Origin of the sequence: Mycoplana sp. BE70 (assembly GCF_031455855.1) — a bacterium.
GTDB lineage: Bacteria > Pseudomonadota > Alphaproteobacteria > Rhizobiales > Rhizobiaceae > Mycoplana.
In genome coordinates this window covers 508,146-565,816 of sequence record NZ_JAVDTM010000001.1, presented here as the reverse complement: position 1 = coordinate 565,816, position 57,671 = coordinate 508,146, and the positions used below count along the sequence as shown (strand labels likewise).

The following is a 57,671-nucleotide window of genomic DNA, read 5'->3' as shown; positions in this document are numbered from 1 at the left end:
ACCGCCATCAGGATGGAGAACCGGCCGCCCTTGACGGGATCGGTATGCACCTTCGGCACCTCCATTCCCTCACAGGCGCGCATGAACTTCGCCAGCATTTGCGGCGAGAGCCACGCATTGAACACCTTCTCACGCGGAGCGGCGATCGTGTGGTTCACGGTCAGTTCGAGGTCCCTGGTCAGTTCGAGGTCCCTGGTCAGTTCGAGTTGGCTCATGGTCCTTCTCCTCGGAAGCGAGCAGTTGATCGAGCGCCGACAGGCGCAGTTCCCATATCGACTTCAGTTGCCCGAACCATCGTTCCGTATGTTTCAGTGGGTCGAGCTCCGCTGCAATGAAATGCTCGCGGCCCAAAGTCCGGCGAGTGACAAGTCCCGCCTCCTCGAGCACCTTGATGTGCTTCGACACCGAGTTCAGGGACATGTCGAAATGGGCAGCAAGTCCCGTCACTCTCAGAGGCCCCTCCTGGACGAGAAGCGTGAGAATCTGCCGCCGGGTCGTGTCGCCGGCGGCCTTCAGAATGCGTGACAGGATCTCGTCTTCCATTTGTTCACCCATGGGGTTGAATATTCCTTTTTGCTTCATTAGTCAACCATATGGGTGAATAAATTGCCAGAGATGCGCTTTGCTCCGCGCCGGCTTTCCACCAGCAATCCGACGAAAGCTTGCAATTCCCCGTCGGGCAGCGTATATAGCCGTCAAATTCTTGATCGGTTTGATGAGGAGTGGGCCCGCGAGGACCCGCTCTTTTTTATTGGCCCGGCCGAGCGCATGATGAACGATGCTCCGGAGCGTTGCTCACCCGTCGAACGGTGAAGTCGCGGCCCGAAGCCTCAGAGCCGGGTCGTAGCCTTCGATGGAGGGATGCGGGCGGCAAGGGACGCGACAATGACGGAACAACAGAACGAACCGCGGCTGATCGTCGAGACAGGCCTCGACCGGCGCGTGGCCGATATCATCGAGCCGACGATCGAGCAGATCGGCTACCGGCTGGTGCGGGTTCGCCTGTCGGCGCAGCACGGCATGACCTTGCAGATCATGTGCGAGCGCAGCGATGGGACCATGACAGTGGAAGATTGCGAAGCGGTCTCCATGGCCGTCTCGCCGGTGCTCGACGTTGAGGATCCGATCGACAAGGCGTATCATCTCGAAGTGTCGTCGCCGGGTATCGATCGCCCGATGGTCCGGAAATCGGACTTCTCCCGTTGGCTTGGGCATCTCGTCAAATGCGAGACGTCGATCCTGATCGACAGCCGCAAGCGCTTCCGTGGCAAGATCGTCGCCGCCGACGCGGAGGGATTCACGATCGAGCGCGATCAGCCCGCCTATGGCGAGGAGCCGAGCGTCACGATCCCGTTTTCGGCGCTCGCGGAGGCGAAGCTGATCCTGACCGATGATCTGATCCGCGACGCATTGCGCGCCGACAAGCTGGCGAAGGCGGAAGCTGCGAACCAGAACGACGCGGACGAATAGTTTTTGAGTGCGTTGCGTCTGCCGGGCGTCGCCCCGGGCGGGGCGCGATGGAGAAGACGGAACCCGGGGGCGGCAGGCCGCTCCCCACCGCCGGAGGCAGGGCCCCGGCATCAAACGGAGACTTGAGACAATGGCAGTCAGTGCTAACCGGCTCGAACTTCTGCAGATCGCGGATGCCGTGGCCCGCGAAAAGGTCATCGATCGCGAAATCGTTCTGGCGGCGATGGCCGACGCCATCCAGAAGGCGGCACGCTCGCGCTACGGCTCGGAATCCAATATCCGTGCCGACATCAACTCCAAGACCGGCGAAATCCGCCTCCAGCGACTGCTGGAAGTCGTCGAGCACGCCGAGGACTACTCCACGCAGATCCCGCTGGAACTGGCCCGCGATCGCAACCCGGACGCCAAGATCGGCGACTTCATCGCCGATCCGCTGCCGCCGATGGATTTCGGCCGCATCGCCGCCCAGTCGGCCAAGCAGGTGATCGTGCAGAAGGTACGAGAAGCCGAGCGCGACCGCCAGTTTGACGAGTACAAGGACCGCGTCGGCGAGATCGTCAACGGCACGGTCAAGCGCGTCGAATACGGCAACGTCATCGTCGACCTCGGCCGCGGTGAAGGCATCATCCGCCGCGACGAGATGATCCCGCGCGAGAACATGCGCTACGGCGACCGCGTCCGCGCCTTCGTCTACGACGTGCGCCGTGAGCAGCGCGGCCCGCAGATCTTCCTGTCGCGCACCCATCCGCAGTTCATGGTGAAGCTGTTCACGATGGAAGTGCCGGAAATCTATGACGGCATCATCCAGATCAAGTCGGTCGCCCGCGATCCGGGCTCGCGCGCCAAGATCGCCGTGATCTCCAACGACAGCTCGATCGATCCGGTCGGCGCCTGCGTCGGTATGCGCGGTTCGCGCGTCCAGGCCGTCGTCGGCGAGCTCCAGGGCGAAAAGATCGACATCATCCCGTGGTCGCAGGATCCGGCGTCCTTCATTGTCAACGCCCTGCAGCCGGCGGAAGTCGCCAAGGTCGTTCTCGACGAGGATGCGGAACGCATTGAAGTGGTCGTTCCCGACGAGCAGCTTTCCCTCGCGATCGGCCGCCGCGGCCAGAACGTCCGCCTCGCCTCGCAGCTCACGGGTTGGGACATCGACATCCTGACGGAGGCCGAGGAGTCCGAGCGCCGCCAGAAGGAATTCAACGAGCGCACCAACCTGTTCATGGATGCCCTCGATGTCGACGAGATGGTCGGTCAGGTCCTGGCCTCCGAAGGCTTCGCTGCCGTCGACGAGCTTGCCTATGTCGACCTCGACGAGATCGCCTCCATCGACGGCTTCGACGAGGACACGGCTACGGAAATCCAGACGCGCGCCCGCGAATATCTCGACCGCATCGAGGCCGAGGCCGACGCCAAGCGTACGGAACTCGGCGTTTCCGACGAGTTGCGTCAGATCGACGGCATCACCTCGCAGATGATGGTCGCGCTGGGCGAGGACGGCATCAAGACCATCGAGGACTTTGCCGGCTGCGCTGCCGACGATCTCGTCGGCTGGACGGAGCGCAAGGACGGGGAGACCAAGAAATACGAGGGCCTGTTCTCGAAGTTCGAGATTTCGCGTGCCGAGGCGGAAGCGATGGTCGTGCAGGCGCGCCTTGCGGCCGGTTGGATCACCGAGGACGACCTTGCCAGCGAGGATGCCCCCGTTGAGGTCGTGGAAGGTGCGGAGCAGGACGCCTGACCGGCGTCCGCTCCTGAGGTGAGCAGCAGCTGGAGATGCCGTTGCCCGAGAAAAGAACGAAGGACGACGGCGAACTCGGCCGGATGTGCATCGTGACCCGCGAAAGCGGCGATCCCGACATGCTGATCCGCTTCGTCGCCGGTCCGGACGGTAATGTGGTTGCCGACTTGAAGCGACAACTTCCGGGCCGCGGGTGCTGGGTGAAGGCTGAACGGGCGCTGATCGACAAGGCGGCGGCCAGAAAACTCTTCGGTCGCGCGCTCAAGGCGGACGTCAAGGCCGCGGCCGATCTCGGCGCTGAAGTTGAACGGCTCCTCCTGGGGCAGCTTGCGGGCATGATGAACATGGCCCGCAAGGCCGGGCAGTTCATCACCGGCGGCATGAACGTCGACAAGGCGGTGCGCGCCGGCGCGGCGCTCGCGGTGTTCCATGCTGCCGACGCCGCCGCCGATGGCGTCCGCAAGATTGACCAGGCGCGGCGGGCCTATATGTTCGCCGCGGACGAAGAGACAGAAGTGCCTTCGTTCCGCTTCGTGACGGAGGCGGAAATGGAGGCGCTTTTGGGCCAGAATGCTTTTATCCATGCCGCGGCGCTTGCAGGGCAGGCGGGTGAGGGTGTAGTGAAGCGCGCAATCATGCTCGAAAGGTACCGTGGCGATGGCTCGGTTCGGGCGCAGGGCGACGCTCGCCAGCCAAAGCAATGACGCGGGTGACCGGCCGAAACCGGCATCTCGCGCGTGACAGAATTGAACGGCAGGGTCTGGTGATACGCATCCGGCCCTGATCTAACGGAACGGAAACGGAATGACGGACAACAAAGACGACAAGACGATCAGCGTAGCGGGCAAGAAGACGCTGACCCTGAAGCCCTCGGGGGTTCAGCAGGGTACAGTGCGTCAGGACATGGGCCGTGGCCGCACGAAGGCCGTCGTGGTCGAGACCCGCAAGCGGCGTCCGTCGCGGCCGGAGGACGAGCGCCCGCCGGTCCATACGCCGGCGCCGTCGCCGCGTGTCGCCGAGCAGCCCGTGCGCCATCAGCCGGCTCCGCCGCCGCGCCAGGAACCGCAGCGCCCGCGCGTGGGCGTCGTGCTGAACCAGCTTTCGCCGGAAGAGATCGAGGCCCGCCGCAGGGCGCTTGCCGAAGCGCAGGTGCGCGAGGCCGAGGACGCGCGCCGCCGCGCCGAGGAAGAGGCGCGCCGCAAGGTCGAGGAAGAAGCGCGCCGCAAGGCCGATGAGGAAGCACGCATCCAGCGCGAGAAGGAAGAGGCCGAGCTCCGAGCCGCAGCCGAAGCGCGCGGCGAGACCATCGACGAGCAGGCTGCCGCACCCGTCGAAGCGCCAGTTGTTCCCCCCGTTGTAGCGCCGCGTCCGCAGGGCGCCCGCCCGGTCGCCCCGACCTCCGCCCCAGCTGTTGGCGCACGCGGTCGCCGTGAAACCGAAGAAGAGGAGAGCCGCGCACGCGGTCCAAGCGGTCCGGCACGCGGCAAGGTCACGCGTCCCGAGCCTGCCAAGGTGCCGGCCCGCCCGAAGGGCGACGAGGGGCGCCGCCAGGGCAAGCTGACGCTGACGACTGCCTCGACGGACGAGGACGGCACGCAGCGCGGCCGTTCGCTGTCGGCCATGCGCCGCCGTCAGGAGAAGTTCAAGCGCTCCATGATGCAGGAGACCCGCGAGAAGATTTCCCGCGAAGTCGTCCTGCCGGAGACCATCACGATTCAGGAATTGTCGCAGCGCATGTCCGAACGCGCCGTCGACGTCATCAAGTACCTGATGAAGGAAGGCCAGATGATGAAGCCGGGCGACCTGATCGACGCCGACCTGGCGGAGCTGATCGCCGGCGAATTCGGCCACACCGTCAAGCGCGTATCGGAATCGGACGTCGAAGAGGGCATCTTCAACGTTTCCGACGACGAGGCGGAGCTGGTGTCGCGCCCGCCGATCGTTACCATCATGGGTCACGTCGACCACGGCAAGACCTCGCTGCTCGACGCCATTCGCCATGCGAACGTGGTGGCCGGCGAAGCGGGTGGCATCACCCAGCACATCGGCGCCTACCAGGTCGAGCAGGACGGCAACAAGATCACCTTCATCGACACCCCGGGCCACGCCGCCTTCACGGCGATGCGTGCCCGCGGTGCGCAGGCGACCGACATCGCGATCCTCGTTGTCGCAGCCGACGATAGCGTCATGCCGCAGACGATCGAGTCCATCAACCACGCCAAGGCGGCGGGCGTGCCGATCATCGTGGCGATCAACAAGGTCGACAAGCCGACGGCCGACCCGCAGAAGGTGCGCACGCAGCTCCTGCAGCACGAGGTGTTCGTCGAGACCATGGGCGGTGAAGTGCTCGACGTCGAGGTATCGGCGAAGAACGGCACCAACCTCGACAAGCTCCTCGAAGCGGTTCTGCTGCAGGCCGAAATCCTCGATCTCAAGGCCAACCCGAACCGCACCGCCGAAGGTGTCGTCGTCGAAGCCGAACTCGATCGCGGCCGCGGCGCCGTCGCCACCGTCCTCGTCCAGAAGGGTACGCTGGCCCCGGGCCAGATCATCGTCGCCGGCGACCAGTGGGGCCGCGTCCGCGCCCTGGTCACCGACAAGGGCGAGCATGTGAAGGCTGCTGGTCCCTCGACGCCGGTCGAGATTCTCGGCCTGTCGGGTACGCCGGCTGCCGGCGACAAGTTCGCCGTCGTCGAGAGCGAGAGCCGTGCCCGCGAAATCTCCGAGTACCGCCAGCGCCTCGCCCGCGAAAAGCAGGTGGCGCGCCAGTCGGGTTCGCGTGGCTCGCTCGAGCAGATGATGAGCCAGCTGCACTCCTCCGGACTGAAGGAGTTCCCGCTCGTCATCAAGGGTGACGTGCAGGGCTCGATCGAAGCCATCGCCGGCTCGCTCGAAAAGCTTGGCACCGACGAGGTGCGCGCTCGCATCGTCCATTCGGGCGCGGGCGGCATCACCGAGTCGGACATCTCGCTCGCCGAAGCGTCGAACGCCGCCATCATCGGCTTCAACGTCCGCGCCAACGCGCAGGCCCGCAGCCTCGCCGAGCGTCAGGGCATCGAGATCCGCTACTACAACATCATCTACGACCTGATGGATGACGTGAAGGCGGCGATGTCGGGCCTGCTGTCGCCGGAGCGCCGCGAGACCTTCCTCGGCAACGCCGAGATCCTGGAGGTGTTCAACATCACCAAGGTCGGCAAGGTCGCCGGCTGCCGCGTCACCGAAGGCAAGGTCGAGCGTGGTGTGGGCGTTCGCCTGGTCCGCGACAACGTCGTCATCCACGAGGGCAAGCTCAAGACGCTCAAACGCTTCAAGGACGAAGTGTCGGAAGTGCAGTCCGGTCAGGAGTGCGGCATGGCCTTCGAAAACTACGAGGACATCCGCGCCGGCGACACGATCGAGTGCTTCCGCGTGGAGCACATCACGCGCACGCTGTAAGGGCTCGTCCACTCAGCTGTCATGCGAGCGCCGGAGTTTTCGGCGCTCGCATTTTTTTGAAGGTAACGACAATGACCAGAGCAACTTCCTCCGCCCCCTCGCAGCGCATGCTGCGCGTCGGCGAACAGGTGCGGGCGGCGATCACGCAGGTCCTGCAGCGCGGCGAAGTGCGCGATCCGCTGATCGAGAAGACGGTGATCTCCATATCCGAAGTGCGCATGTCGCCCGACCTGAAGCACGCGACGGCGTATGTCACCCCGCTTGGCGTGGCGGATCACAACGCCGTTATCGAGGCGCTGAACAAACATGCGAAATACATCCGCGGCAGGCTCGGGCCGCAGCTCAGGCAGATGAAATACATGCCGGACGTGCGCTTCCGCGACGACACGAGCTTCGACAACTACCAGAAGATCGACGAGTTGCTGCGCTCGCCCGAGGTCGCCCGCGATCTCGACGACACCGACGAACAATAACCGAAGAAACGAATGTCCAAACCACGTAAACCCAAGGGCCGCCCGATCTCGGGCTGGCTGATCCTCGACAAGCCGTTTGATTTCGGCTCGACCGAAGCCGTTTCCAAGATCAAGTGGCTGTTCAAGGCGCAGAAGGCCGGCCATGCCGGCACGCTCGATCCGCTCGCCTCCGGGATGCTGCCGATTGCGCTCGGCGATGCGACGAAGACCGTCCCCTATGTCATGGACGGCCGCAAAATCTATGAGTTTACCGTGACTTGGGGCGAGGAGCGCGCGACCGACGATCTCGAGGGCGAGGTGACGCGGTCTTCGGACACGCGCCCGGCCGCGGATGCGATCAAGGCCTTGCTGCCGGGCTATACCGGTGTCATCCAGCAGGTCCCGCCGCAGTTCTCGGCGATCAAGATCGACGGTGAACGCGCCTATGACATTGCCCGTGACGGCGAGACCGTGGAAATACCCTCGCGCGAGGTGGAAATTCACCGCCTGACGCTTCTCGGCTGCCCGGACGCAAACACGGCGCAGTTCGAGGTCGAGTGCGGAAAGGGCACCTATGTGCGCGCGCTTGCCCGTGATTTCGGTCGCGATCTTGGCTGCTACGGTCATATCTCGGAACTGCGCCGGACCTATGTCGCTCCGTTCGGCGAGGAAGACATGGTCCCGCTTGCGGATCTGACTGCGCTTGAGTCGATCGAAGACGAGGCCGAGCGGCTCGCGGCCCTGGATGCGTTCCTGATTGAGACCGCCGAGGCGCTGTCGAGCCTGCCGCAGATCGTCGTCAACGACGACCAGGCGCATCGCTTGCGGATGGGCAATCCGATCATCCTGCGCGGCCGCGACGCACCGGTATCCGCCGACGAGGCCTATGTCACGGCGCGCGGCAAGCTTGTTGCAATCGGCGAGATTGGCGGCGGCGAGTTCCGCCCGAAGCGGGTGTTCAGTTAAGCTGATGCGCGCGGCCGAGCCGCGCGCACTATTTAGCCGATCAGGCGAGACCTTCGGCTTTCAGCGTCGCCTGAACGGACGGGCGCACCGCGATCCGCTCGACGTAAGCCGTGAGATTGGGCCAGGCGGCAAGCGAAATGCCGGTGACGTTTGCCCAGCTGGCGACGACGAACGCGTAGGCATCCGCGACCGTGAAGGCTGAGCCGGTCAAGTAGGCCCGACCATCCGCGAGGCACGATTCCAACCAGGCGAATTTCTTGCCGACCATCTCGCGTGCGGCGTCCTTTTCCGCATCCGTCTTGCCGGGCTGGAAGATGGGGCTGAACGCCTTGTGCAGCTCCGATCCGACAAAGCTCAGCATTTCGTTCACGCGTGCGCGGGCCAAGGTCCCGGCCGGCGGCGCAAGGTCCGTCGCGCCATTGGAGTCTGCGATGTACTGAAGGATTGCCGGGCCTTCGGTGAGGATTTCGCCTTCGGCGATTTCGAGCGCAGGCACGGCGCCCTTGGGATTGATCGCCCAGTAGTCCCGGCCGCTCTCCATGACCTTGGTCTTGGTGCTAACCTGTTCGACCTCGAAAGGCTTCCCAATTTCGTGGAGGATTACATGGGAGGCCATCGAGCAGGCGCCGGGCGAATAGTAGAGCTTCACGTGGATTTCCCTTTCTGGAAAATTATCTGCAACGACGCCGGCAATACTCCCCTGGCGCTCGTTTGAAAACACGGGATTTGATCGCTGGGTCTCGCCTGCATGTCGCGGAATGACCAGATGTCGCGACTTGATTTCCGTCAATCCGCAAGGCTGAATGGTACAGCAGACACTGACATTTCGACGGCGGTGCAATGCTAGGCAAGCAGTAGCGCGAAGCGCATTACGCGGAGCGGCCCCGGTTGACGATGAGCAAAAAAGGCAGACCGACAGCACCAAGCCAACCCAACGGTTCGGACAGCTGGCGCGAACGAATGCGCCGTCCGGTCGCTTTCTACCTGGTCTGCCTCATTCTGGTGGTCGTCCTGCCTTCCTTCATATACGCCACGATCGTCCTCAACCGGACGAACGATGCCCAGGAGCGCGCGGTTGAACTGCTTTTGAAAGCCTCGACCGAGTCGGTAAACAGGGTGATCGACCGCGAGGTGTCGTCCATGCTGTCGATGCTGGCGTTCTTCTCGACCTCGAACTATCTGCAGACTGGCGACTACCGGAACCTGCAGGTACAGGCGGATAAGGCGCTGGTGGGGACGAATGCCCATCTGCTTGTGATCGGTCCGGACTATCAGCAGCGACTGAATTCGCGCGTGCCCTATGGCACCGAGCTCGGCCAGACAGCGGATCGGGCGACGGCGGAAAAGGCATTTGCGACCGACAGACCCGCAGTATCCAGCCTGTTTTTCGGGAAAACCGCACAGAACTGGGTCTTCAATGTGCATTATCCTGTCCGGCTCAATTCCGGCGAGCGGATCTTGTTGACCCTGACGCAGGATGCGAACCATCTGCTCAAGGTCGTGAACCCGGACATTCTTTCTCCGGAGTGGAATGCAGCCGTGCTGGACGATGCTGGCAAAGTGATCGTGTCGACCGACCCCGCGATCAACACCGGCGATCCATTCTTCCTTCAGGTGGTTCCCGCCTTGCGGATCGGTCTTGGCAGCGCGCGCCATCAGGACGTCGACTATCAGGTCGTGACGGACTTTTCGCCCCTGACCGGCTGGAAAATCGTTGCTTGGGCGAAGGCGGCCGATGTTCGGGCAACGGCGATGTCGTCGCTGCTATGGTTGACTGCCGGCGGGGCGATCATCGCCACTCTGGCGACGGCGGGCGCCGTTCTCATCGCACGGATTCTTTCGCGGGACGTGCGTTTGCTTGCGCATGACGCCAAGCGGCTTGGAATGGGCGAACGCGTGCCGCCGCGGCGCCACGTTATCGCGGAGCTGGACACGGTTTCCAAAGCTCTGTCGGAGGCAGCCGAAGCACGGACACGGGCCGAGAACGAGATACGGTTTCTGATGCGCGAGGTGGCGCATCGCTCCAAGAACCAGCTGACCGTCATCCAGGCGATGTTGAACCAGTCCGTCAGCATAAGGGAAACGGCCGTGGCCTTCGCCGATTCCTTCCGCAAGCGGCTGGCCGGGCTTGCACGATCGACCGAACTGATGATCACGAATGCCGCGCTTGGTGTCGACCTCGCCGAGCTTGCCGAAAACCAGCTGAAACCCTTCGTGCCCGTCGATGCAGGACGGGTTCGGGTGTCCGGGCCGCCGGTGCGGCTCGACAGCCAGGCATCGCAAACGCTGGGTATGGCGCTTCACGAACTTGCGACCAACGCGGCCAAGCATGGCGCGTTCGCCAATGACAGCGGCATCGTCGAATTGTCCTGGGCACTGGAGGCAGACCGCCTGAACCTTGTCTGGCGCGAAAGCTGTTCGAATTTCGATCCGGGCCTGGCCGAGACTCAACCGAAGGGCTTCGGAAGCGTCGTGCTGGAACGCATGCTCGGCATTGCCTTGGATGCGGAGCTGGAACGTAGAATGCATGCGGATGGAATAGAATGGCGGTTTTCGATCCCGTTGTCGAAGCTCAAGGAAGGGGCTAGTGAAGGGGAAGTCTGAAGGCGATATGCGGTGAGGGCCGGCACGCGGTCAGCCCGATCGACGCCCCTTCCATTTCGGACTCGAATGGTTTATAGGCAGCGCCAGCATGCGGACACGTTTCCGTCTGCCTGAATGGCCATCGCTGGACGACATCCCGGCGATTGGCGACCCAAAGTCCTCCATTTCAAGAAAGGATCACCGATGTCGATCACTGCTGAGCGCAAGGCTGCGCTGATCAAGGAATACGCAACCGTCGAAGGCGATACCGGTTCGCCGGAAGTCCAGGTTGCCATCCTGACCGAGCGCATCAACAACCTGACGGAACACTTCAAGGGCCACAAGAAGGACAACCACTCCCGTCGTGGCCTCCTGACGATGGTTTCGAGCCGCCGCTCGCTTCTTGACTACCTCAAGAAGAAGGACGAGGCCCGTTACAGCAAGCTGATTGCTGCTCTGGGCATCCGCCGCTAAAGGTTTCCTGGCGGGCGTTCCTCACGGGACGCCCGCCAGTCGTATTCGCGGAAGATTTCCGCTGCTGTTCCGCTGATCGGAACGAGACATCTCCAGCAGGCCGGATGGGCCGGACCTGCGGAACCAACCGATGACCTGTCATGGGGCAGGATTGCAGGATGCTTCAGGCGCTCGCCTGTGTCCGCCGGCGCGACGCGCCGGAACCGGACGGTGAGCAGAGCCAGGAACAGGAAGCCTCCCGTTGTCTTGCCCATGATGCGTCACGAATGCGGATAGAACCACCTGCGCCGGCAAGGCGGCGGTGCGTATCTCCGCAACACGTAAGGACAAGACATGTTCGATACCCACACGGTTGAAATCGAATGGGCGGGTCGTCCGCTCAAGCTCGAAACCGGCAAGATCGCCCGTCAGGCTGACGGTGCGGTTCTCGCCACCTACGGCGAGACCGTCGTTCTCGCCACCGTCGTCTCGGCCAAGGCGCCCAAGCCCGGCCAGGACTTCTTCCCGCTGACCGTCAACTACCAGGAAAAGACCTATGCCGCCGGCAAGATCCCGGGCGGCTACTTCAAGCGCGAAGGCCGTCCGAGCGAGAACGAGACCCTCGTCTCGCGCCTGATCGACCGCCCGATCCGCCCGCTCTTCCCGGAAGGCTACAAGAACGACACCCAGGTGATCGTCACGGTCATGCAGCATGACCTGGAAAACAATCCGGACGTTCTGTCGATGGTTGCCGCTTCGGCGGCGCTGACGCTTTCCGGCATCCCGTTCATGGGCCCGATCGGCGGCGCCCGCGTCGGCTACATCAACGGCGACTACGTCCTCAACCCGCATCTCGACGAGATGGACGAATCTTCGCTCGACCTCGTCGTCGCCGGCACGCAGGACGCGGTCCTGATGGTCGAATCCGAAGCCAAGGAGCTTCCGGAAGACATCATGCTCGGCGCCGTCGTCTTCGGCCAGAAGGGCTTCCAGCCGGTCATCGACGCCATCATCAAGCTCGCTGAAGTCGCCGCCAAGGAGCCGCGTGAATTCGAGCCGGAAGACTATTCCGCGCTTGAGACGGCGATGCTGGCGATCGCCGAAGCCGAACTGCGCGATGCCTACAAGATCACCGAGAAGGCCGCCCGCTACGCCGCCGTCGACGCGGTCAAGGCAAAGGTCAAGGCGCACTTCCTGCCCGAGGGCGTCGAAAGCCCGGAATACACCGCCGAAGAGATCGGCGCGGTGTTCAAGCACCTGCAGGCCAAGATCGTCCGCTGGAACATCCTCGACACCAAGAGCCGCATCGACGGCCGTGACCTCGTCACCGTCCGTCCGATCGTGTCGGAAGTCGGCCTCCTGCCGCGCACGCACGGCTCGGCGCTCTTCACCCGCGGCGAGACGCAGGCCATCGTCGTCGCCACGCTCGGCACCGGCGAAGACGAGCAGTATGTCGACAGCCTGACGGGCATGTACAAGGAGCGTTTCATGCTCCACTACAACTTCCCGCCCTTCTCGGTCGGTGAAACGGGCCGCATGGGTTCCCCGGGTCGCCGCGAAATCGGGCACGGCAAGCTCGCCTGGCGCGCCATCCGTCCGATGCTGCCGGCAACCGAGCAGTTCCCCTACACGCTGCGCGTCGTCTCCGAGATCACCGAGTCCAACGGCTCGTCGTCGATGGCCACCGTCTGCGGCACCTCGCTGGCGCTGATGGATGCCGGTGTTCCGCTGGCCAAGCCGGTCGCCGGTATCGCCATGGGCCTGATCAAGGAAGACGAGCGCTTCGCCGTCCTCTCCGACATCCTGGGTGACGAAGACCACCTCGGCGACATGGACTTCAAGGTTGCGGGCACCGAAGCCGGCATCACCTCGCTGCAGATGGACATCAAGATCGCCGGCATCACCGAAGAGATCATGAATGTCGCGCTGAACCAGGCCAAGGGCGGCCGTCTGCACATCCTCGGTGAGATGGCCAAGGCCATCACCGAGAGCCGTTCGGAACTCGGCGAGTTCGCTCCGCGCATCGAAGTGATGAACATCCCGGTCGACAAGATCCGCGAAGTCATCGGTTCGGGCGGCAAGGTCATCCGCGAGATCGTCGAAAAGACCGGCGCCAAGGTCAACATCGAGGACGACGGCACCGTCAAGATCGCCTCTTCCTCGGCCAAGGAGATCGAAGCGGCCCGCAAGTGGATCCACTCGATCGTAGCCGAACCGGAAGTCGGCCAGGTCTACGAGGGCACGGTCGTCAAGACCGCCGACTTCGGCGCCTTCGTCAACTTCTTCGGCCCGCGTGACGGTCTGGTTCACATTTCGCAGCTCTCCTCCGAGCGCGTCGCCAAGACCACCGATGTCGTCAAGGAAGGCGACAAGGTCTTCGTCAAGCTCATGGGCTTCGACGAGCGCGGCAAGGTCCGCCTGTCGATGAAGGTCGTCGACCAGGCGACCGGCAAGGAAGTTGCAGCCGAGAAGAAGAGCGACGGCGGCGAGGCTGCCGAGTAACATCGTCTCGATCGAATGCGGGGGCGCGGAGCGGCATGTTCCGCGCCCCTTTTTCATTGAAGAAGCGGGAACAATCCGCACACCTCCTGAAAGTCCAGTCCATGAGCCGCGACGCGCTTAAAACCCTGTTCCATCCCTTTGCCGCCGGCCTGGTCGACATGCCGGCCGAAGGCCAGCGCTACCTTTTCCTCGGTGCCGAAGCCGGCCAGCGCCCGCCGGAGGGATTTGCGGCGGAGATCGACGCGGTGCAGCCCCTGCGGCCCTTGTTCCGGGCGCTGGAGGCGGCGCGCGCGAAGGTGGCGCCGGTTGCCGAAGGCGAGGGCTATGACGGCGCGCTCGTGCTTTGCAGCAAGCACAAGGGGGAAAACGAGAACCGCATCGCCGAAGCCTTGCTGCGCGTACGCGAGGGCGGCCTGATCCTGGTCGCCGGTGGCAAGGAGGACGGCATCCAGTCGCTGCGCAAGCGCATCGACCGCTACGAATTCGTCGGCGATCACGCGCCGAAGCATCATGGCGTCGCGTTCTGGTTTGCCCGTTCTGCCGATGTCAGCGAGGCGGCAATGGCGCTGACGGCCAGGTCCGTCCGCGTCGAAGGCCGCTTCACCGCCGCGCCGGGCATGTTCTCGCACGATCGCGTTGACGAAGGTTCCGAACTGCTGGCAAGCCGCATTCCGGCCGACTTCCGCGGCCATGCCGCCGATTTCGGCGCGGGCTGGGGCTATCTCTCGGTGCTGCTTTGCGAGCAGGCGCCCGGTCTCAAGGGGGTCGACCTGTTCGAGGCGGACTACAATGCGCTGGAGGCGGCCAAGGAGAACATGGCCGAGAACTGCCCCGACGTGCCGGCCCGCTTCTTCTGGCAGGACCTGACCGCCGAAGCGCCGCGCGACCACTACGACCTGATCGTCATGAACCCGCCCTTCCACGAAGGCCACGCCGCCGACCACGGCCTCGGTGCGGCGATGATCCGCATGGCGGCAAAGTCGCTAAAATCCGGCGGCCGGCTCCTGATGGTCGCCAATCGCGGCCTGCCCTATGAGCCGGTGTTGAAGGAAGCCTTCAAGGACAGCGGCGAAGTCTGCCGCAACGCTCGCTTCAAGGTTCTGTGGGGCAAGCGGTAAATCCGTCCATTCTTGATGGAAACGGCAGCCGACGCCGGGTCGTAGGCTGCCGCGTATTCCCTTTTTTAATTCGGATACGTTTTAAGGAACCGGGCTGCCGTTGCAGCGCTTGGCCGGGGATTTGGCGATGACCTCTACCGATACGACCACGACGTCCTGGTTTGCCAGGCTCAAGAACGCTCTTGTCATGATCCTGGTCGGCATCGTGCTGGTCTGCGGCTGCATCTGGCTGCTTGCCTGGAACGAAGGCCGTTCGGTGACGACCTACCGGGCGCTGGTCGAAGGCGCGGGGCTGGTTGTTTCGGTCGACAGCGCATCGATGGATCCTGCGAACGAAGGCAGGCTGGTGCATGTCGCCGGCGCCATTAAACCCGATGGCGTGCCGGCGGACGACGAGCTTGTCGTCTCGGCGGAAGGTGCCTTCGCCGTCCGGCGTATCGTGGAAATGTACCAGTGGGTCCAGCAGGAAAAGTCCGAGACCCAGAAGCAGCTCGGCGGCAGCGAAGAGACGGTCACAACCTATACCTACGCCAAGGAATGGCGAAGCGACGCCATTGATTCCGGCGGTTTTCGCCAATCCGGGCACGACAATCCGGACATGCCGATCGAGGGCGCTTTCTTCACCGTCGACAGTGCCCGCCTTGGGGCATTCCGGGTCGACGGCGAGGCGGCTGCCGCTCTGGGCCGAAGCGCCGCGATCAAGCTGACGCCCGATGATGCCGTGCAAATAGGCGCTATCATCGATGTGGACGCATCCGCATCCATGCAAAACGGGTGGGCGATCTTTTCCGAGGATCCCCGGAGGCCGGCGATCGGCGATCTGCGCGTCCGATTGGAGCGGGTTGATCTCGGCGAGGCGAGCTTCGTCGGCGCGCAGCGGGGCGACGGGCTTGTCGGCTATCGGACCAGCAACGGACGCACACTGTTTCTGAGCGAGGCGGGGATGGTCGATGCAGCGCGGATGTTCGACGCGGCGCAAAGTGAGAACACCCTCATCACCTGGTTGGTTCGCGCTGGCGGACTCGTCGGGATCTTCGTCGGCTTTGCGATGATGCTGTCGATCCTCGGCGTGATCGCCGATGTGGTGCCGTTCATTGGATCGATCGTCCGCTTCGGTACGGGTGCCGTGGCGCTCGTCCTGACGATGCTGATAGGGCCCCTGGTGATTGCGATCGCCTGGATCGCCTACCGGCCGCTGGTCGCGACAGCTGTCCTCATCGCCGGAGTTCTGCTCGCAGCCGGGGTCGTCTACCTTCGTCGCGGCAAGCAGGCGGTGCCTGCGGTCAGGTAGTATGGCAGCGACGCCGGCCTGAATGGCGCGGCGTGGCCTTTTCTTTGTGCCTCACGCGTGATTCCCTCCGCGGCAACGATTCGGCCCCGCCGAACGCACCGTCATTGATGGAGTGTACGTGAGCTATCTCGCATCGAAGATTTTCTGGCTGGCCGCACAGCCACTGTCGATGGCCTTCTTCGCCATCGTTTTCGCGCTTGTCTTCGGTTGGTTCGGTCGAAAACGCCTGCAGGCGCTGTCGATGGCGATGTCCGCATTGATCCTCTTCGTCACCCTCTACACCAGCACCGGCACGGTCATGCTGCAGGTGCTGGAGAACCACACTCCGAGAGCTGCGATGCCGAGCGCCGGGCCCGGCTGCATCATCGTGCTCGGCGGCAGCTTCGAGGCGGAGGTGATCGCTTCGCGCGGCGGGCTGGAGATGAACCAGGCCGGTGACCGCTTCGTGGAAACGCTGCGGCTGGCGCAGAGCTATCCGGATGCCCGCATTCTGGTCTCCGGTGGAGATGGCTCGTTCAGCGGCCGCTACGCGGGCGATGCCGCCGTTGCCACCGAGTTTTTCGAAAGTTTCGGGATTCCGGCCGGGCGCCTGGTTCAGGAGACACGCTCGCGGACGACCTTCGAGAATGTCGAGAACACGAAGAGCCTGCTTGGCGAAAACGGGTTGGACAATTGCCTGCTGGTGACCTCGGCCTTCCACATGCCGCGCGCGATCGGGCTGTTTGGCAAGGCTGGCCTGAACGTTCTGCCCTGGCCGACGGATTACCGCACGAGCGGCGCCGCGGGGTTGGCGCTGGATTTCACTCAGCCCTCGGCCAACGCGCAACTGACCACGACGGCGATGCGGGAATGGGTCGGGCTCCTTGCCTATTACCTCGCCGGGCGTACACCGGCGCTGCTGCCGCGCTGATTCGACCCGACCCGGCGTGGCCGGCGTCTATCTCTTGGAGATGGTGTCGAAGCGCAGGCCGCGGACGCGGCTGGTGATGATGCAGTATTCGTCGTTGTCGCGACCGCAGGAGGCGGCGTTGGCCTTCATCTCGAACACGAGGTTGCCGTAGCGCTTCTTCAGTTCGTATCCGTAGAGATCGGCGTTGGCGATGAAGACATATCCGCCTTCCGCGACGCCGACGTAAAAATTGTGGGGGCAGCCGACACTGCCGCAGAGCTTGCCATCGATCCCGTCGCAATTGACCGCGCCGAGATTGGTGATCGCGTCGTCCAGGCCGTCATTGTTGAAGTCGACGACGGCGGCGAAGTCGTCACCATAGACCGCCGTCTTGCACTGTTCGGCCACCTGGGTCTTCTCGTAGGCGACCGCATCATCGATGATTTCCGCCGCCTGGCCCGGTACTGCCTGGACCAGGGCAAAGGATAGAAGGGCTATCCGAAGGGCAAAGCGGGAAAACATCGTGCGAGGCCTTTCCATGATGGTGGGATCGGTCAAGATAGCGCCGCACGCCTCTTCTCGGCGCGCGTGGGCTATTTGGACCGCATCATTGCCTGATCAATCTGTCGCGAGGCTGGCTGTCTGTCGCGACGACCGCTGTGAGAAGGGGAACGCGTGACGATACTCGAACTGCTCGACTATGCCGGCGTCGCCGTGTTTGCCGCGACCGGTGCGCTTTCGGCTTCCCGCAAACAGCTCGATGTGATCGGCTTTCTCTTCCTGGCGGCGGCGACGGGGATCGGTGGTGGCACGTTTCGGGATCTGATTCTGGGTGCCGCGCCGGTCTTCTGGGTGGCCAAGCCGACCTATCTGATCGTGTGCGTCGCCGTGGGGCTGGTGGTCTTCTTCACCGCGCATTTGTTCGAGTCGCGCTATCGCCTGCTGTTGTGGTTCGACGCGCTCGGCATGGCGGCATACAGCGTGATGGGGGCGGCCAAGGGATTGGCGGCGACGGGCTCTCCGACCGTGGCGGTCGCGACCGGTGTCATGACTGCGAGCGTCGGCGGTATCCTGCGCGATGTGCTGGCAAGCGAGCCGACCATTCTGTTGCGGCCGGAGATCTACGTGACTGCGGCACTTACTGGCGCCTCGGTGTTCACGGCTGCGGGCTTGATTGGCGCGCCGCTTGCGGCCGCCTCGGCGGCAGGTTTCGTCGCCGCCTTTCTCGTGCGCGGGGGCGCGTTGCGGTTCGGCTGGCGCTTTCCCGTCTACAAACCACGCCCCGGGCGACATCCCGACGACGTGATGTAGGTCGGCAATGGTGCAGAAGAGAGGTCTCCGAAAGGCCAGCGTCAGCGAGACTTTTTCGAGCGCAGCCGGATGATGACGTCGACGTGGGCGATTTCCATGCCCTCGGGCGGTTCGGGCAGGTTGCCGATCTCGATGCTGCTCAACGGAATGTCGAGCACCTCGTTCTCGCCCTCGATGAAGAAATGATGGTGGTCGGAAATGTTGGTGTCGAAATAAGTACGCGAGCCTTCCATGGCCAAGACGCGGAGAAGCCCTGCTTCCGTGAACTGGTGCAGCGTGTTGTAGACCGTTGCGAGCGAAACGGGGACGCCTGCATTGACGGCCTCCTCGTGCAGTTCCTCGACGGTCAGGTGGCGATCGCCCTTGGCGAAGAGAAGATCGGCCAGCGCAATGCGCTGCCGCGTGGGCCGCAGGCCGCAGTCGCGCAACCGCGCTTCGAGGCTAACTTCTCTTGCATGCGCCATGGGTGACGAATCCACTTACCGGACCTTGCAGAACAATCTTGACGTTTCGATATAACTTTTGGAACCGGCGGATTCAATAGTTTTGAAATGTGCGACCAAGCGGCGCAATGCGGAAAACCAGTAGTTTGGCGATCAGGTCGGCACTTTAGACTAGCTGTAGACCCGGTCATCATGTATGCGGAACGCGAAAATGACGCCGCATTTCGACCGGGATGCGGCTCTCCTCAGCGGCGCGGGATCGAGCCGGCGCTTTCAATTTGGTGCCATCCTGCTCTAATGCTGGATGATAAGAACTTTAGGACCGGGGAAGAAAAGTCCATGACCACCAGGCAGTCCAGCTTCAACTATGAAGAAATCCTCTCCTGCGGACGCGGTGAGCTTTTCGGCCCGGGCAACGCCCAGCTGCCGCTTCCGCCGATGCTCATGGTCCATCGCATCACCGACATTTCCGAAACGGGCGGTGCCTTCGACAAGGGCTACATCCGCGCGGAATACGACGTGCGTCCCGACGATTGGTATTTTCCCTGCCACTTCCAGGGCAACCCGATCATGCCGGGCTGCCTCGGCCTCGACGGCATGTGGCAGCTCACCGGCTTCTTCCTCGGCTGGCTCGGCGAGCCCGGCCGCGGCATGGCGCTGTCCACCGGCGAAGTGAAGTTCAAGGGCATGGTGCGGCCGAATACGAAGCTGCTCGAATACGGCATCGACTTCAAGCGCGTCATGCGCGGACGTCTGGTACTCGGCACGGCGGACGGCTGGCTGAAGGCTGACGGCGAGACGATCTACCAGGCGACCGACCTGCGCGTCGGCCTGTCGAAAGACAAGGCCGAGTGAGGCCGCTGCGCGTATCGAGCGACAAAAATAGAAAAGGTCTGTTGAAATGAGACGGGTTGTTGTCACGGGTTTGGGGATCGTGTCCTCCATCGGGAACAATGCGGACGAGGTGACGGCTTCGCTGCGCGACGCCAGGTCTGGCATCAGCTTTTCCAAGGATTTCGCCGATCACGGCTTCAAGTGCCAGGTTTGGGGTGCGCCCAATCTCGACGCGACCGATCTGGTCGATCGCCGCGCCATGCGCTTCCTGTCGCAGGGCGGCGCCTGGAACCATGTCGCGATGAAGCAGGCGATCGCCGATTCCGGCCTGGACGAAGCGGACTACGCCCAGAACGAGCGCGTCGGCATCATCATGGGCTCGGGTGGCCCGTCGACGCGCACGATCGTGGAGGCCTCCGACATCACGCTCAAGAACGGCAGCCCGAAGCGCATCGGCCCGTTTGCCGTACCGAAGGCGATGTCGTCGACCGCGTCGGCCACGCTTGCCACCTGGTTCAAGCTTCACGGCGTCAACTATTCGATCTCGTCGGCCTGCTCGACCTCCGCACACTGCATCGGCAACGCCGCCGAAATGATCCAATGGGGCAAGCAGGACGTGATGTTCGCCGGCGGCCACGAGGATCTCGATTGGTCGATGTCGAACCTCTTTGATGCCATGGGCGCGATGTCCTCGAAGTACAACGAGACGCCGGCTACCGCCTCGCGCGCCTATGACGCCAACCGTGACGGCTTCGTCATTGCCGGCGGCGCCGGCGTGCTGGTTCTCGAGGAACTGGAACGTGCCAAGGCCCGCGGCGCGAAGATCTATGCCGAGATCGTCGGCTACGGCGCGACGTCGGACGGTTACGACATGGTCGCCCCGTCGGGCGAGGGTGCGGTGCGCTGCATGCGCCAGGCGCTTTCGACGGTGAAGGGCGACGTCGACTACATCAACACGCACGGGACCTCGACGCCGGTCGGCGATTCGAAGGAGATCGGCGCCATTCGCGAAGTCTTCGGCGACAAGATCCCGCACATCCAGTCGACGAAGTCGCTCACCGGTCATTCCCTGGGCGCCGCCGGCGTGCAGGAATCGATCTACAGCCTCTTGATGATGCAGGCGGGCTTCATCGGCGAAAGTGCGCATATCGCCGAGCTCGACCCGGAATTCGACGGTGTGCCGATCGTTCGCAAGCGCATCGACAACGCCAAACTCGACATCGCACTGTCCAATTCCTTCGGCTTCGGCGGCACCAACGCGACGCTGGTCTTCCAGCGCTACAACGGATGAGAGACGAAATGACGGGGATCATGAAGGGAAAGCGCGGCTTGATCATGGGGGTCGCGAACAATCACTCGATCGCCTGGGGCATCGCCAAGGCGCTGGCCGGGCAGGGGGCGGAACTCGCCTTCACTTACCAGGGTGAAGCACTCGGCAAGCGCGTCAAGCCGCTGGCGGCCGAACTCGGCTCCGAGTTCCTGCTACCCTGCGACGTCGAGGACATTGCGTCTGTCGATGCCGTCATCGCCTCGATCAAGGAGCGCTGGGGCAAGCTCGATTTCGTCGTCCACGCCATCGGCTTCTCTGACAAGAACGAGCTGAAGGGGCTTTATGCGGACACCTCGCGGGATAATTTCACCCGCACCATGGTGATCTCCTGCTTCTCCTTCACCGAAATCGCCCGTCGCGCCGCCGATCTGATGGACGAGGGCGGCACCATGCTGACCCTGACCTATGGCGGTTCAGTGCGGGTGATGCCGAACTACAACGTGATGGGCGTCGCCAAGGCGGCGCTGGAGGCTTCGGTCCGCTACCTGGCGGGCGACTACGGCCCGCGCGGCATCCGCGTGAACGCGATCTCGGCAGGCCCGATCCGCACGCTGGCCGGCGCCGGCATCTCGGACGCGCGCGCCATGCTGTCCTGGCAGCAGAAGAACTCGCCGCTGCGGCGCACTGTCACCATCGACGATGTCGGCAGTTCCGCGCTGTATCTGCTGTCGGATCTCTCCAGCGGCGTGACCGGCGAAATCCACTACGTCGATTCCGGCTTCAACATCACCTCGATGCCGACGCTGGAAACGCTCGCCAGGGCCGACAGCGAATAGCGTCATCCCCGATCGGGCGCGGTTTTTCCAGCTGGCTGCTCATCGCAGAATCAGCATGGCGATCAGAACGAGCATTGCCGCGAGGGTGCCGAAGAGCACCCAGCGCACCCGATTGTTCAAGTCCGGTGTTGTGGGATTGGCCGGATGTTTGACAAAGGCGATTGGCGTTTCGGAGGTCGGGGTATGACCCTCGCCCTCCATCAAGTCCTTGGTAATCACTTCCGCCACGTCCTCTGTGATCGGCGGCCTGGAGGGTCCGAAAACCATCGCACGTGCTCCCCTAGAAACCGCGATGATGGTGGACCCTGAGCAGCGCATTTGCAATCGGGATTTGCATGGCGGCCGTACAACCCCTCGATGCGGGGGGCCCGTCGACCGCACCGCCGGGTCGCTGGCCATCGGTATAAAGACCATGCCGCTGCCACCACACCGCAAACATGGTAAAGCGCCGGTTCATTTACCGCTTTGCGGGCGTTGAAGCCGCTGCTATATGGCGCCAATGAGCACCAATTCTTCGACGCCCCTGGACCATATCCGCAACTTCTCGATCGTGGCCCACATCGACCACGGCAAGTCGACGCTGGCCGACCGGCTGATCCAGTCGACGGGTGGCCTTGCGGATCGCGAAATGTCCGAGCAGGTGCTCGACAACATGGAAATCGAGCGCGAGCGCGGCATCACCATCAAGGCCCAGACCGTGCGCCTCCACTACAAGGCGCAGAACGGCGAGACCTATATCCTCAACCTGATCGACACGCCCGGCCACGTCGACTTCGCCTACGAGGTCTCGCGCTCGCTGTCGGCCTGCGAGGGGTCGCTCCTCGTCGTTGACGCCAGCCAGGGGGTCGAAGCCCAGACGCTCGCCAACGTCTATCAGGCGATCGACAACAACCACGAGCTCGTCACCGTCCTCAACAAGATCGACCTGCCGGCCGCCGAGCCGGATCGCATCAAGGAGCAGATCGAGGAGGTGATCGGCATCGACGCTTCCGACGCCGTGCTGATCTCGGCCAAGACCGGCCTCGGCATTCCCGACGTGCTCGAGGCGATTGTTCACAAGTTGCCGGCGCCGAAGAGCCCGGGCGGCGAGACCGCGCCGCTGAAGGCGCTGCTGGTCGACAGCTGGTACGACACCTATCTCGGCGTCATGGTGCTCGTACGCGTCATCGAGGGCCGGCTGGCGAAGGGCCAGACCATCCGCATGATGGGCACGGACGCAAAGTATACCGTCGAGCGCGTCGGCGTGCTGACGCCGAAGATGGTGGCGATGGATAGCCTCGGGCCCGGCGAGATCGGCTTCATCACCGCATCCATCAAGGAAGTGGCCGACACCCGCGTCGGCGACACGATCACCGAGGACAAGCGCCCGACGGCGCAAGCGCTTCCCGGCTTCAAGCCGGCGCAGCCGGTCGTGTTCTGCGGCCTCTTCCCGGTCGATGCGGCCGATTTCGAGGATCTGCGCTCAGCGATGGGCAAGCTCCGTCTCAACGACGCCTCGTTCTCGTTCGAGATGGAAAGTTCTGCGGCCCTCGGCTTCGGCTTCCGCTGCGGCTTCCTCGGCCTTCTGCACCTCGAAATCATCCAGGAGCGGCTCGAGCGCGAGTTCGACCTCGACCTGATCGCGACCGCGCCTTCGGTCGTCTACAAGCTGCGCATGATCGACGGCTCGGAGCGCGAGCTTCACAACCCGGCCGACATGCCGGATGTGATGAAAATCTCCGAGATCCACGAGCCGTGGATCCGCGCGACGATCCTGACGCCCGACGACTATCTCGGCGGCATCCTGAAGCTCTGCCAGGACCGTCGCGGCATTCAGATCGAACTGACCTATGTCGGCACGCGCGCGATGCTCACCTACGATCTGCCGCTCAACGAAGTGGTCTTCGACTTCTACGACCGTCTAAAATCCATCTCCAAGGGCTACGCCTCCTTCGACTACCAGATCACCGACCACAAGGAAGGCAATCTGGTGAAGATGTCGATCCTGGTGAATGGCGAGCCAGTCGATGCGCTGTCCATGATGGTGCACCGCATGGCGGCCGAGAAGCGTGGCCGCGAAATGTGCGAGAAGCTGAAGGAACTGATCCCGAAGCACATGTTCAAGATCCCGATCCAAGCCGCCATCGGCGGCAACGTCATCGCCCGCGAAACTATCTCGGCCCTTCGCAAGGACGTGACTGCCAAGTGCTACGGCGGCGACGCCACCCGCAAGCGCAAGCTCTTGGAAAAGCAGAAGGCCGGCAAGAAGCGCATGCGCCAGTTCGGCAAGGTCGAGATCCCGCAGGAAGCGTTCATTGCGGCGCTGAAGATGGGCGACGAGTGAGGCAACGAAGGGCGGTCCGCCGGCCGCCCCCGAAAGCGGACATCGTCTATTGATCCGCTTTGAAGCGCATTGTCGTCTGGCAACCTCTTCGGCCGCCTATCCGAAGGAGAGTTCGAGGTTTTGACGATCTCGCGCAATCACCTTGCATTTCGTCTCGAAGCCTTCGCCAGTGATAACCAGGACAAATTCCGGTGGGATGCCGGCGGAATTGGATACGGTTATGCCCGCACCATCAACTCCGAGCGATTTGATCGTGCAATCAATCACCGAACGCCGAGCGTTGAACAAAATGGTGCCCGCTTTCAGCACGCGCCGACGAGAGCCCATCTCGGCCTGGAGTAACCTCCAGGAAACGCACCGGTTCCTGCCGCCATTCTTCGCCTGATACATGGCCGCATCCGCCTGAGCCAGCAGCGTATCGACATCTTTGGTGACGATCGAAAGCGCTGACAGGCCAAAGCTGGCGGTAACGTGGAGCGAACCGAAGTCTCCATCGATCGCTTGGGATGAAATAGCGGCCCTCAGTTTTTCCGCAACGGCGAGCGCGGCTTCGGGGTCGACATGCGGAAGGATGATCGCAAATTCCTCACCTCCAAGGCGCCCGAACAGATCACCTGCTCTGAGGTTGGATTTGCAGGTCGCTGCGACAACCTTGAGAACCTCGTCTCCCGCCGCATGCCCAAGGGTGTCGTTGACACGCTTGAAGTTGTCGATGTCGAGGACGATGCACGACAGGCTATTCTGGTGCCGCAGGGCCATCGAGATGAGCTGTTCGGCCTCCTCGCGGAAGGCGCGGCGAGTAAGGGCTTGGGTGAGCCCGTCCGTCGCCGCCGACTGCAGCAGCGTAATCCGGTCCATTGCCACACCGGCCAATTCCTCAAGGATGACGAGTTCTCTGCCTGCGAACGATCGCGGCCTGCGGTCGATCGCACATACGGTTCCGATGGTATGTCCTTGCTTGGTTTTCAGGGGAACGCCCGCGTAGAAACGGATATGCTGATCACCCGTGACGGCGGGATGCTGCGAAAACCGCGGATCCTTTGTGGCGTCCTGCACCACGACAGGCTCTTCGGAAGCAACTATGTGTCGGCAGAACGTGTCTTCTCGCGGGACTTCGTCGGCCACGAGGCCCGAGCATGCCTTGTACCATTGGCGGTGCGCGTCAATCAGGGAAACGATCCCTATCTCGATCGCGAAGATTTCTTTCAGCAGGCGCACCACGCGTTCGAGCCCCTCGTCCTTTGGGGTGTCGAGCAGATCGAGGTCTTCGAGTGCGGCCAGGCGATCAGCTTCCTGCTGCCTCAACTCTGCGGACGACTTTCCGAATGCCTTCACTACCATTGTTTCTGCTTCCTCGCCGAACCGACTGAAGGAAGAGGCGTTTCATACATTGATGAAGATTCTGAATATCCTTCGCGATGGGCGGTGGCCGTTGTGACGCCGTTACCTATTTCTGACCGATATTGTTGAAAAGCTCGTGGACGAGACCGGTGACCGCTCGTGGATCCGGAACAGACCCTCTCACTCCGCCGTCGCGGCGGTGAACACCGCCAGCTGCGCGTCGAAAGCACGCTTGTATGCCGGCCGGGCTTCGCCGCGGGCGACATAGGCGGAGAGGTTCGGATATTCGTCCAGGAGACCCGATCCCTTCAGCCGGAGCAGCACCGACACCATCTGAAGGTCACCGGCGCTGAACAGGCCGTCCAGCCACTCGGCATCACCCAGTCGATCGGAAAGTTCGCTCAGCCGCTTGCTGATGCGTTCGTCGATGACGGTCAGGCGCTGCTCGTACCAGGACGCGTCGCCTTCCAGGTACCGGGCGACTTCGCGGTCGACGATCGGCGGCTCCATCGTGGTGAGCGCGGCAAACATCCAGGTGATCGCCCGCGCCCGGGCATTCGCATCGTCCGGCAGCAGGCCGGCATGGCGCTCGGCGATATGGAGCACGATCGCCCCCGACTCGAACAGGACGAGATTGTCTTCCTCATAGGTCGGAATCTGCCCGAAAGGCTGAAGCGCCAGATGCGCAGGTTCCTTCATCGCCTTGAACGAAACAAGGCGAACCTCGTAGGTCTGGCCCACTTCCTCCAGCGCCCAGCGAACCCGCATGTCTCGCGCCAGGCCCTTGCCGCCGTCAGGCGAGCGTTCAAAGGCGGTAATTGTAATGGTCATGCTGCTCTCTCCAGCTTGTCTGCCTTGAAGACGAATGGCCGAACGAGGTTCCGACGCGCGGTGCTCGAAAAGTCGGTGGAGTCAGAACGATTACAGCTGAAAGAATGCGTGCCACGGCATCTGCCTCACTCCATCCCCCCCTTCGCCTCCTGGAACCGCTCCTCGACACGCGGCGTCAAAGGGCGGTGCCCTCCAGTTGTCAGTGCCCGTTGGCCGCGCTAGGAATGGGCGGTACCGCCGATCGGCGATGCGTCCCGCCCTACCCAGCTCCGAAGTGATCTCCCATGCCCGCTATCGATCTCGCCGCCCTGCAAGCCATGGTCCAATCTTTGCCCGAGCGAAGCAAGGGTCCCGGCGGTGTCGTCGGCGTCTCCAAGGATGGCGAGGTGATCCTACGCCACGCCTGGGGCTTTGCCGATCTCGACCGGCGCGTGCCGATGACGGCGCAGACGCTGATCCCGATCTGTTCGATCACCAAGCAGTTCACCTGCGCGGCGCTTCTGGATATCGTCGGTGATCCGGCGAAGCTCGATGCGGCCCTTGCGCGCCACCTGCCGAACCTCGAAGATCGGCGGCCCAAGGTCGCGGACCTGTGCAACAACCAGTCGGGCCTGCGCGACTACTGGGCGCTGACGGTGCTGCACGGCGCGATGGCCGACGGCGTCTTTGCCCGGGACGATACCGCGCGGCTGTTCGCCCGCATGCGCAAGACCCATTTCGCGCCGGGTACCAGCTATTCATACTCCAACGGCAATTTTCGCATCCTCTCCGACCTGATCGAGTCGGCAGCCGGCAAGCCGCTTGCCGAGGTCTACCGCGAGCGACTGTTTGCCCTGGCTGGCATGGACACCGCCATTCTCGCCTCCGATACGGCAGCCCCTCTGAACGGCGTCGTCGGCTACGAGGGCAACGAGAGCGTCGGCTTCCTCCCGGCAACCAATCGCATCTTCTGGTCGGGTGACGCCGGCATTGCCGCTTCGCTGGACGACATGCTCGCCTGGGAGCGTTTCATCGACCGCACGCGCGACGATCCCGACGGCGTCTACAGCCGCCTTTCCGTGCCCCAGCCTTTCGCCGACGGCACGGCCTCGCGCTACGGCTTCGGGCTGGCGCGCGAAACGGTGGACGAAATCGCACTGACCGGCCACGGCGGCGCGCTCCGCGGCTTCCGTGCGCGCCGGCTGCACGCGGCGTCCGAGCGCCTTTCGGTGGTCGTCATGTTCAATCACGAGGGCGATGCTCATGGGACGGCGACCGCCGTCCTGCGCGCCGCCCTCGGCCGGCCGGAAAAGAAGGCCGAACCTGCCCGTCCCAAGCCCGAGTGGAACGGCAACTACCTGGAGCCATCGACCGGCCTGCTGCTCCGGATCTCTTCCTGCGGAGACGGGCTGACCACGCGCTTTGCCACCTCGCCGGAAGAACTGACGGTGGATGCGGACGGTATCGCCCGCGGCGCATCGATGACGCTGGTGCAGGACGGCGATACCATCCAGATGGAACGGCCCGGCGAGAACCTGCGCGCCATCGCCCGCCGCATTCCCGCCGGACTGCGCGACGACATTGCCGGCCGCTTCGTGTCGGAGGAACTGGAGGCATCGCTCGAGATCGTTTCGGCCGGCGGCGCCTGGTATGGCGCCTTTGACGGCTTTCTCGGCAAGGGCGCCATGCACCCGATCCATCCGGTTGGCCAAGACGTCTGGCGGCTCTCCTGCCGCCGCTCGATGGACGCGCCGGCCCCCGGCGACTGGACGATCGTGGTGCGCCGAGACGGCGAGGGCCAGATCAGCGGCCTCGCCGTCGGATGCTGGCTCGCCCGCAAGGTGGAGTACGCCAAGGCCGGCTGAAAGGGATGGACCAGCCGCGACGTTTGCTGTTGCACGGGTGGGCCGCGGCGGCGTTTTGGCGGCGGCTTACTACGCGCGATCTGGAAACGGCGCGATCTCGGTCGCAACTTTGCCCTCACCCTGACCCTCCCCGCAAGGGGATAGGGGATTGGTGACGTTGCGGCTCCCTTCCTTCTCCCCGCTTGCGGGGAGAAGGTGCCCGGCAGGACGGATGAGGCGCTCGACCACGAGAATGACGCGTTGCGTACCGTGAGCGCGGACGAATTTTGTGAATGCGGCTCCCAACTGATCCGTCATGTCGGACCTGATCCGGCATCCAGCGCACTCAAGTCATTGAGTGCGTAAGACTCCTTCGCGCCGCAGACGCGGCGCGGCTGGACCCCGGATCAAGTCCGGGGTGACGGTGGAAGGTTGCGCTCGCGGTGCGCCGCCCATCAAATATTGCGCCGACGGCCTTCCAGAAGGTCAAGAACGGAGTTCGCCGCCTCGATGACGTTGGTACCGGGGCCGAACACGGCGGCGACGCCGTGGTCCTGCAGGAACTGGTAGTCCTGGCGCGGAATGACGCCGCCGCAGACGACGATCACGTCGCCGCCGCCCTTCTTCTTCAGGTCTTCGACGAGCTGTGGCAGCAGCGTCTTGTGGCCGGCGGCAAGTGAAGACACGCCGATGACGTTGACCTTTTCGCCCAACGCCATTTCCACCGCCTCTTCCGGCGTCTGGAACAGCGGGCCGGCGAGGACGTCGAAACCGATATCGCCGAAGGCCGAGGCGATCACTTTGGCGCCGCGATCGTGGCCGTCCTGGCCGAGCTTGGCGACCATGATCTTCGGTTTGCGCCCGAGCTTATCGGCAACGCCCGACATCCGCGACTTCAGCACGGCCAGTTCCGGCTCGTCGCGATAGGCCTCGCCATAGACGTCCTTGATGACCTTCGGCGTTGCGGCGTGATCGCCGAAGGCCTCGCGCATCGCATCGGAGATCTCGCCGACGGTGGCGCGTTCGCGCGCCGCCTCGACGGCGGCTGCCAGCAGATTGCCGTTGCCGGTTCGAGCCACCTCGGCCAGCCCCTCGAGGACCGCGCGCACCCTGGCGCTGTCGCGGCGACGCTTGGTCTCCTCGATGCGCCTGATCTGGGCGGCGCGAACGGCGGAATTGTCGATCTCGAGAATGTCGATCGGCTGCTCGTTCTCCAGCCGGTACTTGTTGACGCCGACAATCACCTCGTCGCCCTTGTCGACGGCCGCCTGGCGCCGCGCCGCAGCCTCCTCGATCATCCGTTTTGGCAGGCCGTCGTTGACCGCCTTGGTCATGCCGCCAAGTTTTTCCACTTCCTCGATCAGCGCCCAGGCCTGCGTTACCAGCTCGTCGGTCAGGCTCTCGACATAGTAGGAGCCGGCGAGCGGGTCGACGACTTTGGTGACGCCGGTCTCGTGCTGCAGGATCAGCTGCGTGTTGCGGGCGATGCGTGCCGAAAACTCCGTCGGGAGCGCGATCGCCTCGTCGAACGAGTTGGTGTGCAGCGACTGCGTGCCGCCAAGTGCTGCCGACATCGCCTCGAAGGCGGTGCGGATGATGTTGTTGTAGGGATCCTGCTCCTGCAGCGACACGCCGGAGGTCTGGCAGTGGGTGCGCAGCATCAGCGACGAGGTCTTCTTGGGCTCGAACTCCTGCATGATGCGGGTCCAGAGCAGCCTTGCTGCACGCAGCTTGGCGGCTTCCATGAAGAAGTTCATGCCGATCGCGAAGAAGAAGGAGAGGCGGCCGGCGAAGTCATCGACGTTGAGCCCCTTGGCAAGGGCCGCCCGCACATATTCGCGCCCGTCGGCGAGCGTGAAGGCCAGCTCCTGCACCAGCGTCGCACCGGCCTCCTGCATGTGGTAGCCGGAGATCGAGATCGAGTTGAACTTCGGCATTTCCTTTGCCGTATACGCGATGATGTCCGCGACGATCCGCATCGAGGGCTCGGGCGGATAGATGTAGGTGTTGCGGACCATGAACTCCTTGAGGATGTCGTTCTGGATGGTCCCGGACAGCTCGGCGCGGGAAACGCCCTGTTCCTCGCCGGCGACGATGAAGCTGGCGAGGATCGGGATCACCGCGCCGTTCATCGTCATGGAGACGGACATCTCGTTCAGCGGGATGCCGTCGAACAGGATCGCCATGTCCTCGACCGAATCGATCGCCACCCCCGCCTTGCCGACGTCGCCGACGACGCGCGGGTGGTCGCTGTCATAGCCGCGGTGGGTGGCAAGGTCGAAGGCGACCGAGAGGCCCTTCTGCCCGGCAGCCAGGTTCTTGCGGTAGAAGGCGTTCGATTCCTCTGCCGTCGAAAAGCCCGCATATTGGCGGATCGTCCAGGGCCGGCCGGCATACATGGTGGCGCGCGGCCCGCGCACGAACGGCGCCATGCCGGGCAGGGAGGCGAGATGGCCGATGCCTTGCAGGTCCGCCGCCGTGTAGAGCGGCTTGACGTCGATGCCTTCCGGGGTGTGCCAGGTCAGCGTCTCCGGCGAGGCCTTCAACTCCTTCTCGGCCAGCGCTTCCCAGTCCTTGATGGTCTTCTCGGTCATCGTTCTGCTCCGATTTTAGTTCGTGCGGGCAATCGCGGGTCATCTCGAGGCTGCGTCGGCCCCTCATCCCCCTGCCGGGACCTTCTCCCCGCGAGCGGGAAGAAGGCGGGAGCCGCGCCGCCTGCGTTCCTCTTGCCAGCTTTGGCAAAGGAGCGCTTCCAATCCCCTCTCCCCGCTTGCGGGGAGAGGGCTAGGGTGAGGGGCAATCCCCCGGGGTGGGAGGCAAGCGCCGACACCCACTCTACACCCTCTATTCGAACTCCATGATGATCTCGTCGACGGCGAGGCTGGCGCCGACCGAGACCGGCACCCGCTTGACCACCGCCTTCTTCTCCGCGCGCAGGATGTTCTCCATCTTCATCGCCTCGACCGTCGCCAGTGCCTGTCCGGCCTCGACCGTGTCGCCTTCCGAGACCGCGAGCGCCGTGATCAGGCCCGGCATCGGGCAGAGCAGCATCCTCGAGGTGTCCGGCGGCAGCTTCACCGGCATCAGCTTGGCGAGCTCGGCGACGCGCGGTTCGCGCACGCGGGCGATCACGTCGATGCCCTGCCACCGCAGCCGCAGCGCATGGCCGATCTTGTTGACCTTCACGCCCATCGGCACGCCTTCGATGAAGAAGGTCGCATGCGTCTGGCCCGGCAGCCAGTCGCTCCTGATCGCCACGGTTTCGCCGTCTTCGAAGGCGATCCGCGAGGCGTCGCCTTCCTGCGCCAGCGTCACGTCGACGGTGTCGCGCCCGAAGGCAACGACCCAGTCCGCGCCGACGCGGCGGCGATGGTTGCCGATCGTTCCGGAAATCTTCGTCGCGCGGCGCTGCAGGCGGTCGTTGATCAGCGCTGCCACGGCCGCGATCTTCCGCGCCGACACGGCGTCCGGCTCGACGCCGTGGAAGCCGTCCGGAAATTCCTCGGCGATGAAGGCGGTCGTCAGATGCCCTTCGCGGAAGCGCTTGTGGCCCATCACCGCCGACAGGAAGGGCAGATTGTGGCCGATGCCCTCGACCTCGAAGTCATCAAGCGCCCGGCCCATCGCGTCGATGGCGGCCGTACGGTCCGAACCCCAGGTGCACAGCTTGGCAACCATCGGGTCGTAATACATCGAAATCTCGCCGCCCTCGTAGACGCCGGTATCGTTGCGCACGACCGTGCTGTCCGCATGCCTGCCTTCGGCCGGCGGGCGGTAACGCGTCAGCCGGCCGATCGAGGGCAGGAAGTTGCGGTAGGGATCCTCGGCGTAGAGCCGGCTCTCGATCGCCCAGCCGTGGAGCTTCACATCCTTTTGCCCAAAGGCGAGCTTCTCGCCGGAGGCAACCCGGATCATCTGCTCGACGAGGTCGATGCCGGTGATCAGCTCGGTCACCGGATGCTCGACCTGCAGGCGGGTGTTCATCTCGAGGAAGTAGAAGTTGCGGCTGCCGTCGACGATGAACTCGACCGTTCCCGCCGAATGGTAGCCGACGGCCTTGGCAAGCGCGACCGCCTGCTCGCCCATGGCCCGCCTTGTCGCCTCGTCGAGGAAGGGGGAGGGGGCCTCCTCGATCACCTTCTGGTTCCGCCGCTGGATCGAGCATTCGCGCTCGCCGAGATAGAGCGTGGTGCCGTGCTTGTCGCCGAGCACCTGGATCTCGATGTGGCGCGGCTGGGTGACGAATTTTTCGATGAAGATGCGGTCGTCGCCGAACGAGCTCTTCGCCTCGTTCTTCGACGACTGGAAGCCCTCGCGCGCCTCCTGGTCGTTCCAGGCAATGCGCATGCCCTTGCCGCCGCCGCCGGCGGACGCCTTGATCATCACCGGATAGCCGATGGAGGAGGCGATCTTCACGGCCTCCTCGGCATCCCCGATCAGGCCCATGTGGCCGGGCACCGTGTTGACGCCGGCTTCGGCGGCGATCTTCTTCGAGGTGATCTTGTCGCCCATCGCCTGGATGGCGCCGACCGGCGGGCCGATGAAGGTGACGCCTTCCTTCTCCAGCGCTTCGGCAAAGGCGGCGTTTTCCGACAGGAAGCCGTAGCCGGGATGGACGGCATCGGCCCCCGTCTGGCGGATCGCGTCGATGATCTTGCCGATGACGATATAGGACTGGTTGGACGGCGCCGGGCCGATATGCACCGCCTCGTCGGCCATCTGCACATGCAGCGCGTCACGGTCGGCATCCGAATAGACGGCGACGGTGGGGATGCCGAGCTTCTTGGCGGTCTTGATGACGCGGCAGGCGATCTCGCCACGATTGGCAATCAGGATTTTCTTGAACGGCAAGGCTAGATCTCCATCACGTCTTCAAACGATTCCGGGAAGGAGGCACGGGCCACCTTCTCGTCGATCACCAGCAATGCCTCGTAGGAGGTCGGGTCGAAATCCTTTTCCGCCGCCAACACCTCGCGTCCGAAGAGCAGGTTGAGCCGGGCCGCATCGAGATTGCCACGCTCGAATGGTTCCGGTCCGAAATGGTGCCAGAGCGCATGCAGGAAGGCGGCATCGATCTTGTGCTCGGCCGAGCCCGGCCGGGCGCGACGCGGCAGCGCCTTGACCGGTGTCACGCCTTTCGGATTGGCCCGGCGAATGGTGAACTGCACACCCGTGCCCGGCATGCCGGAAGGGAAGCCACGATGCTTTGTCATGTCGGGAAGATTGGCCATGGGTTCTGATCTTCCCTTACAACGGTATCGTGTCGTGCTTGCGCCAGCGGGTATCGACCTGCTTGTTGCGGAGCGCCGCAAAGGCCCGGGCGATGCGCTTGCGCGACGAATGCGGCATGATCACCTCGTCGATGAAGCCGCGCTCGGCGGCGACGAAGGGATTGGCGAAGCGCTCCTCGTATTCGGCCGTCCGCGCAGCGATCTTTTCCGGATTGCCGAGCTCCGAGCGGTAGAGGATTTCGGTGGCGCCCTTGGCGCCCATCACCGCGATCTCGGCGGTCGGCCAGGCATAGTTGACGTCGGCGCCGATGTGCTTCGAGGCCATCACGTCATAGGCGCCGCCATAGGCCTTGCGGGTGATCAGCGTTACCATCGGCACGGTCGCCTGGCTGTAGGCAAACAGCAGCTTGGCACCGTGCTTGATGACGCCACCATATTCCTGCGCGGTGCCCGGCAGGAAGCCCGGCACGTCGACCAGCGTCAAGAGGGGGATGCTGAAGGCGTCGCAGAAGCGCACGAACTTGGCGGCCTTGCGCGAACTATCGATGTCGAGGCAGCCGGCCAGCACCATTGGCTGGTTGGCGACAACGCCGACCGTCTGGCCCTCGAGCCGGATGAAGCCGGTGACGATGTTCCTCGCGAAATTCTCCTGCAGTTCGAAGAAGTCGCCCTCGTCGGCGATCGCCAGGATCAGCTCCTTCATGTCGTAGGGCTTGTTGGAACTGTCCGGGATCAGCGAATCGAGCCGCGCTTCCAGCCGTGCCGGATCGTCGTGGAAGGGCCGCACCGGCGGCTTCTCACGGTTGTTGAGCGGCAGGAAGTCGAACAAGAGCCGCACGTGCTCCAGCGTCTCGATGTCGTTCTCGTAGGCCGCGTCCGCGACCGAGGACTTCTTCGTGTGGGTGCCGGCGCCGCCGAGTTCTTCTGCCGTGACGATCTCGTTCGTCACCGTCTTCACCACGTCCGGTCCAGTGACGAACATGTAGGAGCTGTCCCGCACCATGAAGATGAAGTCGGTCATGGCAGGCGAATAGACCGCACCACCGGCGCAAGGGCCCATGATGACGGAAATCTGCGGGATGACGCCGGACGCCTCGGCGTTGCGGCGGAATACCTCCGCGTAGCCGGCAAGCGAGGCGACGCCCTCCTGGATGCGCGCGCCGCCGCTGTCGTTCAGCCCGATCACCGGCGCGCCGTTGCGCACCGCCATGTCCATGATCTTGCAGATTTTTTGCGCATGGGTTTCCGACAGCGAGCCGCCGAGCACGGTAAAGTCCTGGGAGAAAACATAGACCTGGCGGCCGTTGATCGTGCCCCAGCCGGTGACGACGCCGTCGCCGGCGATCTTCTGCTCGGCCATGCCGAAATCGACAGCGCGGTGGGTGACGTACATGTCGTATTCTTCGAACGAGCCCGGATCGAGCAGCACTTCGATACGTTCGCGCGCCGTCAGCTTGCCCTTGCCGTGCTGGGCGTCGATCCGCTTTTGGCCGCCGCCGAGGTAGGCCTCGTCGCGACGGGCCTGCAACTGTTCGAGTATGGGGCGCATTTTTACTCCCTTGGAACCTGTATCGGGCGCCATTATGCCGATCTTTCGTGCTTGAAAACAGTTGAAGATGTGCAAAGGCAGAAATATAAAATAGCAAAATTGAAACTGCGAATTTGCAAACACGATTGAGCAAGTCATGGCGATCGGCAAACTCTTCATCGGCCGCAAGGTGCGCGATCTTCGCTTGGCCAGCAGCACAACGCAGAGCCAGTTCGCCGAGCGCATCGGCATCTCCACCAGCTACCTCAATCAGATCGAGAACAACCAGCGTCCGGTTTCGGCTGCCGTGCTGCTGGCGCTCGCCGACAAGTTCCGCCTCGACATTTCCGAACTCTCGGTCGGCGAGAACGACCGGCTGCTGTCGGCGCTGTCCGAGGCGTTGACCGATCCGCTGTTCGAGACCTACTCGCCGAGCCTGCAGGAGCTGAAGCTCGTCACCCAGAACGCCCCCGGCCTGGCGCATGCGCTGATCGCCTGTCATCAGGCCTATCGCCGCAACTCGGAACGTCTTGCGAGCTTCGACGCCACGCTCGGGCGTGCCGGCGGCCCGGCCGAGACGACGCCGTATGAAGAGGTGCGCGACTTCTTCCATTTCGTCGACAACTACATCCACGAGCTCGACATGATCGCCGAACGGCTGGCCGGCGAACTCGGCATTGGCGTCGGCGATAACCAGTCGGCGTTGACGGACTATCTGGACAGGCGTTTTGGCGTGCGGGTGGCCCGTGGTGCGGCCGGCGACGACGCGATCCGCCGTTATGACCCGGCCGCGCGCGTGCTGACGATCAATCCTTATGCGGCCGCTTCCACGCGCGACTTCCAACTGGCGCTGCAGATCTCGCAATTGCAGGCTGCGCAGGAAATTGACGCAGTGGCGCAAGGGGCGGGCTTCCGGTCCGAGGAGGCGCTGGAGATCTGCCGCATGGGCCTGCAGAACTATTTCGCCGGCGCATTGCTGCTTCCGTACGGCACGTTCCTGGAGGCCGCGCAGGAGTTAAGGCACGACCTGGAACTGCTCGCCGCCCGCTTCGGTGCCTCGATCGAGCAGGTCTGCCATCGCCTAAGCACGCTGCAGCGGCCGGGCCGCAAGGGCGTGCCGATCTTCTTTGCCCGCATCGACCGGGCCGGCAACATCACCAAGCGCCACAGTGCGGCAAAGTTCCAGTTCGCTCGCTTCGGGGCGGCCTGTCCGCTGTGGAACGCGCACGAGGCCTTCGAGCGTCCCGGTCGGATCCTGCGACAGCTCGCCGAGACGCCGGACGGCGTGCGCTATCTCTGTCTGGCCACGCATGCCTCGAAGGGAAGCGGCGGGTTCCGGGCGGCAAGGCCCGAATACGCGCTGGCGCTCGGCTGTGAGATCTCCTACGCGCCCGCCTTCGTCTATGCCGACAACATGGATCTGGAAAACGCAGATGCGTTCGATCCGATCGGCATCTCTTGCCGCATCTGCGAGCGGTCCAACTGCGCCAGCCGCGCCGTGCCGCCCTTCAAGCGACGCCTGCACGTCGATCACCACCTGCGCCGCATCGTTCCTTACGGGCTGTAGAGACGAGGGAATGGGTCGCCACGCGGACAAGGTTCGTTGTGGATCAGCGAGTGCGCAAGGCGCGCGACCACCGTGCCCCGCGCTCCGTGCAATGAGCGGCAGTGTCAGGCCTGGTGTTTGCGATCGTCCAGATTTCCCCAGACGATGAACGAGGGATTCGCGAAGTCGCTGTCCGACGGCTGCTTGGTCTTGCCGTAGGTCAACGGCTCTCCGTCGACCTTGACCGTCGTGCCGCCGGCCGCGCGGAGAACGGCGTCGCCGGCGGCCGTGTCCCACTCCATGGTTCGCCCGAAGCGAGGATAAACATCCGCTTGCCCCTCGGCGACCATGCAAAACTTGAGGGACGACCCCACGGACCTGTGTTCTGTAATCCCATTGTCGACGAGAAACTGCTCGGTTTCCTGACTGTTGTGCGAGCGGCTTGAAACCGCGACCAGCGGCGCGGCGCACGGCCGAACCTGGATTCTTTCGCGACCGGCGATCTTGAAATCTGCGCCGACGAGGAGTTTCTCCGCGCCCTGTGCGCATCCGCTGTAGGCAATGCCCTTCGCGGGCGCATAGACCACGCCAAGAACCGGTGCCCCGTCCTCGATGAGGGCTATGTTTACCGTGAACTCGGGGTTGCGACCGATGAATTCCTTCGTGCCATCGAGGGGATCAATCAGAATGAAGCGGCCGCCCGAAGTCTCGGGGACGCGGCCCGCGGCAGCAGCTTCCTCCGCAACAATCGGAATGTCCGGGAAGGCTTCGGAGATGATGTTCACGATCACCGCCTCGGCACGCTCGTCCGCTTCCGTCACGGGCGAGCAATCAGCCTTCAGGGAGACAGTGGGGCCGGCATCAAAGACCTCGAGGATCGCGCTGCCGGCGGCCAATGCCGCCTCTTCAAATATCCCGATCATCCGATTCTGTTCCATGTATCCGTCGCTCTAGAAGGCTTTCGATCCGGGCGGCGAGTTCGTGTGGCTCCGTGCCAACCGTCTTCAGGTGAAGGTCAGGATTTTCAGGAGGCTCATAGGGTGAGTCGATGCCCGTGAAATTTCTGATTTCGCCGCTGAGGGCACGCTTGTAAAGGCCCTTGGGGTCGCGGTGGGCGCACTCTTCGAGTGGTGTGTCGACGTAGACCTCAAGGAAATCGCCCTCATTCATCAGTTCCCGCGCGAACCGCCGCTCCGAGCGGAACGGCGAGATGAAGGATACCAGGACGATAAGGCCGGCATCCGCCATCAGTTTGGCCACCTCGGCCACGCGACGGATGTTTTCGACCCGGTCTTCCTCGGTGAACCCGAGATCGCGATTGAGCCCGTGCCGGACATTGTCGCCGTCGAGCATGTAGGTGTGCCGACCCTTTGCATGGAGAAGCTTCTCCAGGTTGTTGGCGACCGTCGACTTGCCGGAGCCTGACAGGCCCGTGAACCAGATGACGGCAGGCCGTTGATGCATGAGTGCCGCGCGCGCGTCACGGTTGACCTCGAGCGCCTGCCAATGGACGTTTTGCGCCCGGCGCAGCGGGAAGTCGATCATTCCAGCGCCAAGCGTGCGGTTGCTGAGGCGATCGATCAGCACGAAATTGCCAGTCGCGCGGTTGGTCGCATAGCTGTCGAAGGCAATCGACGCCTGAGTGGAAAGGTTGCAGACGCCGACTTCATTCATGTGCAATGCCTTTGCGGCGATATGCGCAAAGCTGTTCACGTCGACATTGTGCTTGAGCGTCGTGACCGTCGCACTGACGGTGTCGGTCTCCGTTCGAAGGATATAGCTGCGGCCCGGGATCATGGCGTCGGCGTCAAACCAGATCACATGCGCTTGAAACTGGTCGGCCACATGCGGGCGGTTGTCGGGGGCGACCAACATGTTGCCGCGGGAAACCTCGAGCTGGTCCTCGAGGATCAGGGTCACCGCCTGTCCCTCGACCGCACGCTCCAGGAGACCGCCATGAGTGACAATCTCCTTTATCCGCGACGTCTGGCCCGACTTTGCCACGACAACCTCGTCGCCCACAGCGATCGAGCCGGACGCGACCTGGCCGGCGAACCCGCGAAAATCGAGACTTGGCCGCGACACGTACTGCACCGGGAAGCGGAACGCCTTGTCGAGCCCATCGTTCTCGATTGGGATGGTTTCGAGGTGTTCGATCAGGCTCGGCCCGTCGTACCAGTGCGTCTTCTCCGAGCGGTGCGAGACGTTGTCACCGAAGCGAGCGGAGATGGGGATCGCCTGGATCGTCTTGAAGCCCAGATTATTTGCGAACTCGAGATACTCGGAGACAATCCGGTCGAAGACGACGCGGTCGTAGCCGACCAAGTCGATCTTGTTGACCGCAAGCACGACGTGGCGGATGCCGAGCAGCGAGGCAATGAACGAATGCCGGCGCGTTTGGCGAAGGATCCCCTGGCGGCTGTCGACGAGAACAATCGCGAGGTCAGCGGTGGACGCCCCCGTCGCCATGTTGCGCGTATATTCTTCGTGGCCGGGCGTATCGGCCACGATGAACTTGCGCCGCTCCGTTGCAAAGAACCGGTAGGCCACGTCGATCGTGATGCCCTGTTCCCGTTCCGCCTCCAAGCCGTCGACCAGGAGGGCGAAGTCGATGTCTTCTCCGACAGTGCCGTGCTTCTTGCTGTCGCGCTCGAGTGCGGCGAGTTGGTCTTCGAAGATCAACTTGGTGTCGTAGAGCAGGCGGCCGATCAGCGTCGACTTGCCGTCGTCGACCGATCCGCAGGTCATAAAGCGAAGCAGCGACTTGTTTTCCTGTTCGCGCAGGTACTCCGCGACCCCTTTCCCAGGATTGTCCGAGACAGCGTAGGACATCAGAAATACCCCTCCCGCTTCTTCTTTTCCATCGAGCCTGCTTCGTCCTTGTCGATCAGACGACCCTGGCGTTCGGAGGTTCTGGCGGTGAGCATTTCGCCGACGATCTCCTCCAGAGTCGCCGCGTCAGACTCGATGGCGCCGGTCAGCGGATAGCAGCCCAGGGTGCGGAAGCGGACCATGCGATCCTCGACCGTGTCGGCCGCCGACAACGGCATGCGTTCGTCATCGACCATGATGATCATTCCGTCTCGCTCCACCACCCGTCTCTTCGCGGCAAAGTAGAGCGGCACGATCGGTATGTTTTCTTTCAGGATGTATTGCCAGATGTCCAGTTCCGTCCAGTTGGACAGCGGAAATACCCGGATCGACTCGCCAGGCGCGACGCGGGTATTATACGTTTTCCACATTTCCGGGCGCTGGTTCTTGGGATCCCAGGCATGGGAGGCGTTGCGGAACGAGAAGATGCGCTCCTTCGCGCGCGACTTCTCCTCATCGCGGCGGGCGCCGCCAAACGCGGCGTCAAAGCCGAACTTGTCGAGCGCCTGGCGCAGGGCCACGGTCTTCATCACATGCGTATGGACACTGGAGCCATGCTGGAAAGGCGAGATGCCCTGCTCGATGCCGTCGGGATTGATGTGAACGAGCAGATCAAAACCCAGTTCCCGGGCCATCCGGTCACGGAAGGCAATCATCTCCCGAAACTTCCAGGTGGTGTCGACATGCAGAAACGGAAAGGGAGGCTTTGCCGGATAGAAGGCCTTCATGGCCAAGTGCAGCATCACGGACGAATCCTTGCCGACCGAGTACAGCATCACCGGCTTCGAGAACGTCGCCGCCACCTCACGGAAGATATGGATTGCTTCCGCCTCGAGCCGTTCCAGGTGAGTCATCGGCATGCGTCGTCCTCTCAAGCTCGACTTGGATCGGTCTTGTTCACCGAAACAAAATCGGCCGGCCAAGGTAGATGTTCTTCAATATGACCCTTGCTCTCTTGCGCTTCGGCCACTGCTTCTTGATGATCCCATATCGCTCAATATTGCGAGGTTCAAGCGTGAACGGGTTCCCCCACAGCAGTGGGCGCTCGAAGACTATGGACTTGCGACGCCAGACTTTTTTGAGCGCAACACGGATTTGCTTGATGAGCGGCCAGGTGGCCTTGATGACCGTTACTTTCGGATCGAAAGCAACCGCCCCTTTCTGCTGGGCGTGCCGTTGATAGATTTGCTCCACCAACGCCATTTCCTCGGCGAAAACCGGGATCTGATCCGGAATGGGTCCGCGCGGACCAAACAGCGATTTGTCCGGGCGCTTCAGATAATCGCGGGCGATCGTGGCGTTGGTGGGCGCAAATTCGGCCATGATCGAATCCGCCTGCTCGACGGACAGCATCCAAGGTTTCGGCAGCGGCATTCCATGGTCGCGCCGCCATCCAGTCAGCGCGGTGCCGGCCTCCTCGATAAAATTGAAATATTTCTCCTGAGAGGCAAAGGGGCGTTGGTTGAACAGTCGCAAGAGCTCGACATGACCGTTCGCCAATCGCGCGTCATTCTGTTCGCGCGCGTCCGGACGCGGCAGGTCCAGCAATTCCGGCAGCTTGGCTGCCTGCGCAAAGTCCGTGATCAGATCGCCCCCTTCAAATTCCTTCCGATCAAAAATACGCACGTGGACGTTCTCGATGCCGATCGTGTCGGTCCAGGCTTTCAGCGGCACCATGTAGTCCAGCCGTCGACGCGTCTCGGGCAGTTTTAACCATTCGTCGATGGGTACATCCACGCGCCCGACGGCCCCTCCGGCCACGAACTCGCAATACTGCGAATTGGCCCATTCGTCCTGCCGCCGCAGGTATATGACCATTTCGATCGGATGGCCCGCAAAGTAGTTGGCCAACTGGTGGGCGTTCCGGTTCAGGAAATAGGCCTCACTGGACAAGACGATGGTGTGGATGCGCCCATCCATCAGGTTCAGACCGCGGCGGATATGATCGCGCAGCGCCGGGTCGTTGCGAACGGCCGAGCGGGTGAACTCGGAATGACCGGCCTGCTTGTGGGGCCGGGTGGGCTGCCAATACAGGCCCACTTCCGGAAACCAGACGCCCTGGCGCAGCAGGGCCGGGCGGTTCTTCTCCAGCATGTGCTGGATGAAGGTGCTGCCGGTCTTCGTCGCGCCGATATGGATGACGATACGGGGTTTCGCGGGGCTCTCCAGCGTCGGTCCGCGACTCTCAACCAGTTCGTTGCGGGCATAAAGGCTAAGCGCTGATTGAAACTCCTCTTGGGCCATGGTCGAGGGCGCCTTCAGTAATTCCTGATAGAGCTTGATCTGCGCCACGGGACGAGAGGCCACGGCGGTCTCTATCCACTCGAATTTCCGCGCGCGCAGGGCCGTCGTGATCAAGCGATAAACTTGCGTCAGGGAGTAGTCCTTCTTGACCACCAGTGGTGCGTCCGACAGGTCCGTGCTTTGGAAATCAACCTCCTCAAGCGCCTTTGCAAGCCTTTCCAGATAGGGCTCCCGACGGCCGCCTGCCTGCGTCAGAGTCGGATACCAGAAGCCGAAGAACAGAAGATGGAAAAACTGCGAAATCTGGAAGTTCAGATGCGGGCGCAACGGACTGCTGCGATCTACGGCGCCATGTTCCTTCAGAAGAGCGCAGATCTGTTCAAAATTTTGCAGAAACCTTTCAACGTCGGTGGTTCCTTTCTCTCGGCGTGCGGTCGATTCCGGCCGAACCCGATACATGATGCCCGGAAAGGTTGTCAGAGAAAGCACCTCGGCGCTCAGAAGTGCCTTCAGCAGGAAAGCGCGCTCCTCCCATTGCGTGGTCAAGAAGCGGATGCTGTTCTTTTCGATAAAACTGCGCCTGTACATCCACAACCAGAAGTGCCGATTGTGCAGAATGTCCTGGTTGTCGCGGAAGGTCGTCTTGTCGATGTCGTTCGAAAAGTGCCGCTCGGTCTCGTCCTCCCGGATCGTGATGAGCGTGTCATCGCTGTCGAAGACAGCTTCGCCTGCCTTCTTCGACCGGATCATGTCCGCGCCGGTCTTGTCCGCCACCGCGACCAGTTTCCTGAGAAGTTCCGAATCGATAATCCAGTCGTCGGAATCGATGAAGAATATATATTCGCCTCGCGCCGCTTCGAGGCCGCGGTTGCGAGCAAAGCCCTGGCCAATGTTCTCGGACAATAGGATGGGTCTGATGCGGGGATCTTCTGCCGCCAGTCCATCGATAATCGTCTGGGAGCCGTCGGGTGATGCATCGTTGATCGGTATGATCTCGATCTCGCGCAAGGTTTGGCGCTGGATCGAGGTGATGCATTCCTCGATATATTTTTCGACCCCATGCACGGGCAGTATCACCGATACCCGAGGCGGTGCGGTGATCTCGGCTTCCGTCAGCGGCAAGGGATAGGGACGGTTCCTTTCGATGTAGGACAGCACATCTTCGATCTCGGCCGGCCCGTTGCGGCCGGGAAGATGATAGATCGTGTACCAGATGTAGAAGTAGTGGAATATCTCCGTCAGGGTCCGGTTGCGTTGCCGATGCGGTATCTTTTGACGGTCCTCGGTGAGGCCCCAGCCGGCATAGAAGGGGGCGCCGAACGTCACCACCTTTTTGCCCGCGAACAGCGCCTCGAGACCCATCTGGCTGGTGCCGACATAGACGGTCTCGACCAGGTCGAACAGCACATAGGGATTGACCGGATCACGGAGGATGCGGACGCGACCAGTCGATTGCAGGTGTGCGTAATAGCCGGTGCGCTTGTCCTTTTCCCAGACCGAATCTGGATGGGTCTTGACCAGGATTTCGGCATCCGGGTTTTCCGCAATGGCGGCGAGCAGCATACGCTCGAATTCGACGTCTCCCACCTTGCCATAGACGGTCGAGGCGTCGGCGTAGGTCTGGTCGCACACCAGCACCCGCCGCGGATATCCCGTGGTCATGACCGGGGCCTGCATGGGCTGGGCGTTGTACTTGCTGATGCGTTGCTTGACGATCCGCTCCAGCAATCGTGCCGCCCTGGCCAGTTCTTCGTCCGAGGGTGTCTCGTGACCGTTCAACTTCTGGATAAGGCGATTGGGGTAGTCGGCCATGAAGTAGTGCGCGATGTCATCGTACACGTATCCCAGACACGCCTGGGATGGGTTGCCTTCCTTGAAGCTATGCGCCCAGCTATGCGTTGTGGCGAGAAAACCGGCTTCGAACAGCAGGATATCTTTGGTGACCGGCGCGGCGTTAAACAGGCGCACCGCACCCTTGTGTGATTTCTCCGGTTCGGAACTGATGGTTCCCAAGGCCAGGTACACATCGGCACTCTCGATGCCGGGCTTGTCCACCGCAACAATGTCCTTGAACAGGTTGGGCAAATTGGCGCCGAAACGCGACTTGAGCGTCTCTGAAACATAGCCGAAGCCAACCCTCCGCCCGGTAAGTGACAGGACATGTTCGCGGATATCACGATCCGGGTCATGCGCCAGTTGCCGGGTTTCCAGCTGTTCCTTGAAGCGGAGAAAAGCTTTTACGTTGCTCATCGTTCAATTGTTCCGGGTTTCCGCTTAGTTGGCGCCATGCCCTGTACTCGGCCGCCACACCTTCTCCCACAGTCGGACCGCCATGACGGTGGCGTGGTCGGGTCGACGCGGAGGCGAATGAACCTGCTGCGCTTCGGCCAGCATGTTTTCCCAGGCGGAATGGACGGTGGCGTTGCTGAAGCGTTCGACAAATACTTGCCGAGCTGCTCGTCCCGCCTGCGCGCGTAATACGCTGTCCCCCATCATCCGCCGCAACGCGGATTCGAGCACCTCGATCTCGTCACTCTGTTCGCAGAGAAGTCCGGTTTCCCAATGTTTGATCTGGGCCCGCACACCCGCACAGAAGCCGAAGCCTATTGCGGGCAGACCATGCGCCATCGCCTCGCACAGCGTCAGCGGAAATCCTTCCAGGAACGAGGGGATCACAAACAGGTCGGCATCGGCATAGAAGGGGTACACGTCATCATGTTCACCGGCGAAGTCGATCCGGTCGGCGATGTGCAGTGTCCTTGCCTGTGCCTCGAGTTGCCGCCGGAACGGCCCGTCGCCTATCATTTGCAGCCGCCATTCCGGGAAATCAGGGGCCAGCCGGGCAAACGCTTCGATCACGCGTGATTGGTTTTTTCGCGCCACCAGCCGGGATACCGCGAGAAGTGTGCGTTTCTCCTTGTCGGCGCCGGGGTCGGCCAGCTTCTCGGGTTCTGGAATGGTGTTTGGAATGACACGTGCCTTGCCGCGGATCGAAGGATCCAGCGTCTCGACGAAATCATCGAGCAGCAGATGGATCAGCGTCGCCCCCGCCATTGCGATGTCGCGCTCGTCGGCCGGGAAGGCGCCGATCAGATTGGGGAGACGCGGATCGGCATGTTCGGACAACACCAGCGGCAAGCCGACCTTGTGGGCGCAGCGGACATAGCGCAGCATGGTGCGGTTCATGTGCAGCCCCACCAGGACGTTGAGGTTGCGACTGGAAACTTCGACGGCCATTTGTTGATCGGCGGGTTCGTCCTCGGTCTCGGGCAAATGCACAAGCGCAATTCGATCATCCAAGGGCCTGCGCGACGGCGCCCGCTTGTCATCGAACGTGAAGATCGTCACCTCGTGTCCGCGCTGCGCCATCGCGTTGGCCATCATCTGGCCGACATTTTCGGTGCCCCCTTTGCCCTTGGTGATCCAGGGCACGAAGAAGCCGATCCGCATGGGTGTGATCGGTGGGGGCGAGGCAAGTTCGCTGCGTCGCGCAGGGATGGCATGCGGCGGGTGGCTCCAAAGCCAGTTGACCGAACGCTGGCGTCCATTGAACCCCTGGCGCGGCGAAAAGCCTTCAGGAAAGCGACCGGCCTCAGCCAGAGCTTCGATGTCGCCGTTTGCGCGGCGAAGGATCCCTGCGGGCAACCGCCCGAGGCCGCGCTGGACCATAGCGAAAACGTTGTAACCGTGATGGATGAAGCGGCCATGAGCCAGTCCGAACCCTGCATCGGCCAGCACATACATCAGCAGCCCCAGATTCCAGCCGCTATTCACATGCCCGCCGACAACCGTGTCCTTGTAAGGCGGCACCGCGATGAACAACCAGCCATCGGGCTTCAACAACCGACGCAGTTCGTCCAGGGCCAGTCCCGTGTTTGACACGTGCTCCAGCACGTGGGCGCACCAGATGGCGTCGAATTCCGCATCCTCGAGCTGGTGGGCGTCACAAATATCGACATCTGCGAGGACGCGGATTCCTGCGGGCAGGGGATTGTTGTCCAGATAGGCGTCCATGTCGAAGCCGGTGGCAGTGACCTCCCACCCCGCTTCGTGAAATTGCCGCGCGGCAAGACCGGAACCGGTGCCGAGATCAAGTATCCTTCCCTTTGGGAACGAAGCAATGACCTCCTCGATCAGGTCGATCTGTCCGGGAACCGAGACTGTAACGGGTGGTCGCGTCATGCTCGTGCGCTTGCCTCCCGATCTGGTTGGTCTCCGCTACGATGGAGTTGGCCGCAGAGCAGTCTCACTTATGTTAGCATATGTGAAATGACTGTTCCGGTCGAGCGACCCCGAGGCGAGCGGCTAACTGCACGTTCGCCCGTGTCCGGCGTAAGCTCGTCTGGAGCGCGCGAGAGCTGGAAACGCCGTCATCCCCTGACCACTCGTGAGCCTTGCAACAATCCCCAACGTCCCTTTTGCATCTTCGGCCCGTTCAGCTAGGTTCGGCGGCGTGGAGCATGGGGGGAAAGAATGTCAGCATCGGCAATCCGCAATATCGACCGTTCGAGTCGGGATCCGGAATTTGGACCGTGGCTTGCGCATGCGTCGGTGCTGGTCGTCGATGACGAGCCCGGGATGCGCAACTTCCTCGTTCGCACTCTCGGACCACGCTGCAAGCGGATAGAGGAAGCGGCTGACACGGAAGAGGCGACCCGAAAGCTGGACCAGCAGCATTTCGACGTCGTCATCCTCGACAACATCATGCCGGGGCGAAATGGCGTCGACTGGCTTGCCGAGCAGCGGGCGATCGGCTTTTTCGCCGAAGCGATCCTGATGACGGCCTTTGCCGACCTTGAGACCGCAATCCAGGCGCTTCGCGCCGGCGCGGCCGACTTCGTGCTGAAGCCGTTCCGCTCCAATCAGATTATCAACGCTGTTGCACGGTGCCTCGACCGCCTGCGCCTGCAGCGCGAGAACAACGTGCTGCGCTTCGAGTTGCGGGCCGCGTCCGATCATATGCTGCTGCGGGACCGGCTCATCGGTGAATCCGAGCCGATCCAGCGGGTCCGTGAAACCATTGCCCGGGTTGCGCCGCTGCCGACAACCGTTCTTTTGACGGGCGAATCCGGAACCGGCAAGGAAGTCGCGGCGCGCACGCTGCACTCCCTGTCCGACCGCGCCGACAAGCCCTTTGTGCCGGTCAATTGCGCTGCCATTCCTCCGGACATGATTGAAAGTGAACTGTTCGGCCACCTGAAGGGCGCGTTCACCAATGCCGGAAGCGCCCGTGAGGGCCTCTTCATGCATGCGCACGGCGGCACCCTATTTCTCGATGAGATCGGCGAACTGCCGCTGTCCCTGCAAAGCAAGCTGTTGCGGGTATTGGAGGATCGACGTGTCCGACCGGTCGGAGCCGAACGCGAAGTGCCGGTGGATCTGCGGTTCATATTTGCGACAAATGCCGACCTTGCCCAGCAGGTCCAGGCGAACCGCTTCCGGGCCGATCTCTATTTCCGCATCAATGTGCTCCAGATTCATCTCCCGCCGCTCAAGGAGCGCGGGAACGACGTGCGGGATCTGGCGGCGCTGTTCATGACGAAGCTGTCGCAGCAGCTGGGGGTCCCGCAAGTTGCGCTCGATGAGGCCGCGCGCGAAGCAATGGCCCGTTATCCCTGGCCCGGAAACGTGCGCGAGCTACGCAACCTCATCGAACGCACGCTGATCCTCGGACGGTTTCCCTATGAGCAGCTTGCATATGATGGACTGCCCCAGGCGCAGGCCAGGCAGGAAGCGGAAAGCCTTGCCGAGATGGAGCGCCGCCACATCCTCGCCGTGTTGCGGGAGGTAGGCGGCAACCGCGAAGAGGCAGCGCGTCGTCTCGGCGTGTCTCGCAAGACGATCGACCGCAAATGCGCGGTGTGGAATGCCTGAACAGCAATTGCATGCGGCCAAGACAGAGCGGCAGGGCGGACGCTCGGTCCGATTTCGCCTGCTGGCAATCGCCCTTTTGCCAACGCTTGTGCTTCTGCCGCTGTTGCTCGGCGTTACCGTCCTTCGCTGGAACAGCAAGTTCGACGCGACGCTGATCTCCAAGGTAAATGGCGACCTCACCATCGCGCACCAATATCTAGCCCGCATTCTGGAAAACACGGGCGAACAGATCGGAGCGCTTGCCGCGTCGGCGCGGTTCAGGGACGTCATCGGACAAGGCGAACAGCCCTTTGCTGCGCTGAATTCCCTTCTCGACCAGAAGCGGCGCGATCTTTCGTTCGATTTCCTCTACCTGATCGACCAACGCGGCAACGTCATCGCCTCCGCACATCCGTTGCAGACACAGGCTGTGCGGCTCGACTGGCCAATCATTGGCGAGGCGTTGGGCGGAGCCGGTAAGACCGCCATCGACATATTCGAGGAAAGCGACCTCTCCGCAATCGCAGCCGGGCTTGCAGCGCGCGCCCGCATCGAGCTTGTCCCGACGCCGAATGCCGTTCCCACCGACAAGAGCACCGAGGCGCGCGGCATGGTCGTCCATTCAGCCTATGCGACGACGCTCCCCGACGGCACGGTCGGCGCGCTGATTGGAGGCATCCTTCTCAACCAGAACCTGGAATTCATCGACACGATCAACGACCTTGTCTACCGCGAAGCCAGCCTTCCCGAGGGAAGTCAGGGAACGGCGACGCTGTTCGTCGAGGACGTCCGCATCAGCACGAATGTTCGCCTGTTCGAGGGCCGCCGTGCGCTCGGCACGCGTGTCTCGGCTATTGTCCGCTCCGCCGTGCTGGACAAGGGCAAGACCTGGCTCGACAGCGCATTCGTCGTTAATGACTGGTACATTTCGGCTTACGAGCCGATCGTCGACAGCTACGGCAAACGCGTCGGCATGCTGTATGTTGGCTTCCTGGAGGCGCCATTCACGCAGGCCAAGCGCGAAAGCCTCCTGACGATCCTGTTCGCCTTTCTGGTCATCGCGGCTGCGACAGTGCCCCTATTCCTGCGCTGGGCAGGCTCGATCTTTCTGCCTCTCGAGCGCATGGCCCGCACCATTGCCCGCGTGGAGGATGGCGACCTTGGCGCACGCACCAAGGTCCGGCCGGCAAATGACGAGATCGGACGCGTGGCGGTGCATCTCGATCACCTGCTCGACCAGTTGCAGGAGCGCGACGGCCAACTGCGTGCGTGGAACGAGGAGCTGAATGCGCGTGTCGAGGAACGTACGCGCGAGCTTCAGCTGGCCAATAACCGTTTGGAGGCCACGACAAAGCAGCTCATCATGTCGGAAAAGCTGGCGGCAATCGGCGAGATCACCGCCGGAGTCGCCCATGAAATCAACAATCCTATCGCGGTGATGCAGGGCAACCTTGAAGTCGTTCGGGCGGTGATGGGCGAGCGGGCGGACGAGGCGCGGACGGAGTTCCGGCTGCTCGACGAACAGATTCACCGCATCAGCCAGATCGTGACCAAGCTGCTGCAATTTGCGCGACCGGAAGAATATGCCGGCTACATGGAGCGCCACGCGCCCGAAGACGTCATCTCGGACAGCCTGCCGCTGGTCCAACACCTGTTGAACAAGGCACGCATCACGGTGGTTCGCGAAGCGGGCACGACCCGTTTGCTGCTGATGAACCGAACAGAGTTGCAGCAGGTCCTGGTCAACCTGATCGTGAACGCGATTCATGCCATGCCGGATGGCGGCTGCCTGACGCTGCGAACACGCGATGAGGATCGTGATGGTCGACCAGGTATCGCGCTCGTGGTTGCAGATACCGGCATCGGCATGAGTGAAGAATTGCTGCAAAAAGTGTTCGACGCATTCTTCACGACCAAGCGGCGGGATGGGACCGGTCTTGGACTGTCGATCAGCCAGACCTTGATCAGTCGGCAGGGCGGCGCCACGTCCGTCGAAAGCACGCCTGGAAAAGGCACCACCTTCACCATCTGGTTGCCGGAAGCCGATTGAGGTTCCGGACATTTTGTCCTCCGGCTGCGGACAAAATGTCCATGGGAGGCTTCTCATCATTCATTAAGATTATGAAATTGCTTGATGTTTTTGCCTGGCATGCATGTTGCTTTGCATGAGCGTGAACCAGGCGGAGGAGCGAATGAGTCGAATGGTCACGTCGTAGTACGGTCGGCTGCGCCCACGGAGGATGGGCCCCAAGCACAATCACCACTCATCAGGATGGTCCCGCCAGCAGATGCCTGTCGCGGGCCGGAGGAGAATTATGTCTACAGCTACAGAAACATTCACCGGAGGGGCCGGCCCCTACGGCGGCCTTCTCGACAAGGAGCGGATCGTTGCCAAGCCGGGCTTCAACCGTTGGCTGGTCCCGCCGGCAGCGCTCTGCATCCATTTGTGCATCGGCATGGCCTACGGTTTCAGCGTGTTCTGGTTGCCGCTGTCGCGCGCAATCGGCATCGACCAGCCGGTGACCTGCGCTGACATGAGCCTGCTGAGCGCGCTCTTCACCACGAGCTGTGACTGGCGCGTTTCCGATCTCGGCTGGATTTACACATTGTTCTTCGTCCTGCTCGGCTGTTCGGCAGCCATCTGGGGCGGCTGGCTTGAGAAGGTCGGGCCGCGCAAGGCAGGCTTCGTCTCCGCTCTATGCTGGTGCGGCGGCATGGTCCTTGCAGCAATAGGCATCATCACCCACCAGCTCTGGCTGATGTGGGTCGGTGCCGGCGTCATCGGCGGCATCGGTCTCGGGCTTGGTTACATCTCGCCCGTCTCCACGCTGATCAAGTGGTTCCCGGACCGGCGCGGCATGGCGACCGGCATGGCGATCATGGGTTTTGGTGGCGGCGCGATGATCGGAGCGCCACTCGCCGACATCCTGATGAATCACTTCCAGAGCGAAACGTCTGTCGGCGTCTGGCAGGCCTTCCTGGTCATGGCTGCGGTCTATCTCGTATTCATGATGGGGGGCGCGTTCGGCTACCGCATCCCGCCGGCTGGCTGGCGCCCGGAAGGCTGGACACCGCCCGCGACGTCCAACCAGGCGATGATCACGACGCGTCACGTCCACCTGCGCGACGCCCACAAGACCAAGCAGTTCTGGCTGGTGTGGATCGTCCTGTGCATGAACGTATCCGCCGGGATCGGCGTGATCGGCATGGCCTCGCCGATGCTTCAGGAAATCTTCGGTGGTCGCCTGATCGGCTTGCCGGAGCTCGGCTTCACCGAACTAGACGGCTCGCAGCGGGGTGCAATCGCGGCGATTGCCGCCGGCTTTGCCGGTCTTCTTTCGCTGTTCAACATTGGCGGCCGGTTCTTCTGGGCGTCCCTGTCGGACAAGATCGGCCGGAAAAACACCTATTACACGTTCTTCCTGCTCGGCATCGTGCTGTATGCACTCGCTCCGACTGCCGCCGGCATGGGCAGCCAGCTCCTGTTTGTGGCGATCTTCTGCATCATCCTGTCGATGTACGGCGGCGGTTTCGCCACCATCCCTGCCTATCTGGCTGACATCTTCGGGACGCAGTTCGTCGGCGCAATCCACGGACGCCTGCTCACCGCCTGGGCGACTGCCGGTATCCTCGGCCCTGTGGTCGTGAACTACATTCGCGAGCTCCAGATCGCAGCCGGGATTCCGCGTGAACAGGTGTACGACTTCACCATGTACATCCTCGCGGGCATACTGGTGATTGGCGTGATCGCCAATGCGATGGTCAAGCCGCTCGACTCCAAGTGGTTCATGTCCGACGAGGAGGTCGCGAAGCTCCAGGCAAAGACCGCCGCAACGGCCCATCAGGGACCGACCGGCTCCTTCGGCATTGGCAAGGGCGGCCTCGATGCCAAGGCGGTCGCAGCCTGGGCCGTCGTGGGTATCCCGATCCTCTGGGGCATCTGGATAACGATGCAAAAGACGGCAGCCCTGTTCGGCTGATCCGTTTCGACAAGCTCCGGCGCGATCTGCTCGCGCCGGACATCCACCGGGCCTAGTCCATCAGTTCCAGCAGTTTCGCATAGCGTGGGTGGCTTCGGATAGGATCGAAATCCGAATCGTTCTTGAACCACGATTTCATGTGCGGCCCCACCTTCTGCAAGTAGGGTTCCAGCAGGTCAATGGCGCGATCGGACTCGCCGAGCAGCGAATAGACGCAGGCAATGTTGTACAGCGCATTGTTGTCGTCTGCATCGATCGCCAGAGCCCGATCTGCCCACTCCTTGGCCCGCTCGTGCTGGCCAAGAGCAATGAGCGCGATGGCGCCGAGTTGGGCGGGATCGGAATTTTCGGGATGCTGCCTGAGGGCGCGCTCCGCCCGCTCGAGCCCCACGGCGGCCAGCTTGGCCTCCTCGTCGTGTCGACCGAGCGAGTGCAAGGCGTTCATGACCAGGAGCGGCGACCGGTAGTCGTCGGGATTGATGTCGGCGCAGCGTTCGTAGAGTTCAACTGCTTTTTCCAGATCGCCTTCTGCGAACGAGTGTCGGGCATAGAAGTAATGGCCTTCATAGGAATTCGGATCCAGCGCGATCGCGCGTTCGAATTCGGCGACCGCGTCGCCGTGCCGGCCGGTTGTCGACAGCGCAAGGCCGTGCGAGGCATGGGCTTCGGCGAGGCTGGGATCAAGCGCGAGCGCCTTGGCGCAGGTGGCAAACAGCCCCTCGAGCGAGATCTCCGCACCGTGCCAGGCATGCAGGGCCGAATCGCAATCGGCGATCCCGGCATAGGCGCGCGCGTAGTTGGGATCGAGATCAGCCGCCCTGGCGAAGAGGCGTCGCGCCAGTTGCAACGATCCCTTGGTGCGCGTGTGAAAAAACTCGCGGCCCCTCAGATAGTTGGTATAGGCTTCGACATTCGCTGTCGGCGCCTGTCCAATCGCCTTCTTCTCTTCCGGCAGCAGCCTCACCTTGAGTTGGTCGACGATTGTGTGCGTGATTTCGTCCTGGATCGCAAAGATGTCGGTCAGGTCGCGGTCGTAGCGGTCGGCCCAGAGGTGCGTTCCATCCTTGCCGTCGATAAGCTGCGCAGTGATCCGCACGCGTTGTCCGGCTTTGCGCACACTTCCTTCAAGTACAGTAGCGACATTGAAGCGCCGGCATACGTCCTGTATGTCGACCAACTTGCCCTTGTAAGTGAACGCGGAGTTGCGGGCGATGACCGAGAGCCCGGAAATCTTCGACAGGTCGGTGATGATGTCCTCCGTGATGCCATCGGAGAAATATTCCTGCTCCGGATCGCCACTCATGTTGTCGAAGGGCAGCACGGCGATCGAGGGCTTTTCCTTTGCCGGCGCTGCCGTGGGCGCCGCGCTCGCTGCGCCCTGCGGCGGAGCGTGCTGGAAGAGGTCGACATTAAAGACCCGTACTGGCCGGTCGATGTTCTTCAGCGTCTGCTCGCCCCTGTCCTCGAAGGCGAGGTCGAGCCGGTTTCCGACATTGTCGCGAACGGAGCCGGACACTGCGATACCGCCCGGCTGGGCGATGCTCTCAATGCGCGCGGCAATGTTGACACCGTCGCCGTAGATGTCGTTGTCCTCGAAGATGATGTCGCCGAGATGAATGCCGATGCGAAATTCGATGCGGCGGTCATCCGGCACGTCGACGTTGCGCTCGCGCATCCTGCGCTGGATGTCGGCGGCGCAGGCGACTGCATTCACCACGCTCGGGAATTCGACCAGCATGCCGTCGCCGGTGACCTTGACGATGCGCCCCTGATGCTCATCGATCTTGGCGTCCGCCATCTCGCGCCGGTGCGTCTTCAGCGCGGCGAGTGTTCCCGCCTCGTCGAGGCCCATAAGGCGGCTGTAACCGACGACGTCGGCGGCCAGTATTGCGGTCAGGCGGCGTTCCATGATCGGTGGGGCTCCCGCTCCGGAACTGTATCTTAGCAGTTTTCCGCGTCCAAAATCCGCTTTTTCGTCGGCCGACAGTCGCCCGGCTGCATGGCAGCCTCAGTGGCGTGTGCCACAGTCTCAGGCTACGAAAGGCCCCGCCCGCAGGCCCGTGATGGTCTGAAACCACACCTTGCAACGCCCCTGCAGCGTACGCCATTTCCTTCCAAATCATCGAGAAAGATCAATGCCGCCAGGGCCTTGGAGCGCAGCCGATGGCGGCTTCGCTTATTGCTTGCCTGTGGACCCTTGCTAACGTCTGAAAATTATTGGTCCAATCGGTTTTTCAAAGATTTTTCCGGGCGGTATGGAGAGGCCAGCCGTTGCGCGATCAATCCATGAGGCTATTCAGGTGCAAGGCAACGACATGAATTTGAGTCGTGCATTTTTCAGTACGATGTTTCATTGCAGGCGATTGGGGACAAGTTTTTTATGAAGTTCAAGATGCAGCGCGTTATGGCGGCGGGTATGCGCGGCGCATGGACCAAATGTATTTTCTTTTTGGCCACAGTGATGATGTGGAGCACTTTGCCAACAATTGCGCCCGCGGCGCAAGCCCCGACGATCACCCTCTCGGCCTCCACCAGAACCCCGGAAGTCGGCGCATCGGTGACTTTCACCGCGACGTTCGCCGACGGCGTCTCGCCAAGCGGAACCGTCACCTTCAAGGACGGCGCCGCAACGCTCGGGACCAGCATCATCAGCGGCACGACGGCCAGCTTCACGACCACGACGCTGGCGATGGGTTCCCATAGCGTCACCGCCGTCTATGGCGGCGATACGAGCAACGCGGCCGCCACTTCCGCCGCCGTTTCCGTCACGGTCGTCAAGGCTATCGTTGCGATCACCCTCTCGGCTTCGCCCGGTTCCCCGGTGGCCGGCGCACCGGTGACCTTCACGGCAACGCTTGTCCTCGGCGCCGCGCCAACCGGAACCGTCACCTTCATGGACGGCGCCACCACGCTCGGCACCGCCACCATCAGCGGCACGACGGCCAGCGTCACGGCCACGACGCTGGCGGCGGGCACGCGCAGCATCACCGCTGTCTATGACGGCGATAGCAACAATACGGCCGCAACCACGACTCTCACCGTCACGGTCGGAAAGGCTGCCCCGACGATCGCCGTCTCGGCCTCCCCTAGCAACCCGGTGCTCGGCGCATCGGTGACCTTCACCGCGACGCTTGCCCGCGGCACTGCGCCAAGCGGAACCGTCACCTTCAAGGACGGCGCCACGACGCTCGGGACCAGCACCATCAGCGGTACGACGGCGACCTTCACCACCTCGACGCTGACCGTCGGCACGCGTTCCATCACGGCCGAATATGGCGGCGACACCAACAATACGACCGCGACCTCAGCTGCCGTCACCGTCACGGTAAAGGCGGCCCCGGCGATCACCCTCTCGGCCTCCGACATCAACCCGGCGGTCGGCGCATCGGTGATCTTCACCGCGACGCTTACCGGCGGCGCCTCGCCAAGCGGAACCGTCACCTTCAAGGACGGCGCCACGACGCTCGGGACCAGCCCCATCAGCGGCACGACGGTGATGCTCGCCACAGTGGCGCTGACCGTCGGTTCGCATAGCATCACCGCCGAATATGGCGGCGACGCCAACAATGCGACCGCCAACTCGACTGCTCTCACCGTCACGGTCGGTCAGGCTGCCCCGACGATCTCCGTCTCGGCCTCCCCCAGCAACCCGGCGCTCGGCGCATCGGTGACCTTCACCGCGACGCTTGCCCGCGGCACTGCGCCAAGCGGAACCGTCACCTTCAAGGACGGCGCCACGACGCTCGGGACCAGCACCATCAGCGGTACGACGGCGACCTTCACCACCTCGACGCTGGCGGTGGGTTCACACAGCGTCATCGCCGAATATGGCGGCGATGTCGACAACGCGGCCGCGACCTCGGCGCCTCTCACCGTGAAGGTGGCCGCAGTTGCGGTCTTTACCTTCACGCCGGCCGGCGGCGCGCTGCGTGCGGCCATGGCCGGCGAGGACTACAGCCAGTCGATTTCCGCGACAGGGGGAACCGGCGCACTGACCTACCGCCTCGCCTCCGGCGCGCTGCCGGCAGGCGTGGTGCTCAACGCCTCCACCGGCGAACTGACCGGCCCGCTCGATGCGAACGCTGCCGTGAAGGACTATAGCTTCACCATCGAAGCGCGCGACGGCAATGGCGCAACCGGAACGGCAAGCTACAGCCTCAAGGTCACGGAACGCGTCGTGGCCGTCACCGACAGGGCGATCGACATGTCTGCCGGCGGAGCGCCTGGCAACGTCAATCTGGCAAAGGGGGCCACCGGCGGCCCGTTCACCAACGCCGACGTGATCTTCACGGAACCGGCCAATGCCGGCACGGCGAGCATTGTCAGGGGCGAATTCGCCCGGGCGAGCGGCCCCGCGCCGCTCGGCTGGTATCTGAAGTTTGTCCCGAACCCGGCCTTTTCCGGCACGGCGAGGGTTGGCTTCAAGCTGACGAGCGCGCTCGGCGTCTCCAACACCGGAACCGTGACCTACAAGCTCGGCTACGCTCCTGCCGAGGTCGCCGAAGCGATTAACGGTCTCGTGCACGGCTTCGTCCAGACCCGGCAGAACATGATCGCCTCGACCATCAAGGTTCCGGGCCTTCTGGAACGCCGGCAGCTGGAAAACACCACCGATCCGGTCACAACCCGCATCACGCCGTCGGAAGAAGGCATGATCACCAGCTTCTCGACCAGCCTCGCACAGATGGAATCGGCGCGTGACAGCGCCGATGGCGTGGTCGGTGGCTATTCCCTGCCATTCAACATCTGGGTCGACGGCACGCTGATGGCGCATAACCGTGACGAGAACGGCGGCAAGTGGGGCGGCTTCGGCATGATCAGCCTGGGCGCCGACTACCTGCTTTCGGAAAAAGCCCTGATCGGCTTGTCGTTCCACTACGACCGGATGACCGATCCGACAGACGAAGACGCCGAGCTGACCGGCAACGGTTGGCTCGCCGGTCCCTATGCCTCGCTCGAGATCGGCAAGGGCGTGTTCTGGGATGCGAGCCTGCTTTACGGCGGCTCCGCCAACGATATCGACACGGCCTTCTGGGACGGCAGTTTCGATACCAAACGCTGGCTGATCGACACGGCGATCAAGGGCGCCTGGCAACTCGACGAGGTGACGGTCCTGACGCCGCAGCTCAGGGCGATCTACTTCAACGAGAAGGTCGAGGACTACACGATCAGCAACGCCACGGGCGACGAGATCGACATCGACGGTTTTGACGAGGAGCAGTTCCGCGTGAGCCTGGGGGCGAAGATCGCCCGGTCCTTCGCGCTGGAGAGCGGATCGATGCTGACACCGAAGCTCGGCGTCGCCGGCGGCTATGCCGGCCTCGACGGCTCGGGCGCTTACGCGTCGCTGACCGCAGGCCTGACCCTGGAGACGGCCAGCTTCTGGATGTTTGAATCGAGCCTGTTGTTCAACGTCGAGGGCGATGGACAGAAGTCCGTCGGCGGAAGAGCCAGAGCCGCAAAGCAGTTTTGAGGGATTGATCTACAAAAGAAGAGCCGCCGTGAGAGATCACGGTGGCTCTTGTTCTCCCTTGATGGAATCAACAATCGGGGCGGCAGCGGGCAGGCCTTAAGCCATTCGGGGCTCGGCTCCTCCTTCGAAGAGCGTTGCGTAACCGGAAGCCCTGCCCGTCGCTCCTGCTTTCTGCCGACGAACTCGACAAGCAGGTTTGCCACAGTGCAACTAGAGATGAAAATCACCGGACGATTCCGGTTGGTAGATCACCCTTTCGATCAGGATACGTCGCGTACGATCTGTAACCCTCCAGTCGATGGCATCGCCTTCCTGATAGCCCAGGATCGCGGCGCCGACGTCGGAGAGCACCGATAGCTTACCAGAGCGTTCGTCGGCGTCTTGCGGATAGACAAGGCCCACTTCCTTTTGTTCATCGTCAAGCTGCAGCACGACCCTGGAATTCATTGTCACGACATCGCGCGCGACGTGCTGAGGATCAACGACAATGGCTCTCTCGATCTCGTGTTCAAGCTCGACAATTGCCGCCCCTTGCTCGAACTCAATCAGGCTCTGGAGTCGTGCTTTGTCGATCTCCGTGACGTAGATGTCGGTCGATTTTGCCATGGCGCCTTCGCGCAGGAGTTGGAGATACCGGCCAGAGGTCATGGACAGGGAATTGAGCGTTGGTGTTTCGAGTTTGAGAAGAAAACCGCAGCGTTCAAAACCCTTTAGCGAGCGCGTATTGTTCGGGTGAATTTTGGCGATGACGCTCTCGGCTCGCATGTCGAGGAAGGCGAGCTTCAAACCTTCGCGGATGGTGCTGGCGCCAAGTCCGCGCCCCCAGTTGTCATGGTCTCCGACGACCAAGACTATTTCACACTCAGCGCCTGTCTTGACCAGACGGACGAAACCGACCGGGATATCGTTTCGGTCGTAAGCCATAAAGAAGCGGCCGCCCTGATTGAACAGATGTGTCAGGATCGGCATCTGAGTTCGGTCGACGGCCTGTGCGATGAATCGAGACACACTGCGGGAATCGCTCAGGTAGCGC

Annotated in this window: 42 protein-coding genes (2 of these 42 cut by a window edge); 23 read left to right on the top strand and 19 right to left on the bottom strand. The window is 62.9% G+C overall.

What is annotated here, in order from left to right:
• Together J2Y48_RS02625 and J2Y48_RS02620 are read right to left on the bottom strand one after the other, a co-directional pair.
• Positions 1 to 215, bottom strand: the 5' end (the start) of a protein-coding gene (locus J2Y48_RS02625) for an SRPBCC domain-containing protein (RefSeq protein ID WP_310412258.1). 247 nt of this gene lie to the left of the window's left edge; 215 of the gene's 462 nt are visible here — the first part of the coding sequence; its start codon is at positions 213 to 215; the stop codon falls past the left edge of the window.
• Positions 130 to 555 (bottom strand): metalloregulator ArsR/SmtB family transcription factor, encoded by a 426-nt coding sequence (locus J2Y48_RS02620; RefSeq protein ID WP_310412255.1) that lies wholly within the window; start codon positions 553 to 555, stop codon positions 130 to 132. The genes J2Y48_RS02625 and J2Y48_RS02620 overlap by 86 nt, the downstream gene beginning before the upstream one ends.
• A gap of 330 nt (positions 556 to 885) precedes the next feature.
• Here J2Y48_RS02620 and rimP point away from each other — a divergent pair, with 330 nt between their 5' ends.
• From rimP to truB, 6 genes are all read left to right on the top strand, one after another.
• Entirely contained in the window at positions 886 to 1,470 is a 585-nt protein-coding gene (gene rimP / locus J2Y48_RS02615) for a ribosome maturation factor RimP (RefSeq protein ID WP_310412252.1), read from the top strand.
• 130 nt (positions 1,471 to 1,600) lie between these two features.
• Complete coding sequence (nusA, locus tag J2Y48_RS02610; RefSeq protein WP_310412249.1) at positions 1,601 to 3,208, top strand: transcription termination factor NusA; 1,608 nt, start codon at positions 1,601 to 1,603, stop codon at positions 3,206 to 3,208.
• 35 nt (positions 3,209 to 3,243) lie between these two features.
• The gene (locus J2Y48_RS02605; protein ID WP_310412246.1) at positions 3,244 to 3,912 is read left to right on the top strand and encodes an RNA-binding protein; all 669 of its coding nucleotides are present in this window, start codon (positions 3,244 to 3,246) and stop codon (positions 3,910 to 3,912) included.
• 100 nt (positions 3,913 to 4,012) lie between these two features.
• Complete coding sequence (gene infB, locus J2Y48_RS02600) at positions 4,013 to 6,646, top strand: translation initiation factor IF-2 (protein ID WP_310412242.1); 2,634 nt, start codon at positions 4,013 to 4,015, stop codon at positions 6,644 to 6,646.
• 71 nt (positions 6,647 to 6,717) lie between these two features.
• Entirely contained in the window at positions 6,718 to 7,119 is a 402-nt protein-coding gene (gene rbfA / locus J2Y48_RS02595; RefSeq protein WP_310412239.1) for a 30S ribosome-binding factor RbfA, read from the top strand.
• A gap of 12 nt (positions 7,120 to 7,131) precedes the next feature.
• Positions 7,132 to 8,064: a tRNA pseudouridine(55) synthase TruB gene (gene truB / locus J2Y48_RS02590; protein WP_310412236.1), complete on the top strand. Its 933-nt coding sequence runs from the start codon at positions 7,132 to 7,134 to the stop codon at positions 8,062 to 8,064.
• 40 nt (positions 8,065 to 8,104) lie between these two features.
• On the opposite strand, the gene gstA is transcribed toward truB, so the two are convergent.
• Entirely contained in the window at positions 8,105 to 8,713 is a 609-nt protein-coding gene (gstA, locus tag J2Y48_RS02585; protein ID WP_310412233.1) for a glutathione transferase GstA, read from the bottom strand.
• A 311-nt stretch (positions 8,714 to 9,024) separates the two neighbouring features.
• Between gstA and J2Y48_RS02580 the strand changes: the two genes are divergently transcribed.
• The 6 genes from J2Y48_RS02580 (at position 9,025) to J2Y48_RS02555 (ending at position 16,921) form a co-directional block, all read left to right on the top strand.
• Positions 9,025 to 10,668: a sensor histidine kinase gene (locus J2Y48_RS02580; RefSeq protein ID WP_310412230.1), complete on the top strand. Its 1,644-nt coding sequence runs from the start codon at positions 9,025 to 9,027 to the stop codon at positions 10,666 to 10,668.
• Positions 10,669 to 10,851: 183 nt separating this feature from the next.
• Positions 10,852 to 11,121: a 30S ribosomal protein S15 gene (gene rpsO / locus J2Y48_RS02575; RefSeq protein ID WP_112600475.1), complete on the top strand. Its 270-nt coding sequence runs from the start codon at positions 10,852 to 10,854 to the stop codon at positions 11,119 to 11,121.
• Positions 11,122 to 11,454: 333 nt separating this feature from the next.
• Entirely contained in the window at positions 11,455 to 13,602 is a 2,148-nt protein-coding gene (gene pnp / locus J2Y48_RS02570; protein ID WP_310412225.1) for a polyribonucleotide nucleotidyltransferase, read from the top strand.
• Positions 13,603 to 13,703: 101 nt separating this feature from the next.
• A complete protein-coding gene (locus J2Y48_RS02565; protein WP_310412222.1) occupies positions 13,704 to 14,720 on the top strand; it encodes a class I SAM-dependent methyltransferase in 1,017 nt (338 codons plus the stop codon).
• Between the two features lie 127 nt (positions 14,721 to 14,847).
• The gene (locus J2Y48_RS02560; protein WP_310412219.1) at positions 14,848 to 16,011 is read left to right on the top strand and encodes a TMEM43 family protein; all 1,164 of its coding nucleotides are present in this window, start codon (positions 14,848 to 14,850) and stop codon (positions 16,009 to 16,011) included.
• Between the two features lie 169 nt (positions 16,012 to 16,180).
• Complete coding sequence (locus tag J2Y48_RS02555) at positions 16,181 to 16,921, top strand: YdcF family protein (RefSeq protein ID WP_310412704.1); 741 nt, start codon at positions 16,181 to 16,183, stop codon at positions 16,919 to 16,921.
• Between the two features lie 27 nt (positions 16,922 to 16,948).
• Here the strand turns inward: J2Y48_RS02555 and J2Y48_RS02550 are convergent, their stop codons facing one another.
• The gene (locus tag J2Y48_RS02550; RefSeq protein ID WP_310412216.1) at positions 16,949 to 17,422 is read right to left on the bottom strand and encodes a hypothetical protein; all 474 of its coding nucleotides are present in this window, start codon (positions 17,420 to 17,422) and stop codon (positions 16,949 to 16,951) included.
• 153 nt (positions 17,423 to 17,575) lie between these two features.
• Between J2Y48_RS02550 and J2Y48_RS02545 the strand changes: the two genes are divergently transcribed.
• Positions 17,576 to 18,211, top strand: a complete 636-nt coding sequence (locus tag J2Y48_RS02545) for a trimeric intracellular cation channel family protein (RefSeq protein ID WP_310412213.1) — start codon at positions 17,576 to 17,578, stop codon at positions 18,209 to 18,211.
• 41 nt (positions 18,212 to 18,252) lie between these two features.
• On the opposite strand, the gene irrA is transcribed toward J2Y48_RS02545, so the two are convergent.
• Positions 18,253 to 18,675, bottom strand: coding sequence for an iron response transcriptional regulator IrrA (gene irrA, locus J2Y48_RS02540; protein ID WP_310412210.1), 423 nt, complete (start codon positions 18,673 to 18,675; stop codon positions 18,253 to 18,255).
• A 318-nt stretch (positions 18,676 to 18,993) separates the two neighbouring features.
• On the opposite strand from irrA, the gene fabA reads away from it, so the two are divergent.
• The 3 genes from fabA to fabI are packed head-to-tail and all read left to right on the top strand — an operon-like array spanning position 18,994 to position 21,594.
• A complete protein-coding gene (gene fabA / locus J2Y48_RS02535; protein ID WP_310412207.1) occupies positions 18,994 to 19,509 on the top strand; it encodes a 3-hydroxyacyl-[acyl-carrier-protein] dehydratase FabA in 516 nt (171 codons plus the stop codon).
• Positions 19,510 to 19,555: 46 nt separating this feature from the next.
• Complete coding sequence (gene fabB, locus J2Y48_RS02530; protein ID WP_310412204.1) at positions 19,556 to 20,779, top strand: beta-ketoacyl-ACP synthase I; 1,224 nt, start codon at positions 19,556 to 19,558, stop codon at positions 20,777 to 20,779.
• A gap of 8 nt (positions 20,780 to 20,787) precedes the next feature.
• Positions 20,788 to 21,594 (top strand): enoyl-ACP reductase FabI, encoded by an 807-nt coding sequence (gene fabI, locus J2Y48_RS02525; RefSeq protein ID WP_310412201.1) that lies wholly within the window; start codon positions 20,788 to 20,790, stop codon positions 21,592 to 21,594.
• Between the two features lie 39 nt (positions 21,595 to 21,633).
• Here fabI and J2Y48_RS02520 read toward each other — a convergent pair whose 3' ends face one another.
• The gene (locus J2Y48_RS02520; RefSeq protein ID WP_310412197.1) at positions 21,634 to 21,861 is read right to left on the bottom strand and encodes a hypothetical protein; all 228 of its coding nucleotides are present in this window, start codon (positions 21,859 to 21,861) and stop codon (positions 21,634 to 21,636) included.
• Between the two features lie 223 nt (positions 21,862 to 22,084).
• Between J2Y48_RS02520 and lepA the strand changes: the two genes are divergently transcribed.
• Complete coding sequence (gene lepA / locus J2Y48_RS02515; protein ID WP_310412194.1) at positions 22,085 to 23,917, top strand: translation elongation factor 4; 1,833 nt, start codon at positions 22,085 to 22,087, stop codon at positions 23,915 to 23,917.
• Between the two features lie 96 nt (positions 23,918 to 24,013).
• Here the strand turns inward: lepA and J2Y48_RS02510 are convergent, their stop codons facing one another.
• Both J2Y48_RS02510 and J2Y48_RS02505 read right to left on the bottom strand, forming a co-directional pair.
• A complete protein-coding gene (locus J2Y48_RS02510; protein ID WP_310412192.1) occupies positions 24,014 to 25,258 on the bottom strand; it encodes a sensor domain-containing diguanylate cyclase in 1,245 nt (414 codons plus the stop codon).
• A 180-nt stretch (positions 25,259 to 25,438) separates the two neighbouring features.
• Entirely contained in the window at positions 25,439 to 26,089 is a 651-nt protein-coding gene (locus J2Y48_RS02505) for a glutathione S-transferase family protein (RefSeq protein WP_310412189.1), read from the bottom strand.
• 284 nt (positions 26,090 to 26,373) lie between these two features.
• Between J2Y48_RS02505 and J2Y48_RS02500 the strand changes: the two genes are divergently transcribed.
• The gene (locus tag J2Y48_RS02500) at positions 26,374 to 27,933 is read left to right on the top strand and encodes a D-aminopeptidase (protein ID WP_310412186.1); all 1,560 of its coding nucleotides are present in this window, start codon (positions 26,374 to 26,376) and stop codon (positions 27,931 to 27,933) included.
• Between the two features lie 434 nt (positions 27,934 to 28,367).
• Here J2Y48_RS02500 and scpA read toward each other — a convergent pair whose 3' ends face one another.
• From scpA to J2Y48_RS02480, 4 genes are all read right to left on the bottom strand, one after another.
• Positions 28,368 to 30,506 (bottom strand): methylmalonyl-CoA mutase, encoded by a 2,139-nt coding sequence (scpA, locus tag J2Y48_RS02495; RefSeq protein WP_310412181.1) that lies wholly within the window; start codon positions 30,504 to 30,506, stop codon positions 28,368 to 28,370.
• 250 nt (positions 30,507 to 30,756) lie between these two features.
• Entirely contained in the window at positions 30,757 to 32,763 is a 2,007-nt protein-coding gene (locus tag J2Y48_RS02490) for an acetyl/propionyl/methylcrotonyl-CoA carboxylase subunit alpha (RefSeq protein ID WP_310412178.1), read from the bottom strand.
• Between the two features lie 2 nt (positions 32,764 to 32,765).
• Positions 32,766 to 33,143 (bottom strand): hypothetical protein, encoded by a 378-nt coding sequence (locus J2Y48_RS02485; protein ID WP_310412175.1) that lies wholly within the window; start codon positions 33,141 to 33,143, stop codon positions 32,766 to 32,768.
• A 16-nt stretch (positions 33,144 to 33,159) separates the two neighbouring features.
• Positions 33,160 to 34,692, bottom strand: a complete 1,533-nt coding sequence (locus tag J2Y48_RS02480; protein ID WP_310412172.1) for an acyl-CoA carboxylase subunit beta — start codon at positions 34,690 to 34,692, stop codon at positions 33,160 to 33,162.
• Positions 34,693 to 34,828: 136 nt separating this feature from the next.
• Here J2Y48_RS02480 and J2Y48_RS02475 point away from each other — a divergent pair, with 136 nt between their 5' ends.
• Positions 34,829 to 36,238, top strand: a complete 1,410-nt coding sequence (locus tag J2Y48_RS02475) for an XRE family transcriptional regulator (protein WP_310412169.1) — start codon at positions 34,829 to 34,831, stop codon at positions 36,236 to 36,238.
• A gap of 104 nt (positions 36,239 to 36,342) precedes the next feature.
• On the opposite strand, the gene cysQ is transcribed toward J2Y48_RS02475, so the two are convergent.
• The 5 genes from cysQ to J2Y48_RS02450 are packed head-to-tail and all read right to left on the bottom strand — an operon-like array spanning position 36,343 to position 45,514.
• Positions 36,343 to 37,140 (bottom strand): 3'(2'),5'-bisphosphate nucleotidase CysQ, encoded by a 798-nt coding sequence (gene cysQ, locus J2Y48_RS02470; protein WP_310412167.1) that lies wholly within the window; start codon positions 37,138 to 37,140, stop codon positions 36,343 to 36,345.
• Entirely contained in the window at positions 37,124 to 39,049 is a 1,926-nt protein-coding gene (gene cysN / locus J2Y48_RS02465; RefSeq protein ID WP_310412164.1) for a sulfate adenylyltransferase subunit CysN, read from the bottom strand. The genes cysQ and cysN overlap by 17 nt, the downstream gene beginning before the upstream one ends.
• A complete protein-coding gene (gene cysD, locus J2Y48_RS02460) occupies positions 39,049 to 39,948 on the bottom strand; it encodes a sulfate adenylyltransferase subunit CysD (RefSeq protein WP_310412161.1) in 900 nt (299 codons plus the stop codon). Before cysD ends, cysN begins: the two co-directional genes overlap by 1 nt.
• Positions 39,949 to 39,985: 37 nt before the next feature.
• On the bottom strand, positions 39,986 to 43,582 hold the full coding sequence (locus J2Y48_RS02455) for a glycosyltransferase (RefSeq protein WP_310412158.1): 3,597 nt from the start codon (positions 43,580 to 43,582) through the stop codon (positions 39,986 to 39,988).
• A gap of 24 nt (positions 43,583 to 43,606) precedes the next feature.
• Complete coding sequence (locus J2Y48_RS02450; protein WP_310412155.1) at positions 43,607 to 45,514, bottom strand: glycosyltransferase; 1,908 nt, start codon at positions 45,512 to 45,514, stop codon at positions 43,607 to 43,609.
• Between the two features lie 291 nt (positions 45,515 to 45,805).
• On the opposite strand from J2Y48_RS02450, the gene J2Y48_RS02445 reads away from it, so the two are divergent.
• The 3 genes from J2Y48_RS02445 to J2Y48_RS02435 all read left to right on the top strand — a co-directional run bounded on the left by J2Y48_RS02445 (position 45,806) and on the right by J2Y48_RS02435 (position 51,165).
• Positions 45,806 to 47,206 carry a sigma-54 dependent transcriptional regulator gene (locus J2Y48_RS02445; RefSeq protein WP_310412153.1) on the top strand — a complete coding sequence of 467 codons (1,401 nt, stop codon included), beginning with the start codon at positions 45,806 to 45,808 and terminating at the stop codon, positions 47,204 to 47,206.
• Positions 47,199 to 49,235, top strand: coding sequence for a cache domain-containing protein (locus J2Y48_RS02440; protein ID WP_310412150.1), 2,037 nt, complete (start codon positions 47,199 to 47,201; stop codon positions 49,233 to 49,235). The genes J2Y48_RS02445 and J2Y48_RS02440 overlap by 8 nt, the downstream gene beginning before the upstream one ends.
• Positions 49,236 to 49,500: 265 nt before the next feature.
• Positions 49,501 to 51,165, top strand: coding sequence for an OFA family MFS transporter (locus J2Y48_RS02435; protein WP_310412147.1), 1,665 nt, complete (start codon positions 49,501 to 49,503; stop codon positions 51,163 to 51,165).
• Between the two features lie 52 nt (positions 51,166 to 51,217).
• Here the strand turns inward: J2Y48_RS02435 and J2Y48_RS02430 are convergent, their stop codons facing one another.
• Entirely contained in the window at positions 51,218 to 53,074 is a 1,857-nt protein-coding gene (locus J2Y48_RS02430; protein WP_310412144.1) for a TPR end-of-group domain-containing protein, read from the bottom strand.
• Between the two features lie 567 nt (positions 53,075 to 53,641).
• On the opposite strand from J2Y48_RS02430, the gene J2Y48_RS02425 reads away from it, so the two are divergent.
• Positions 53,642 to 56,638 carry an Ig-like domain repeat protein gene (locus tag J2Y48_RS02425; protein ID WP_310412142.1) on the top strand — a complete coding sequence of 999 codons (2,997 nt, stop codon included), beginning with the start codon at positions 53,642 to 53,644 and terminating at the stop codon, positions 56,636 to 56,638.
• 210 nt (positions 56,639 to 56,848) lie between these two features.
• Here J2Y48_RS02425 and J2Y48_RS02420 read toward each other — a convergent pair whose 3' ends face one another.
• Positions 56,849 to 57,671, bottom strand: the 3' portion of a protein-coding gene (locus J2Y48_RS02420) for a GNAT family N-acetyltransferase (RefSeq protein ID WP_310412139.1). 89 nt of this gene lie beyond the right edge of the window; the window shows 823 of its 912 coding nt (coding positions 90–912); its start codon lies beyond the right edge, outside the window; it ends in the stop codon at positions 56,849 to 56,851.

Excerpts from the sequence above, each read along its gene's own strand:
- J2Y48_RS02485 (WP_310412175.1), bottom strand. The coding sequence starts at position 33,143 with ATGGCCAATCTTCCCGACATGACAAAGCATCGTGGCTTCCCTTCCGGC.
- J2Y48_RS02580 (WP_310412230.1), top strand. The coding sequence starts at position 9,025 with ATGCGCCGTCCGGTCGCTTTCTACCTGGTCTGCCTCATTCTGGTGGTC.
- J2Y48_RS02500 (WP_310412186.1), top strand. The coding sequence starts at position 26,374 with ATGCCCGCTATCGATCTCGCCGCCCTGCAAGCCATGGTCCAATCTTTG.
- fabB (WP_310412204.1), top strand. The coding sequence starts at position 19,556 with ATGAGACGGGTTGTTGTCACGGGTTTGGGGATCGTGTCCTCCATCGGG.
- J2Y48_RS02435 (WP_310412147.1), top strand. The coding sequence starts at position 49,501 with ATGTCTACAGCTACAGAAACATTCACCGGAGGGGCCGGCCCCTACGGC.
- lepA (WP_310412194.1), top strand. The coding sequence starts at position 22,085 with ATGGCGCCAATGAGCACCAATTCTTCGACGCCCCTGGACCATATCCGC.
- truB (WP_310412236.1), top strand. The coding sequence starts at position 7,132 with ATGTCCAAACCACGTAAACCCAAGGGCCGCCCGATCTCGGGCTGGCTG.
- J2Y48_RS02520 (WP_310412197.1), bottom strand. The coding sequence starts at position 21,861 with ATGGTTTTCGGACCCTCCAGGCCGCCGATCACAGAGGACGTGGCGGAA.
- cysN (WP_310412164.1), bottom strand. The coding sequence starts at position 39,049 with ATGTCCTACGCTGTCTCGGACAATCCTGGGAAAGGGGTCGCGGAGTAC.
- scpA (WP_310412181.1), bottom strand. The coding sequence starts at position 30,506 with ATGACCGAGAAGACCATCAAGGACTGGGAAGCGCTGGCCGAGAAGGAG.
- fabA (WP_310412207.1), top strand. The coding sequence starts at position 18,994 with ATGACCACCAGGCAGTCCAGCTTCAACTATGAAGAAATCCTCTCCTGC.
- J2Y48_RS02475 (WP_310412169.1), top strand. The coding sequence starts at position 34,829 with ATGGCGATCGGCAAACTCTTCATCGGCCGCAAGGTGCGCGATCTTCGC.
- J2Y48_RS02480 (WP_310412172.1), bottom strand. The coding sequence starts at position 34,692 with ATGCGCCCCATACTCGAACAGTTGCAGGCCCGTCGCGACGAGGCCTAC.
- J2Y48_RS02605 (WP_310412246.1), top strand. The coding sequence starts at position 3,244 with ATGCCGTTGCCCGAGAAAAGAACGAAGGACGACGGCGAACTCGGCCGG.
- irrA (WP_310412210.1), bottom strand. The coding sequence starts at position 18,675 with ATGGCGCATGCAAGAGAAGTTAGCCTCGAAGCGCGGTTGCGCGACTGC.
- J2Y48_RS02440 (WP_310412150.1), top strand. The coding sequence starts at position 47,199 with ATGCCTGAACAGCAATTGCATGCGGCCAAGACAGAGCGGCAGGGCGGA.
- pnp (WP_310412225.1), top strand. The coding sequence starts at position 11,455 with ATGTTCGATACCCACACGGTTGAAATCGAATGGGCGGGTCGTCCGCTC.
- J2Y48_RS02550 (WP_310412216.1), bottom strand. The coding sequence starts at position 17,422 with ATGTTTTCCCGCTTTGCCCTTCGGATAGCCCTTCTATCCTTTGCCCTG.
- J2Y48_RS02620 (WP_310412255.1), bottom strand. The coding sequence starts at position 555 with ATGGGTGAACAAATGGAAGACGAGATCCTGTCACGCATTCTGAAGGCC.
- J2Y48_RS02565 (WP_310412222.1), top strand. The coding sequence starts at position 13,704 with ATGAGCCGCGACGCGCTTAAAACCCTGTTCCATCCCTTTGCCGCCGGC.
- J2Y48_RS02430 (WP_310412144.1), bottom strand. The coding sequence starts at position 53,074 with ATGGAACGCCGCCTGACCGCAATACTGGCCGCCGACGTCGTCGGTTAC.
- cysQ (WP_310412167.1), bottom strand. The coding sequence starts at position 37,140 with ATGATCGGGATATTTGAAGAGGCGGCATTGGCCGCCGGCAGCGCGATC.
- J2Y48_RS02505 (WP_310412189.1), bottom strand. The coding sequence starts at position 26,089 with ATGACCATTACAATTACCGCCTTTGAACGCTCGCCTGACGGCGGCAAG.
- fabI (WP_310412201.1), top strand. The coding sequence starts at position 20,788 with ATGACGGGGATCATGAAGGGAAAGCGCGGCTTGATCATGGGGGTCGCG.
- J2Y48_RS02555 (WP_310412704.1), top strand. The coding sequence starts at position 16,181 with ATGGCCTTCTTCGCCATCGTTTTCGCGCTTGTCTTCGGTTGGTTCGGT.
- J2Y48_RS02450 (WP_310412155.1), bottom strand. The coding sequence starts at position 45,514 with ATGACGCGACCACCCGTTACAGTCTCGGTTCCCGGACAGATCGACCTG.
- J2Y48_RS02560 (WP_310412219.1), top strand. The coding sequence starts at position 14,848 with ATGACCTCTACCGATACGACCACGACGTCCTGGTTTGCCAGGCTCAAG.
- J2Y48_RS02510 (WP_310412192.1), bottom strand. The coding sequence starts at position 25,258 with ATGGTAGTGAAGGCATTCGGAAAGTCGTCCGCAGAGTTGAGGCAGCAG.
- J2Y48_RS02445 (WP_310412153.1), top strand. The coding sequence starts at position 45,806 with ATGTCAGCATCGGCAATCCGCAATATCGACCGTTCGAGTCGGGATCCG.
- nusA (WP_310412249.1), top strand. The coding sequence starts at position 1,601 with ATGGCAGTCAGTGCTAACCGGCTCGAACTTCTGCAGATCGCGGATGCC.
- cysD (WP_310412161.1), bottom strand. The coding sequence starts at position 39,948 with ATGCCGATGACTCACCTGGAACGGCTCGAGGCGGAAGCAATCCATATC.
- rbfA (WP_310412239.1), top strand. The coding sequence starts at position 6,718 with ATGACCAGAGCAACTTCCTCCGCCCCCTCGCAGCGCATGCTGCGCGTC.
- infB (WP_310412242.1), top strand. The coding sequence starts at position 4,013 with ATGACGGACAACAAAGACGACAAGACGATCAGCGTAGCGGGCAAGAAG.
- J2Y48_RS02455 (WP_310412158.1), bottom strand. The coding sequence starts at position 43,582 with ATGAGCAACGTAAAAGCTTTTCTCCGCTTCAAGGAACAGCTGGAAACC.
- rpsO (WP_112600475.1), top strand. The coding sequence starts at position 10,852 with ATGTCGATCACTGCTGAGCGCAAGGCTGCGCTGATCAAGGAATACGCA.
- rimP (WP_310412252.1), top strand. The coding sequence starts at position 886 with ATGACGGAACAACAGAACGAACCGCGGCTGATCGTCGAGACAGGCCTC.